The sequence below is a fragment of the Marivita cryptomonadis genome, from assembly GCF_002115725.1.
Classification (GTDB): Bacteria; Pseudomonadota; Alphaproteobacteria; order Rhodobacterales; family Rhodobacteraceae; genus Marivita; species Marivita cryptomonadis.
Genome location: NZ_JFKD01000012.1, coordinates 1 through 57,122, shown reverse-complemented (window position 1 = coordinate 57,122; position 57,122 = coordinate 1). Strand labels below are relative to the sequence as shown.

The following is a 57,122-nucleotide window of genomic DNA, read 5'->3' as shown; positions in this document are numbered from 1 at the left end:
GGTGTGCCATGCAAACGATTCAAGACGGTTATCGGTCTTTCAGTCTTCTGGTCTCGATCAATTGGGACCGCCTGATCTATGTGTTTGCGATTGGCGCATCGCTGTTCCTCGGGGCGTATCTTGGCACCTTGATGATCGACGCGATGACACATCCGGTCGGGTATTGAACAAACCGGCCTCTGCGCTTTTGACAAGCTAGGGCAATCTGGGTACTCACGTTCCAAAAGGGATGTCTGAGTAGGTTGCCAACAATGACACATAAAACAGGCGAGCAGGTAACGCGGCAATCAGCGCGTAAATCGTCGATCCGTCCATTTCTACTAGCGACAACGATGGCGTTAAGCGTCGGTGTTCTGTCTGCGCCCAATATGGCGCTGGCACAGGATTTCCGCTTCAACGCGATTTCTGTCGAAGGAAACCAGAGGATCGAGTCTGGAACCATCGCCAGCTATCTTGGCGTCGCCCGTGGCGAGCCGGTCTCTGCAGCCGCGCTGAATGATGGCTATCAGCGGATTCTCGCCTCAGGGCTTTTCGAAACGGTTGAGATAGAGCCCCGTGGCAACACTCTTGTCGTGCGCGTCGTGGAATTCCCGACGGTCAATCGCATTGCGTTCGAAGGCAACGAGCGTCTGGACGACGAAACGCTTGCACAGATTATCCAGTCGCAATCCCGCCGCGTCTTCAGCCCAGCCACCGCCGAGGCAGACGCGGCCCGCATCACCGAAGCCTATTCTCAGCAGGGTCGCATCGCGGCCCGTGTGCAGCCCAAGGTCATCCGGCGATCCGACAATCGGGTCGATCTCGTGTATGAAGTGTTCGAAGGTGGCGTGTCCGAGATCGAACGCATCGGCTTTGCGGGCAACCAGGTGTTCAGCGACCGTCGCCTGCGCCGAGTGCTCGAAACCAAGCAGGCAGGCATCTTCCGCGCGCTGATCCAGTCCGACACCTTTATCGAAGACAGGATAGAATTCGACCGTCAGGTGCTGCGCGACTTTTACCAATCGCGAGGCTATGTCGATTTCCGTACCACGGGCGTGAATGCCGAGCTCAGCGAAGAGCGGGACGGGTATTTCATTACCTTCAACGTCGAAGAGGGGCAGCAGTTCAACTTTGGCGAAGTCACCGCGACATCCGATCTGGCCGAAGTGGATCCGGATGTGTTCCAGCGTGCCATTCGTTTGCGGTCTGGTCGTACCTACTCGCCGACCGCCGTGGAAACCGAGATCGCGCGGCTCGAACGTCTGGCGATCCGCGAAGGATTGAATTTTGTCCGGGTAGAGCCGCGCGTGACCCGCAATGATCGTGATCTGACCTTGGACGTGGAATTCCTGCTGACGCGAGGCGAACGCGTGTTTGTGGAACGCATCGACATCGAAGGCAACACGACCACGCTGGACCGCGTTGTACGCCGTCAGTTCCGCGTGGTCGAAGGTGACCCGTTCAATCCACGCGAAATCCGCGAAAGCGCCGAGCGCGTGCGCGCATTGGGTTTCTTTGGCGATGCCAATGTCGAAGCCCGTGAAGGCTCTACGCCGCAGCAGGTCGTGATCGACGTGGACGTCGAAGAACGTCCTACTGGCTCGCTCAGCTTTGGTGGTTCCTATTCCACCAGCGGCGGCTTTGGGGCCGCGATCACCTTCAGCGAACGCAATTTCCTTGGTCGGGGCCAGCAGCTTGCCCTTGGGGTGACCACGGGTGTCGATTCGTCGAACTACAGCTTCAGCTTCACTGAACCCGCGTTCCTTGGCCGCGATGTCGCGTTCAACTTCAGCCTCAATTACCTTGAGACCGACAATTCCAACGCAGAGTATGACACGGCCATTGGCAATTTCACGACCGGGTTCACTTTTCCGGTGTCCGAGAACGGTCGCCTGAACCTGCGCTACGGTGCGCGCTATTCCGAAATCACCAACCTCAATTCATCCGTCGGTGAGATCATCACTGCCGAGGCGGCGCGCGGTGATGTGTGGGACAGCTATATCGGATACCGCTACAGCTATGACACCCGCCGTACAGGTCTGAACCCGAACGCCGGTGTTCTGCTGGAATTCGGTCAGGACTTTGCTGGGCTGGGCGGTGACAGCACCTATGTCGAATCTACCCTGCGCGCTGTGGCGCAGACAAAGATCCTTAACGACGAGGTCACGCTGCGGGCTACGCTGCAAGCTGGCGCGCTAAGCTATTCCGAAGGGTCTTCCCGCGTGACAGATCGTTTCACTTTGGGATCGAACCTGATGCGCGGGTTCGAAGGCGGTGGCATCGGCCCACGCGAAGTCGGTCCGGGTGATGTCAACGACCCGCTGGGTGGCGACTACTTTGCTGTCGCCCGGTTCGAGGCGGAATTCCCGCTGCCGTTGCCCGAGGAATACGGCGTGTCGGCTGGCGTCTTTTATGACGTTGGCAGCCTTTGGGGGCTGGAAGAAACCAACGCGAATGTCCTTTATGACGACTTTACCGCCCGCCACGTGATCGGGGTGTCGCTGTTCTGGACCACGCCACTTGGTCCCCTTCGGTTCAATTTCTCCGAAGCGTTGAGCAAGGAAAAGTTCGACGAAGAACAGACCTTCGACCTGACAATTTCCACGCAGTTCTAAATGGCTCATAGTCGTCGCACAGCATTGGGAGCGCTCTTCGGGGCGCTTCTTTGCATAGCCTCGACAGGTCAGGCCCAGCAGGATGGCGGGCTGTCCAATGTTGGTGTGGTGCAAAGCCTTATTCTGACCGTGGCGCCCGAGGCGCTTTACACCCAAAGCGACTTTGGCCAGCGGATCGCCCGTGAGATCGAGGAAGAAAGCCTTGAGATTGCAGCCCAAAATCGCAGCATAGAGGCCGAGCTGACAGCAGAAGAACGCGAACTCACCGAATTGCGCGACACTCTGGCCCCCACGGAATTTCGCGCCCGCGCCGAAGCTTTTGACGAAAAAGTCCAACGCCTGCGGCGCGAACAGGACGAAAAGGCACGTGCCGTTGGCACGCGCAACGAAGAGGCCCGTCGCGCCCTGCTGACGGCGGCCCAACCGATCCTGCTGCAAGTGATGGTTGAAAGCGGGGCTGTTGCGGTGCTGGACAGGCGCGTCGTCCTTCTTAGCGTGGATTCCGTTGATATCACCGAACAGGCGATCCTGCGGGTCAATGCCGAATTCGGCGAGGGGGCCGAGATCCTGCCCCTGCGCCCCTGAAACCTTGCCCCCCGGCATTGGGATTGGTACTCAAAGCCCAATAAGAGCATAAAAGGACGCCCCATGAGCGACACGCTTCTTCGTGCAGACATCCAACTGATCCAGCGCATCCTGCCGCACCGCTATCCGTTCCTGCTGGTGGACCGCGTGGAAGAAATCGACGGCACGCAATCCGCACTTGGCATCAAGAACGTCACGATGAACGAGCCGCATTTTCAGGGGCACTTTCCGGGCACCCCGATCATGCCGGGTGTCACGATCATCGAAGCGATGGCTCAGACCGCCGCCGTGATGGTGGGCACTGCCCTCGACCTCGCGGACAAGGAAATGCTGATCTATTTCATGGCTATCGACAAATGCAAATTCCGCCGCAAGGTGATCCCCGGCGATCAGCTACAAATGCGACTGACGACCCTGCGCGGCAAGCCTGGTGGCAAGGTCTGGAAATTCGGCGGTGTCGCGACGGTTGACGGTGAGATGGCGGCGGAATGCGAATTCTCGGCCATGATGGATCTGCCCGCGTGACAGCCCAAATTCACCCCAGTGCCGTGATCGAAGAGGGCGCGCAGATCGGTGATGGCTGCGTCATCGGCCCGTTCTGTCATATCGGTCCGGAAGTCACGCTGGCCAATAACGTGGTTCTAAAAAGCCATGTTGTGGTCGCTGGTCAGACGTCAGTCGGTGAAGGGACCGAGGTCTACTCTTTCGCCGTCATCGGTGAGATCCCGCAAGACCTCAAATTTGATGGCGAAAAGACCAGCCTTGTCATCGGTGCGCGCAATCGCATCCGTGAACACGTGACCATGAATACCGGCACCAAGGGTGGCGGTGGCGTGACGCGTGTGGGGGACGATAATCTGTTCATGGCGGGCTGTCATGTCGCCCACGATGTGCAGATCGGCAACCGCGTGATCGTGGTCAACAGCGCGGCCTTGGCGGGGCATTGCGTTCTGGAAGACGATGTGATCGTCGGCGGCCTTTCGGGCGTCCACCAGTTCGTACGGATCGGTCGTGGAGCGATCATTGGTGCGGTAACGATGGTGACGAATGACGTGATCCCCTATGGCCTTGTGCAGGCCGATCGGGGGCGGCTGGATGGGCTGAACCTTGTAGGTCTCAAGCGCAAGGGTGTCAGCCGTGCCGACATCACAGCGCTGCGTGCGGCCTTCCAAATGCTGGCACAGGGCGAAGGCGCGTTTCAGGAGCGGGCCAAGCGTCTGGGCGAAGAAACCGACAGTGAATACGTCCACCACATCGTTGACTTCATCCTGGGAGAGACTGACCGGTCCTTCCTCACGCCGGGCTGAACGATGACGCTGGCGCTGATCTGCGGGCAGGGGCGGTTGCCGCGTATCGTCGCCGATGCGCAAAGCTCGCGCCCACTGATCTGCGTGTTACACGGGTTTGAACCCGATGGGCTGACCGCCGATCTGACCTTCCATCTTGAAACACTCGGTAGCCTGCTCGACACGCTCAAGTCGCGTGGTGTCAAACAGGTGTGTCTGTGCGGGGCGATCCGGCGTCCTCCGATTGATCCTGCACGTCTGGATGCAAAGACGGCCCCCTTGGTGCCCCGGCTGCAAACCGCGCTGACCTCGGGTGATGATGGTGCATTGAGGATCGTGATGGAGCTGTTCGAGGAAGCCGGGCTCTCTATTGCTTCCGTAGATGATTTGGTGCCGGATCTGCTGCCAGCTGTAGGGGTTCTGACGCTCAAGACCTACGCGCCGCAGAACGCGGTCGAGGCCCGGATAGGCGAACGCACCGTGGCTGCGATGGGCGCGCGTGACGCCGGTCAGGCCTGTGTGGCGCGCGGTGACAGCGTGTTGGCGCGTGAGGACGCAGCAGGCACCGACGCCATGCTGACCCGTCTGGCACGCGATCGGCTGGCGGGAAGCGGGGATTTTCTATCCAACCCGATCAATGCCGCCAGCGATATGTTTGGTGGGTTACTGGGGGATGCAACCGACTGGCTGACCGGGGGAAGTTCGGCTGACGATGGCGGCATTCTTTTCAAAGCGCCGAAACCGGGGCAGGATCGTCGTGCGGATCTGCCGGTGATCGGGGCCGGGACACCGGATGCAGTGGCCGCCGCCGGGTTGTCGGGCATCGTGATCCAAGCGGGGGGCGTGATGATCCTCGACCGTGCACGCACCGTAGCGCGCTGCGATGCTTTGGGTCTGTTCCTTTGGGTGCGGGAAAAGGGCGGCTGATGCGGGTCTTCGTCATTGCTGGAGAAGCCTCTGGCGACAAGCTGGGTGCTTCGCTGATGGCGGGGCTGCGCCAACATGCAGACGATGTGATCTTCGAAGGCATCGGCGGCGACCGGATGATTGCCGAGGGGCTGCAAAGCTTGTTTCCCATCGATGAGATTTCGATCATGGGCATCACCGAAATCTTATCGCAATACCGTCACCTTAAAGCGCGCATCCGCCAGACTGCCGACGCTGTGCTGGACGCAAAACCGGATGTTTTGATCACCATCGACCTTCCGGAATTCAGCCTGCGCGTGGCCAAACTTGTCAAGGCGCGCAGCGAGATCCGAACGGTGCATTACGTGGCGCCGACGGTATGGGCGTGGCGCCCGGGGCGCGCGAAAAAGATGGCGGCACATATCGACCAGGTTCTGGCGCTCTTGCCCTTTGAGCCGCCCTACATGGAAGCCGCAGGGATGCGATGCGACTTCGTCGGTCATCCGGTTGTCACCGATCCCATTGCGACCTCTGACGACATATCCGCTTTTCGCGCCCGGTTTGACATTGGCACCGCGCCCTTGGCTTTGATCCTGCCGGGGTCGCGCCGGAGCGAGGTTTCACGGCTGTTGCCGATCTTTGCTGATGTGGTGGCTGAACTGCACGTGCGCCATCCCAACCTGCGCTTTGTTCTACCCGCAGCCCCGAACGTGGCGTCTGTTGTGGCCGAAGCGGCTGCCACTTGGTCGGTCAAACCGATGATAATTGACCCTTCCAAGTCCGGCATGGCAACGAAACAGGCCGCTTTTGCTGCAGCCGACGTGGCCGTTGCGGCGTCTGGCACAGTCTCGCTCGAGCTTGCCGCATCGGGCACGCCGATGGTGATCGCCTATGACATGAACTGGCTTTCGCGGCAGATCATTGGGCGGATGTTGCGCGTGGACACAGTGACTTTGGTCAACCTTGTGTCCGAGACCCGCGTTATTCCCGAATTCATCGGCGCAAACTGCGAGCCCGACAAGATTGCCAAGGCTGTCTCGGCTGTTCTGGATGCGCCTGAGCAACAGAAAGCGGCAATGGCTTTGACGATGGAGCGGTTGGGCAAAGGGGGGCGGCCCCCCGGTGAACGGGCTGCCTTGGCGGTTCTGGATGGTCTGAAATAGAAACGGGGGCAAGATCGGCAGATCCCACCCCCTCGTGATGTTTTCCGGAAAGCTGTGTTACTGGCGCTGCTCTTCCAAAGCCGTGATTTCGTCATAGGCCGCTGTAAAGCCGGACAGCGACATCGTCACGGTCACGCGCTGATCGGGTGCCAGTGCGGGCACGATCATCACGTTCGCGACGTTGCCACGACGGAACGCAGCCACGTCCTCGGCGGTAAAACCGACGCGCGCGTAGCAGCCGACATTTGTGCAGAAGGAAAAGTCATACCGTTTGGCCTGACCGGAATCGACGCGTACATTCAGCTTTTCGGTCAGCAGCGTTTCCAAAGGTACAACGAATGTCCCGCCGGCCGCGACCTGACCGCCATTTGTCAGACGGAAGATGCTGACCTCGGCCACGCTGCCGCCGTTTTGGTCACGCAGCAATTGGTACATCTGGCAAGGCTCGGGACCTTCTTGCACGCGCAGACATTGAACCGCCCAGTCACCGTGGGTGTTTTTGACATAGGTGTTGTCATCGGCGTTTTGATCGACCACCGGCTCGCCTGTATCAAGAACCGACAGGTCTGCATTGGCCGTCGGTGCTTCGGTGCCTTCAGGTGCCGTGGTTTCCTGCGCCAAGGCGGCGCTGGAAAATGCGAGGCCTGCAATCGTGGTCAGAAGCAAAAGGGGTTTGGTCATAAAGTCCTCTCCGAAGCATCGGTCATGTTTGTTCGTGCGTTATCACGGGCGGCGAACAGTGTCAGGCCAAAACACAAACTTGTGCACAGGGAGGCGGCGGATTCTTGCGCCTTCCAAAAGACAGTTTTGGACATCAGTTCGTTCAGACGCCAACTGAAGTTCAATATGCAAGGCGTTGAAATAAAAAGGGAAGATGCAGTGGTGCATCTCCCCTCTCTTGCTCCCTGTCGGACCGGCCGACTATTATTGCCGTGACGCTACGAAATGAAATCCACAGCGTCAACAGGCAAAATTCAATCGTGAATTCACAAAAAAAGGCCACGCTGAGAAGCGTGGCCAGTCCAACAGGGAAGAATGCCCGGATCACAGGGGGAACACCACGCTCCGGGCAAAAACATACTGGCGGCAAAAGGTTAAGTTTGTATGTTCGGGTTCTGAAGCGTGGTTTGGGGAAAGCGTATGGAAAACGGTGTGTTCGTCGGTGGCGGTGGGGAAAGCTACAGCGTCAAGCAATGGCTTCGGTTGGACTATGCGAACCGACATGGGCTTGTGGCCGGGGCGACCGGAACCGGGAAAACCGTCACCCTTCAGATCCTTGCCGAAGGCTTTTCCGCTCAGGGTGTGCCCGTGTTCATGTCCGACGTGAAAGGCGATCTGTCGGGGCTCGCGAAACCTGGAAGCCCAGAGTTCAAGCTGCATCAACCTTTTACTGACCGGGCAAAGACCATCGGTTTTGAGGACTACACCTACCGAGATTTTCCCGTCACGTTCTGGGATCTGTTCGGTGATCAGGGACACCCGATCCGCACAACTGTCGCGGAAATGGGACCGCTTTTGATTTCACGGCTTCTGGAGCTTTCCGAAGCACAGGAGGGTATCCTGAACATCGCCTTCCGCGTGGCGGATGAGGAAGGACTGCCCTTGCTCGACCTTAAGGATTTGCAATCCATGTTGGTCTGGCTGGGCGAAAACCGGGATACGGTGTCACTTCGCTACGGCAACATCGCGGTCCAATCGGTGGGCGCGATCCAGCGCCGTTTGCTGGTTCTCGAGAACCAAGGCGGCGCAGATTTCTTCGGTGAGCCCGCACTGGAATTGCGCGACCTGATGCGCACTGATCCCAACGGTCTGGGGCAAGTTAATATCCTTGCGGCAGACAAGCTTATGGGGTCTCCACGGCTTTACGCGACTTTTCTGCTCTGGTTGCTGTCTGAACTCTTCGAGGAACTGCCCGAGGTGGGCGATCCGGAGAAGCCCAAGCTCGTTTTCTTCTTCGACGAAGCACACCTGCTTTTTGACGATGCCCCCAAAGCCTTGGTCGACAAGGTCGAACAAGTGGCGCGCCTGATCCGGTCCAAAGGCGTTGGTGTGTATTTCATCACCCAGAACCCGGATGACATTCCCGAAGATATCCTTGGACAGCTCGGCAACCGCGTACAGCACGCGCTGCGTGCCTTCACTGCACGCGATCGCAAGGCACTGCGCATGGCAGCAGAAACCTATCGCGAGAACCCGTCTTTCGACACCGAACAGGCAATCCGCGAAGTCGGTGTTGGTGAGGCTGTGACCTCGATGCTGGAGCGCAAAGGCATACCGGGCATCGTCGAACGCACGCTGATCCGCCCGCCCTCGTCACAGCTTGGGCCTATCACCCCGGCAGAGCGGGGCGGGATCATGGGCGCGAGTGATCTTGGTGACAAATACACCCAGCGTCTGGACCGCCAATCCGCCTACGAGATCCTTGCTCAACGGACAGCCGAAGCCGCCGCTGCCGCCGAAGAAGCGGAACAGAAAGAAGCCGAGCTGGACGCGGCAATGCGCGAATACAATGCCGGTCGGCGCTATACCGGCACCCGTGTGGGGCGGTCGACGTCACAGCCCACCCGCACCAGTCGCAGCCGTCGCAAGGACGAAAGCCTTGGCGAGGCCATCGCCAATGTGGTCGTCAAGGAACTCAAGGGCACAACGGGGCGGCGGATCGTCCGAGGCATCCTTGGGGGCCTCTTCAAGGCACGGTGAGCACTGGTCCTTCAGGGCAGGGCGGGCTAAGTCAGGGCGTCGAACAAGACGAAAGACCTGCTCATGCCCGCCGACACGACCACCGACGCCGAACTGGCTGCAAATGAACGCCGCTCCGGCTTGCGCACCATCCGTAAGGTTGGTCCGTATCTCTGGCCGGATGACAAGCCGTGGGTCAAACGTCGCGTCGTAATCGCGCTGGTGAGTCTGGTGCTGGCCAAGCTGGTCAACATGCTCGCACCGCTCCTTTTCGGCAAAGCGGTTGATGCGCTATCGGGGCAGGCCTCTGATCTTGTGCTGGGCGGGGTTGGCCTCACATTAGCGTATGGCTTTTCGCGCCTGATGAACGTGGGCTTCCAGCAATTGCGGGACGGGGTGTTTGCCCGGGTGGGTCAACGTGCGCTGCGGATGCTGGCGCTGGAAACCTTCACCCATATTCACCGCCTGTCGATGCGCTATCACATCACCCGCAAGACCGGCGGGTTAAGCCGGATTATCGAACGTGGGGTCAAAGGCGTCGACTTTCTGCTGCGCTTTATGCTGTTCAGTGTCGGTCCGTTGATCCTCGAACTGTTGCTTGTCTCGTTGGTTCTGCTCTGGCTGCTCGACATCCGGTATATGGCTGTCGTTCTGGTCACTATCGCGATTTACGTCTGGTTCACTTTCAAGGTCACCGAATGGCGCGTTCGCCTGCGGCGCGAAATGAACGAGCAGGACACGGATGCGAACCAAAAGGCCATCGACAGTCTGCTGAACTTTGAGACCGTCAAGTATTTCGGGGCCGAGTCCCGCGAAGCCGCCCGCTACGACAGTTCGATGGAAGCCTATGAGGGGGCTGCGATCAAAACCGCAACCTCGCTTGCCATGCTGAATTTCGGCCAAAGCCTGATCATCACCTCCGGTCTTGTGGCTGTCATGGTGATGGCGGCGTTCGGGGTGCAGGCAGGCACGATCACCGTGGGCGATTTTGTGATGGTCAACGCCTACATGATCCAGATCACCATGCCGCTGAACTTCCTTGGCACGGTCTACCGTGAGATCCGACAGGCGCTTGTCGATATGGGCGAGATGTTCGACCTGCTAGAACAGCCGCAGGAAGTCTCAGACAAGCCCGGCGCGCCTGATCTGAAGGTGTCACACGGCGCGGTGCAGTTTGATACTGTAAAATTCGGCTACGACCCTGCACGCCCGATCCTCAAGGGTGTGTCGCTCAATGTTCGGTCAGGCGAAAACGTGGCACTGGTCGGGCCTTCCGGCTCGGGCAAGTCCACCATCGGGCGGCTGCTGTTCCGCTTCTATGATGTGACCGATGGCGCGGTGCGGATTGATGGGCAGGACGTGCGCGACGTGACGCAGGACAGCCTGCACGACGCCATCGGCGTGGTGCCGCAGGACACGGTGCTATTTAATGATACCATCCGCTACAACATCGCCTATGGCCGGGCCAACGCCACCGAAGACGACATCACCGCTGCCGCTCGGGCCGCACAGATCCACGACTTCATCCTGTCGCTGCCCGAAGGCTATGACACGATGGTAGGGGAACGCGGACTGAAACTCTCGGGTGGCGAAAAGCAGCGCGTCGGCATCGCGCGCACGCTTCTCAAGAACCCGCCGATCCTCATCCTTGATGAAGCGACATCCGCGCTTGATTCCGAAACCGAAGCCTCAATTCAGGGTGCACTCAAGCTTGCAGGTGAAGGGCGCACTGTGATCACCATCGCACACCGACTGTCCACCATTGCCGACGCAGATCGCATCGTCGTGTTGGAAAACGGGCAGGTTGTGGAAGAGGGCACACATGACAGCCTCTTGGCCAGCCACGGGCGGTATGCGACGCTTTGGAACCGGCAAATGCAGGAAGAAGAGGCGGCCTGACCGAAAGAGGACGGCGAATGACCACATCGTGGTCACAAAACCGCCAGTTGAAAAGATCATGGTTTGCACGGTTCCACGGTTGAAGAGCAAACTGTCACGATGTCACGATTGATTTTTTCACAGGTGCTGTTGCTGCTCGAAGCGGTCGCAATCGTTGCACTGTATCAGGTGTTCAGCGATTTCGAATGCCGCCAAACCGATCTCTTCCTTTTGTGTCGGGGCATCCGTCTGGGCATGGTACTTGGCCTGTGTCTCGCGGCTGGGTTTGCGCTTTTGTTGTTCTTCCAGCCGTCCCTGCGTGCCGATCTTGTACAACGCGCGTCTGTTGCCAGCGCTGCGTCGCGCAGGTGGGGGCTGGTGCATATTGCGGGTCTCACTCTGATCGCAGCGCCGACGTTTTTATTGTCTCAGGGGCAGTTTGTCGATTACGCCGAAGCCTTCCTGTCAGCTTTGGCCTTGGGCGGTATCGTGGCACTGGTGGGCGCGGTGCTTTGGCTGATGCCATTCAGAGCATGGCGCGATCTGTGGACAGCTCATGCGCGCATTCTTGCGCCGACCATCGCAATTGCGCTGCTGATCCCGTCGCTGGCATGGGCGATCAGTCTCGCGTGGAACTGGTTTGAGACCCTTCAACTGGTAACATTTTACGGCGTGGCGGTTGTCCTTGCGTTGCTCGGAAACGAGGTCTTCGTCAATCCAGAGGCGGAAACGATCGGCATCCTCGACTTCTTTGTCGAGGTGGCGGAGTCCTGTTCCGGGATCGAAGGTCTGGCGCTCACCACTGCATTCATGGGCATTTATGCCCTGATGATGAAGGACGACCTGCGCATGGGTCGGTTCTGGCTCATCGTTTGGCCCGCTGCGCTTTTGCTGAGCTTCTTGCTCAATATCGTGCGGATCAGCGTGCTGATCTTGATCGGGGCCTATGTGTCGCCCGAATTGGCGGTCAACGGCTTCCATAGCTTTGCCGGATGGCTGTCCTTCACATTGCTTGCGCTTTTGATCCTCACGGTGGTCAACGTGCTGCCGGGCCTTGGCACATCGCAAGCGACCGTGACACGCGTGGATCGTCCTCCTTTAAGGGAAGACACGGCAACAGCGTTCATTGTCCCGTTCCTTGCCTTCATGCTGTCGGCGCTTTTCGTGCACACCTTCTCGCAAACCCCCGAGGTCTGGTACGGCGTTCAGGTTGTGGCCATGAGCCTCGCATTGTGGGTGTTCCGCAAACCCGTTCTCGCACTGACGCGGGACATTGATCTGATCGCGATCGGGGCCGGTGTCGTGATCGCAATAGGCTGGGTCGTTACCGCAGAACCGGCAGAGCCGTACGAGTCGCTTGCTGAATTCTCGACATTGGCGTTGGCGCTTTGGGTTGTGCTTCGGGTGATCGGCACCGCCATTTTGGTGCCAATCGTGGAGGAGCTATTTTTCCGAGGATATCTTTTCAGCCTGATCGACGATGGAACCCGGTGGCGCCGTGGTGCGGCGATCTTGGTGACAACGGCGGGATTTGCAGCGCTGCATTCCCGACCCATAGCGGCGGCTTTGGCCGGTGTCATCTTCGCGCTTGTTCTGCTCAGACGGGGCAGGCTGTTCGATGCTATTGTCGCGCATGCCGTTGCGAACGTTTTGATTGCGGCGGCGGCTGTAGCGACGGGCCAGTGGTCGCTTATCTGACGGGGATCATCTCAGGGCACAAAAAAAGCATCCGACGAGAACGCCGGATGCCTGTGTTCCCAAGAGGATCCGTCAGGCGCGCTTGCGACGACGGACTTCCCAGGCCAACAGCATAGCAGCTGCGACAACGGCCAAGGCCAGTGCACCGCTGCTTGCGTCGATTTCCGGAACAGAGGAAGACGCGCTTGGTGTGCTGCCTCCACCGTAAAAGATGCGGATTCTATCCAACCATGACATTCGAGTACCTCCTAAAGAACAGTGATTCTGGCTAACACAAAAAAGCCATAATCACCAAACGGTCTCCCGTTCAGGTTCACAATCGGGAAACAATGTTCAACTCTTCTAAAGATAGTGTAGCACAGCTCTTCAGTGTTGCCACATTATTCAGCGGCACGCACTGGTGGAGTACCCTCATTCGCATGGGAACGCTGCAAAACGCGCTTCAGATCTTCCAGCGCAGGTGCCCCTGTGGACCCATCTTCATAGTCTGAGTCGCCAAGTGATTCGCCGTCATCCCAAAGAATCGTCGGCGATTTCAGCTTGCGTGCGGCCCGTTGCAGCGCCCAATCACGTCCCGCACGGCTTGCGCTGCCGCCGCCCAGACGCGCCAGAAGACGGAAGAACCACAGCGCATAGGTGCTGAACCAGACGCGCGCCGCCAACATCGACGGGGTGAAGACCAGCGTCAGAACCGTGGCGATGCCCAATCCGAACACAACCGCAGTCGCAAGCTGTTTCCACCACAACGCGGTCGGGCTGTTGATCGAATAGCCCCCCCCAAAGAAATCAAGACTGAGGCCGAACATCATCGGCGCAAGTCCTGCCATCGTGGTGATGGTGGTCAGCAGCACCGGACGGATACGATCCTCGGCGGTGCGCACAATCGCTTCGATCCGTGGCATGTAGCGGGAGTATTCCTGATAGGTGTCGATCAGAACAATGTTGTTGTTCACCACGATCCCGGCCAAGGCGACAATTCCGGTGCCCGTCATGATGATGCTGAAGGTCTGATCCATGACCAGCATCCCGATCAGAACCCCCGTGGTGGACAGCACGACCGCCAGCAGCACCAGAACCGCGTTGTAGAAGCTGTTGAACTGCGCCAGCAGGATGATGAACATCAGCCCAAGTGCCGCGCCAAATGCGCTGCCGAGGAAGGCTTGGCTTTCGGCCTGTTCTTCCTGATCGCCGGTCCATTCCCAATCGATGCCGGGCAGGGGGTTGGCTTCGAGCCACGTGGTCAACTCGGCAATGCGCTCGTTGGCATTGATCGGAACCACCCGCGCGCCGTCTTCGATGGCAGAGGTTGCTTCGGCTATTGTGACAGATGGCGATTCAAACAGTGCGTAGCCTGTGCCGTTCGGCCCGACGATCGCTCCGCCTTCGGTCTCTTGGAGAGTGGCCAAGGTGGTTGCGCCGTCCGGTCCGTCTGTCACCAGCTTGAATAAGCCTGGCAGCACATCGGCTTTGACGTCGAAATAGCGCTTTTGATCAACACGGTTGATCTCGGACAGCTTGGCCACCGGCTGGCGGGTGATGAAATTCGACAGCGGCACAAGCCCGTCTGCGGTGCGCACACGCAACGTGTCCAGTGTGGACAGGAACCGATCTTCTTCGGGCAAACGCACCCTTATCTCGATCTCTTCGTCCGAGCTGTCCACGCGCATTGTATCCAGCAGGATGCCCCGCGTCACCAATTGCACCATTGCGCCGACCACAGCCACGTTGGCACCGTAGCGTCCGGCCTTTTCGACATCGACGTCGATCTGCCAGTCGATGCCGGGCAGGGGCATCGTGTCTTCGATCAGCGTCACGCCCGCAGTTGTATCGAACTTATCGCGCGCCAGTGCGGTCGAGGCCAGCAGCGTGTCCCAGTCATCAGCCTTGAGCCGCAAATGCACGGGTTTGCCACTGGCGGGGCCTCGGTTCTGCGAGAGTATTTCGATCTCGACACCGGGAATGACCTGCAGCTGCTCGGTCAATTCGGCCAGCACGATATCACCGTCCAGATCGGGGCGGTCCGCGCGGTCTTCCCATGGGATGGTCTCAAGCTGTACCTGACCGATGGTGTCCTTGGGCACGGCAGCGCCGCTGGCATCAGTGTTCAACCCGCCTTCACCGGCAAAGGAAAACGCGTTCTTCACGCCGGGATGCGCCAGCACGATGTCCTCGGCCCGCATCACCAAGGCGTCTTTTTCCGCAAGGCTCAGGTTGCCGCGGGCGCGGACATAGACGATGGCCTGTTCGGGTTCGGATTCGACAAAGAACTCCACGCCATTGTTGTTCTCGCCGAAATAAGTGAACACGCTGAACACGAAGGCCAGAACACCGGCACCGGCCACGATGGGCATGATCGGGTTGCCCGCGATGAATTTGATGAAATAGCCAAATACCGTGCGCTGACGTCTTCCCTCGACCCGCTTGCGTTTCCATTTGATCGACGCCGCGTCCAACACGATCGAGGCCAGTACCGACCCCAGAAGAAACAGTATGATCCCCGGAACATGTGCGGCAATGCCATCGGCAATTGGGGGGAACAGGAACGCCGGATCCAGTAGCAACAATGCGCCGATGAACAGCATCCCCAGCACCACAGGCACCATAGCGGCGCGCAGCAGCCACGAGGTATTCGCCCTGAGCCCCTGCGAGGCCCGATCCAGCATCCGCGAGAACCGTCCGGTCACCCCGCCCATCACGGGCAGGTACACCAGCGCCACCACCAATGAGGCGGACAGTACGAAAATCAGAGTGACCGGCAACATGCCCATGAATTCGCCCGGCACCCCCGGCCAGAACAACATCGGCAGGAAGGCACAAAGCGTGGTGGCGGTGGAGCTGACCACCGGCCAGAACATCCGCTTGGCTGCTTCGACATAGGCGTGCATCGGGCCCGAGCCTTCGCTGATGCGCTTGTCGGCATATTCAACGACCACGATGGCCCCGTCGACCAGCATCCCCACCGCAAGGATCAAGCCGAACATCACGATGTTCGAAATACTGACCTCCATGATCGACAGGAATACAAAGCACAAAAGGAACGAGGTCGGGATCGCGAACCCCACCAGCAACGCTGCGCGCAAACCGAGCGCGGCCAGAACCACGATCATCACCAGCGCAATGGCAGTCAGAACCGAGCCTTCAAGCTGTTTGACCATGCTGTCCACAATCCGGGACTGGTCGTTTGATGTTCCGACGGTCACAGCCGCCTGCAATTCAGGCGGCCAGTTCGCCTCGGCGGCGGCCACTTCGGCTTTCACGGCGTCAGCTGTGTCGATCAGGTTGAAGCCCTTGCGCTTGACCACTTGCAGCGCCAGCGTCTTTTCCCCGTTGAACCGCGCCGTGCCCATCCGGTCTTCAAAGGTCAGGTTGATCGTCGCCAGATCCCCCAAGGTGACCACGCGGTCGCCATTTACCTTGACGGGTAGGTCGTAGACATCACGCTGGTCGTCGAAACTCGAAGGAATCTTGACTGCAAAGCTGCCCTGATCGCTGCGCAATTCACCCGCTGCGATCAATTGGTTGTTGTTCTGAACAACATTGATCAATTCGCTTGCGGTGACGTTGTAGCTTTCCAGCTTGAGCGGGTCGATCACCACTTCAAGCATCTCGTCCCGGTTGCCCGCAATCCCGGCCTCAAGCACAGAATCCAGTGACTCAAGCCGATCCTGCAGATCCTTCGCCACGCGCGCCATCGTCCGTTCTGGCACTGGGCCGGTCAGGTTGACGATGACGATGGGGAATTCGGAAAAGTTGATTTCGGTGATCGAATACTGTTCGGCCCCGGCGGGGAACTTGGACTGCGCCTTGTTCATCGCGTCCCGCACATCCGCCATGACCTGCGTCTTGTCCCAACCGAACTCGAATTCCAGCGCGACACCGGCATAACCTTCGGCGGCCGTGCCAGACAAAGACTTCAGCCCGTCAAGATCGGCAAGTTCGGTCTCCATCGGTTTGACAAGCAGCGTTTCGCTGTCCGCCGCCGATATCCCCGGAAACACGGTGGACACGAACAGCGCGGGGATCTCGATATCCGGCTCGCCCTCCTTGGGCAGGCCGACATACGCATATGTGCCAATCGCCAGTGACAGCGCGATGAACGCCAGCACCATGCGGGCGCGTTCGGCAGCCCAGTCGACGATTCCGGTCATTGGATGACCTCTTCAAAGCTGGGGGCGACGGTCACGCCGTCAGTGACGAATTCCTGCCCCACAGTGATCACGTCCACCTGATCGGGGAGACCTGTCACGTAAATACCTTCGGGTGCATCCCGCAGCACCATAACGGGCACGAACTGCGCTGCGCTGTCGGCGTCTATAATTCGAACACCTAGCGTGCCGTCATCGCTCAGCGTCAACGAGGACGAGGCCAACACATGCGCCATCACACCTTGTGATTGGATCAGGATCTCTGCGGTTTGCCCGTCGCGGATCGCCAGATCGGGGTTCGGCACTGTGAGCTCGACCCGAAAGGTGCGGGTGGTCGGATCGGCCGAGCGTGACAGGAACGTCACGCGCGCCTGCAGGTCCGGCCCTTCGTTGAGACGAGCACCGGCCAATGCGCCCACTTCAACGCGGCTGATTTCTGTTTCCGGCACAAAGCCGACGACCTTCATTGGGTCAAGCTGGATCACCGTGGCACACAGCCCGCCGGGTTGCAGAAGGCTGCCCAATTCCGCCGTATCTGTTTCAAGCACTCCGGCAAAAGGTGCTGTGATCTCGAGCCTGTCGATGTCGGTCTGCGCGCGCGTCACCGCGGCTTGTGCCGTTTCGATGCTTGCGCTCAGACCGTCCAAACCGGCCTCGGCGGCCTTGAGGCCAGCTTCTGCCGTGGTGATCGCAGCCTGCGCGCTTTGCACCGAGGCTTCGGTATTTGCGACTCGGGTCTGGCTGGCAAACCCGTCTTGGCTCAACCTTTCGGCAGCGGTGGCGTTGATACGTGCCTCTTCAAGCCGCGCCTTCGCTTCGGCCACCCGAGCTTTTGCCTCGGGGATACGCGCCTCGACTTCGGGCCGGCGTGATTGCGCTTCGGCCAAACGCGCCGTCGCCTCGGCCAATGCAGATTGCCGCGTGCCCGGATCGACCGAGCACAGCAATTGGCCTTCCTCAACAAACGCGCCTTTGCGCAAGGGTTGTGACACGATCTTGCCGCTGACTTCAGAGACGACGGACACCTGACGCGCGGCTTCAGTTTCGCCGCGCAGTCGGACTTGTGTGCCGACTTCCTGTGCCACCGACCGTTTCGCCATCACCCGGATCACTCCGTCTTCAACGGCGTCCGCCTGAGGCGCGACTTCCGGTGCAGGTGCACTGGCCACGGGGGCATCCGGCGCGACTGTCTCAGAGCGTGGGCTGAGGTCGGACACCAAGGCGAAGAAGCGTTCGCGCTCGATCACGAGACCAAACAAAACAAGCGCCACCAGACATGCGGTGATCAGGGGAACTATGCGCATCAGACGAACCTTGTCCTGCCGGCCTATCGTTATACGGGTGCTGACGCCCCGGAAGTCTGAGCCGTATCCGAACTCGTCAGCTGACAAATTTAATACGGTAAACTAATCAGTTTAGATTAATCCTGCCGCCAAGTTTTTTCAAGCTGAACCGATTGGTTTAGTTCCCCTTGGGGCGGCTGGAGCATTTATGCCGCAGAATTGGGCGCGCTGCACGCCGTCCCGACAGATGTTGGGACGAAATGGGGTCAAAACCCCGGCTTGGCACCTGCGTCTCATCACGATAAGAGAGGCGAAATCCACGCGCGTCCGACAAGAGGCGCACGTCAAAGGGGGCTTGCGGGTGAGCGACACAGACAGCTTTATCGAAGAGGTGACCGAAGAGGTCCGTCGCGACCGGCTTTTCGGCTTGATGCGCCGCTACGGCTGGATTGCGGTGCTGACCGTTCTGTTACTGGTCGGCGGAACCGCCTACCGCGAATACACGCGCGCCGCTCAAACCGCAAAAGCACAATCCTTCGGCGATGCCATTTTCGCGGCATTGGAAAACGACGAAGCTGCTGACCGGGTCAACGCACTCGACCAGATTGACGCCCCCACTGCAGAAGGCGCGGCCATGCTCGATATGCTGATCGCCGCCGAAGAAGCACTTGATGGCAATGGCAGCGCTGCGGCTGACCGCCTCAGTGCCGCGGCGACCGACGGCGATCTGCCCGAAATCTACCGCCAGATCGCAAGCTTCAAGGCATTGACCCGCCCCGAAAGCCCGCTTGGAGCCGACGAACGCCGCGTCGCATTCGAAGCTATGGCGGCCCCGGGCGCGCCCCTGCGCCTTCTTGCCGAAGAGCAATTGGCCCTGATCGAGATCGAAGCGGGCGATACCGAGGCCGCTTTGACGCGGCTCAATAGCATTCTGGCGGATTCGGAACTGACAGCAGGCTTGCGCCGACGGGCTTCTCAGTTGATTGTGGCGCTAGGGGGCGAGATCGAGGCGTCCTGATCGGAGGGCCGGAGCGGTCCGACACGACAAAAAGACGAGGGCAGGGCAGTGCAAGTTAAATTCCTTTTGGCCAGCGTGATCGCAACCGGAGTCTTGGCCGGGTGTACGGATCGCGAAATCATCCTGCCGGGTGAACGTTTAGGCGTCCGCGAAGTTCTGCAGGATTCTGCCAACGCCGATGCAGCAGCGCTCGAGAACATCACACTTGCCGCAAATCTGCCCGCTGCCACGAACAACGCGGCCTGGCCCCAAAGCCATGTCAGCCCGTCCGTGCGCACCACGCACGCGGCGTTGTCCGACACTCTGACCCCGATCTGGTCCACCTCAATCGGACAGGGCGACAAACGTCGTGCGCGGATCATCACCGATCCAGTTGTCGCAGATGGCCGTGTGTACACGATTGACAGTGCGGGCCGGGTGTCTGCCACCTCAACCAGTGGTGAAGCGCTCTGGTCCTACAACCTTGCGCCCTTGCGCGACGACGCATCTCAGGCTTTGGCGGGTGGGCTTGCCCACGACAATGGCCGTCTCTACGTCACCTCCGGTTTCGGCACGCTCACTGCGCTTGATGCGGCAAGCGGGCAAGCGATTTGGACTCAGCGCTTGCAAGCCACAGCCACCGGGGCACCGACGGTATTCGGCGGTCTGGTCTACGTGATCGCGGGCGACAGCACCGCATGGGCGATCGAAGTCGAAGACGGTCGCGTGCGTTGGCAATCGGACGGTCTGGGCGATGTCGGCAATGTCGCCGGAGCGGCACCACCCGCCGTGAACAACACCCATGTGGTCTTTGCCTTTGGCAGCGGCGCTGTGCAGGGCGCGTTCCGCCAAGGTGGTCTGCGTCTTTGGAGTGCCGATATCGTTGGCGCACGCAAGGGCTTTGCCATTTCGCTGGTCGACGACATCACCGGCTATCCCGTCATCGAAGGTGCCACCGTTTATGCCGGGAATCATTCCGGCAATGTGGTCGCATTGAACGTGAACTCTGGTGAACGGCTGTGGACAGCGCCACACGGCGCGATGGACCCGGTCTGGCCTGCTGGCAATTCTGTCTACTTCGTGTCGGACCTGAACGAATTGGTCAGGCTCGATGCAACCGATGGTCGGCAGATCTGGGCGGTTGATCTTCCCGGCTACGAACCGGTGCGCCGTCCGCAGCGTCGACGCGATGCCGCATTTGCAAATCACGGCCCCGTCCTCGCAGGTGGTCGTCTGATCGTGGCGTCGTCGGATGGTTTCCTGCGGTCCTTCGATCCTGCCTCGGGTGATCTTGTCAGCCAGACCGAGATTCGCGGCGGTGCCACAACCCGCCCGGTTGTTGCGAATGGCACGCTTTACGTCGTGTCGACGAACGGTGTTCTGCACGCCTATCGCTGACCCCTTCCACAGGCGCGGGAAATAGGCTAGGCGGGCGGCTTGATCTGAACCGGAGTCCTGTGCGCCCATGTCTTTCACCCTCGCCATCGTCGGTCGACCCAATGTCGGCAAATCGACTCTGTTCAACCGGTTGGTCGGCAAGCGACTGGCACTGGTGGACGACCAGCCCGGCGTCACACGCGACCTGCGCGAAGGCGCGGCACGTTTGGGTGATCTCCGCTTTACCGTCATCGACACCGCTGGTCTGGAAGAGGCTACAGACGAAAGTCTGCCGGGCCGGATGCGCAAACTCACCGAACGCGCGGTGGACATGGCCGACATCTGCCTGTTCCTGATTGACGCCCGTGTCGGCGTGACCCCCGCCGACGAAGTGCTCGCAGAAATCCTGCGCAAACGCGCGGCGCACGTGATCCTTGGAGCCAACAAGGCCGAAGGCAATGCCGCAGAAGCCGGCGTTCTTGAAGCATACGCGCTGGGTCTGGGTGAACCGCTCCGCATCTCTGCCGAACACGGCGAAGGCATGCCGGATCTCTATACGATGTTGCAACCTCTGGCCGATGAATTCGACAAACGCGCCGAGGCGGATGCGCCCGAAACCGAAGTAGATGTCGATGATGAAGACCCGGATGCGCCCCGCGCCATCACCAAGGCCAAGCCGCTTCAGATCGCCGTCGTTGGTCGCCCCAATGCAGGCAAATCCACGCTGATCAACAAGATCCTTGGTGAAGACCGCCTGCTCACCGGCCCCGAGGCGGGAATCACCCGCGATGCCATTTCCGTGCAAACGGAATGGGACGGCACGCATATGCGGATCTTCGACACGGCGGGCATGCGCAAAAAGGCCAAGGTGCAGGAAAAGCTGGAAAAGCTGTCCGTGTCTGATGGGCTGCGCGCGGTCAAATTCGCCGAAGTCGTGGTTGTCCTACTGGATGCCGCCATCCCGTTTGAATCGCAGGATCTGCGCATCGCGGATCTGGCCGAACGCGAAGGCCGCGCCGTCGTCATTGCCGTGAACAAATGGGACACGGAAGACGACAAGCAAGACAAGCTCAAGATGCTGAAAGAGGAGTTCGAACGCCTCCTCCCGCAGCTGCGCGGCGCGCCGTTGGTCACCGTCTCTGCCAAAACCGGACGCGGCCTCGACCGCTTACAAGCCGCCATCGTCAAAGCCCACACCGTCTGGAACCGCCGCGTGACAACCGCCCAGCTCAACCGCTGGCTGGCCGTGATGCTGGAACAGCACCCGCCGCCCGCACCGCAGGGCAAGCGGATCAAGCTGCGCTACATGACACAGGCGAAAACCCGTCCGCCGGGGTTCATCGTGATGTGCTCGCACCCCGACAAGATGCCCGAAAGCTACAAGCGCTATCTGGTGAACGGCCTGCGCGAAGACTTCGACATGCCGGGAACGCCGATCCGCCTGACACTGCGCGGGCAGGGCGACAAGAACCCCTATAAAGGCCGCCGCGAAAAGAACGCAGGCGCGTTGAAGAAGCACTTGGGCAAGGGGCGCGGGTAGGGTCGCAAGCGTCGGCGATGCGGACAAAGTGAAACGTTCACTGTGGTCGCACGAAAGACCGCTCTTTTGCGTGTGCCTTAAACATACGCTTTCGTCTGTTGCCAAAACTTATAAGTTTTGACCCTTCAGGCATCACGAGAGGGTCGGAGCAAATCCAAACAGACCGACAACCATTCGCCAATCGTTGTCGGTCTGTTTAAAGTCACAAGAGACTTAGTTGTTGGCCGTCAATGGATCGATGATCTGGGAAATTTTCGTGATGTTTGACACTGGAATGCCGCTCAACTCTGCATGCTTGTGAATTTCTTCCTCGCTCTCGGCGAGATAGACACAGAATGTTTTCTCACCGGCCACATATGAGTGCTGCCACTGAATGCTGGGGCCAAGTGTGGCCAGTGCCTTGTTCGAGGCCCGTGCTGCTCCGCAAAGCTCGGTCAGGGAAAACTCACCGATGCCAGGAATGTCGCGTTCGATAATGAAGCGGTCCATTTTTTGAGCTCCTTTGGTGTTTCAAATGATGCTGTTTCATGACCGTGCATGACCTCAAGACAAATTCAAAACTCAAACTTCTTTAGCTCACTAAAGGTTTTCTAAGGCAATCAGCATTGACACGATGCGTACTAAAGTTCTTCTTTAGTTATGGTTACCTTAACTCACCTCAAATCGTTGCAGGCTGTCGAGCTTTCGTTAAGGAAGGGCTCTCTGAAAGCTGCGGCCGACACGCTGGGCATCACACCTGCCGCAGTCGGACAGCGTGTTCGAACTTTGGAAGATTACCTTGGGTCCGATCTTTTGATGAGGGGCCGTTCGGGTTTGCAACCAACGGCGCAGCTTGAAGCCGCCCTTCCAGATTTGCAGTTGGCTTTTGCTGCGCTCGAACGTGTGACGGATGCTCTAGACTTCCAACGCGTCAGCGAGATTCAGATAGTTGCAGACCCGGATTGGGCTGACCTATGGCTTGCACCGCGTCTCAACACGTTTCGTGAAGCACATCCCAACATCTTGTTTTGCATAAATGGATCGGGTGACGTGCCTCTGAGATTGGGCGCACCTGATATCCGTATCGACTACGGAGAGGGCGCGGGCGAAGTTTTGTTTACCGATGTCGTTCTGCCCGTGACCGGTCCGGACAACCCGCGCCGTATTGCAGACTGGAACCCGGTGCTTCAGATGGAAGGAATGCCGCTCCTGCATCTCAAGAGACAGCGCGACGACGCAAATCATCCCGGATGGGTCGAGTGGTTTCAGAAATTTGGCCATCGTGAAAGCGGCCCGGATCGTGGTGTTCATTATCCGAATGCCCGGCTTGCATTGGATGCGGTACGCCAGAACGTTGGATTTTTGGTATGTGGCTTGTCTCTGGTCCTGAGTGATTTGGAAGACGGTTCAATCGTCAACCCTTTTCCAGTGTCTCAACACCTCATAGCGCCGCATCCCTATAGGCTAAAGCTTCGGGAAGATGCTGCAAAGCGACCACAGGTACAAAGGTTTGCCGCATGGCTTCGAGCCAAGGCAGGCGAAACATGCAGTGAAGTCCATAAGTTCCAAGATTGTAATTCTGACTAAGTATTTCGACAGCTTTCGCTTTGCCCATACCGTTTGGATAGTAACCCTCTGGCTGAACCCCCCAACAAAAAACGGCGCACCCTAAGGCGCGCCGCTTGATCTCATACGATCCGATTAGATCAGTTCGCCGCTGCCAGCTCTTTCGGCAGGCGGAAGGTCCAGAGCGTGCCGCCTTGGTTCAGGTAGTTGACCTTCTTGGCCACCTCACCACCCCAGAGCGGAACCGCACCACCCCAACCCGAGATGATCGAGACATACTGCTCGCCATTTTGGTCCCAGGTGATCGGTTGACCCACGATGCCCGAGCCGGTCTGGAAGGACCACAGCTCTTCACCGGTTTCGTCATCCAGTGCCATGAACTTGCCTTCGGGCGTTCCAAAGAACACAAGACCGCCTGCGGTGGTCATCACGCCGGACCAAAGCGGTGCGTCGTTCTTGTATTCCCACTTCCATTCGCCGGTGTCCGGATCAATGGCTTTCAAAGAACCGATATGGTCTTCGTAGTTCGGCTTGATGGTAAAGCCGGATCCCAGATAGGCAGCACCCTTCTTGTAGGTGATCGGCTCGTTCCAGATGTCCATGCCCCACTCGTTGGACGGCACATAGAAGTTGCCGGTACGCTGCGAAAACGCCATCGGCATCCAGTTCTTGCCACCAAGGAAGCCGGGGGACGAGAACACTACGTCGCCTTTCTTGCCATCGGCCGAGGCTGAAGGATCGCCGGGGCGGTTGTCCTCGATGAACACAGGGCGTCCATCATCACCGATGTCGCTGGCCCACGAGATGTCCTTGACGAACGGGTAGGCATCGACAAACGCACCGTCTTCGCGGTTCAGAACATAGAAGAACCCGTTCCGGTCAGCGGTCGCATAGCGCATGTTGCCGTCGCGGTCGGTATAGGCGACCACTTCGTTCACACCGTCATAGTCCCAGCCTTCGCGCGGCGTGGTCTGGTAATGCCACTTGATCTCGCCTGTTGCCGGGTCGATGCCCAGACGGCTGGCGGCATAAAGGTTGTCACCAGTGTTGCCATCGGTCGGCTGACCGGCATTGCGCAGATGGCTGTTCCACGGTGCCGGGTTGCCGGTTCCGAACACCAGCGTGTCAGTGTCGGCATCATAGGAACCGCCCAGCCAAGTGGCGCCGCCACCAGTCTGCCACATATCGCCCGGCCATGTCGCGTTGAGCGTGCCGGTCATGGTGCTTTCTTCGCCATTGAGCATGCCCATATGGCCTTCGATCACCGGGCGCTCCCACACGAGATCACCGTTCTCGATGTTGCGCGCCTGCACCGTGCCGACGATGCCGAATTCACCGCCCGAATTGCCGGTGATCACCAGATCACCCACCACAAGCGGCGCCGCCGTGTAGGAATAACCCGCCTTGTAATCATTGATCTGGTCGCGCCAGACCACGTCACCGGTCTTGGCGTCGAGCGCCACAATCCGTGCATCGAGCGTGCCGAAAATCACCTTGTCGCCCGCCAAAGCGGCACCGCGGTTGATCACGTCACAGCAGGGCAGGATGCCTTCGGGCAAACGCGCGTCGTACTGCCAAAGTTCTTCGCCAGTGTTCACGTCCACCGCATACAGCCGCGAATAGGAGCCGGTGATGTACATGACGCCATCATAAACCAGCGGCTGCGTCTCCTGACCGCGCTGCTTTTCGCCACCAAGGCTGAACGCCCAAGCGGGAACAAGGTTTTTCACGTTGTCCTTGTTCAGCGTCTCCAGCGGCGAGTAGCGCTGCAAATGCCGCCCCATCCCGTTGGTGACGACCTGATTGGTCATCGTCTGGTCATTGGCCAGCATGTCTTCTGTCACACCCTGTGCCATAGCGCCTGACGCGGCGAATATGCTGGCTGTAACGGCGGCAACAAATCTGTTCATTCGTATTCCTCCCATGAACTTCAGTTGCGGATATCCAGATGCACACCGGCGCAAATGGATGGCTGACCGGCAGTATAGGGATAACGGAAAGGTGTTGTACGCGACTTGGGTCGTAAGACCTTTGGGAGGTTGACAGACCCTCTTGGCATAACGCCACGCTGGGGGAATCAAGAAGTGAAAGGGTCTGGACATGTATATTTCGCGCCTGGCAGCGTTGCTTGCCTTCGCCTCAGTTCCGGCCGTTTGTGGTGCTGGCGACCTGACCGATGGCAGGCATGCAATCTACCTTGAGGCACCCGGCGCAAACCGGATTCTTATTGCCGAGATCGACATCAAGAATGGCCAGTACTCAATTGAAATGGATACGGAAAACTTCTCCGATCACTTTCTTTCGATGCGTCCGTTCAAATGTCTGGATGGCCCGGAAAAGACATGGTGCCATGTGCCTTATCCATATCCGATCGCCCGCGACCTGTCGCAGGATCTGACCGATCTGGAATACGATCTGCTGTTTCTCTGGAAAGACAGCTCGGAATACGGCATCGACCTTTGGAACGGCGTCTACTACCAGTTAGAGGCATCCGACGATGGTCGTATACGCGGTCATCTGCATGAAATGGACATGAACCTTCTGTCCGCGCCACCAGATGCAGGAAACATGCGCCCGGTTGTAGACAGCGATCTTGAACCCGGCGACATGGACAGCCACTGGTTGCCGGTCCTGATCATCGAATAAGGCCGCTTGATTGTCCTTTGTCGCAATGTCGACTACCCCATTCAGGCGGCGATACGCGGTTGCCCCGCGTGTCACACCGATCTCATCAACCGATGGACCTCAAAGGGCTGTCCACGCGTTGAACTTAAAAGTCTGGCTCTGACCAGTCTTGAAAGGAGGACACCAATGACCGCTCAAGTGGTCGCAGCCTTGATCCTGCTGCCTTTCACATTCGCCTTTATATACGCGGGCATTCACGAATACCTGCGATACAAGAATGAAGGGCGTGCGAATTACGGGCTGGTTTACGACGAAGAAACCGGAACAACACATGTCACCGGTATTGCCGAGGGGACAGAAGCTTATGACCCCGACGATTTTGACCCGCGTGACGCAAACGAGTCCGAGACCTCAAATGAAAACGACGACGACAAAGCCTGATGCTCAGCATGGGTAGGGTGCGTGATGTCAGGTGCCGCCAACGCGAACCCGCCGCGGGCAATCGCGCACACATCTAGGATCATCGCTCACGTCACCTAGCCAATCCGAAAGCGGCACCAAACGGTGCCGCCCTCAAACCTTGACCTCACTTTGATATCGCCGAATTGTCCTGCGTGGTGATCGACACGAGGTAGGACAAGATGAAATCCTGCACCGTCCGGTCCTCGATGCCGACATGCCGCATTTTGGTGCCGGGCATGAAGCCATCATTGTCTTCCATCCACGCCCGCAACGCTGCCGGGGTCCAGACGATACCCGATGCCTCTAACGCAATTGAATAATCGTAATTCTCATACGTCCCGGCACCACGCCCGACAATGTTCTCCAAAGGCGGGCCGTAAGAGGCGTCCGTCGGCTCGACCGCGTGGCACCGACGACACTCTGCTTCGAACAACGTCTTGCCAGCGTCGATCTTGACCTGCTCGAACGTGATCTCGCTGGCAGTGACGGGCAGGGCGCAGAGACAGGCTGCGGCGGCAAGGGCAAAACGTGTCATGGGTGGTCTCCTTCAAATTGATGCCCCAACGTAAGAACGCCTGAAATCCGCCAATATGATCCACATCAAGAGATACGACCTTGGCCCACATCCTTTGGTCGTATTTCCGCAGGAAAAGCGGCTGTTACTGTGTCCGCAATCATTCTGGGAGGACATGATGAGCTTTTTCTCCACCATCCGCGCGACCTCAGCCGCGCTGCTTCTGTGCGCTGGCGCAGCCTTTGCCGAAACCCCCGTTTTGCGCGCTGCCGTTCTTGAATTCGGCACCGTGAACTGGGAATTGGACAGCATCAAACACAACGGCTTTGACACGGCCAACGGGTTCGACCTTCAGGTTCAGGGCGTCGCGGGCGGCTCTGCTGCGCAGGTCGCGTTTCAGGGGGGCGAGGCGGATGTGATCGTGTCCGACTGGCTTTGGGTCGCGCGTCAGCGGGCCGAGGGTAAGGATTACATCTTTGTTCCCTATTCCAAAGCCGTAGGCGCTTTGCTGATCCCCGAAGGCAGCACCGCAACATCGCTGGCTGACCTCAAGGGTGGTAAAATCGGCATCGCCGGTGGACCGCTCGACAAAAGCTGGCTGATCCTACGTGCCTATGCCGAAAAGATGCACGGCATGGATCTCGTGACCGAGACCGAACAGGTCTTTGGCGCACCGCCGCTGATCTTCAAGACGGGCTTGCAGGGCGAACTCGATGGCGCAATCAACTTCTGGCACTTCCTCGCCAAGATGGAAGCAGGCGGCATGACACCGTTGATCACCGTCGATGACGCTGCGCGCGAACTGGGCCTTGATCCCGAAACCCCGCTGTTGGGCTATGTGATGCGCGGAGAAATGCTGCGCGACCATCCCGAACTGGTCGAAGGTCTGGCCGCCGCCAGCCGCGCCACCAAGGACCTGCTCGTCAGCTCTGACGCTGAATGGGACCGCCTGCGCCCGCGCATGAACGCGAAGTCCGATGCAGAGTTCGCGGCGCTCAAGGCCGGGTTCATCGCGGGCATCCCCGCCAATCAGCCTGTCGATGAAGATGCTGCTGCACGGATGCTGGCCCTCATGGCCGAACTCGGTGGTGAAAAGCTGGTTGGCGCTGTCACGACATTGCCCGAAGGCGTTTTTGTCCAGCCCGGAAGCTGACCTTGGTTGCGACATCGTCCCTCAAACTCGTGAGCAATCGCGACACCCTCAAACCGGCGGACGCGTCTTCGCCGGTCTTGACCGTCACTCTCGACGGGATGCGCTTTGGTGACAAACAGGTGCTCGGGTCGCTTGACCTGAGGCTGGCTCCCCGCGAGACCATCGCCATCACCGGACCCTCGGGCGTCGGCAAGACCACCTTCATGCGCATCATTGCCGGGTTGGAACATCGCTACGACGGCCATGTCCGTCGCCCCGATAAGCTGGCGATGGTGTTTCAGGAACCCACTTTGATGCGCTGGCGCACCGTGGCCGACAACCTTGCCATCACGCTGGGCCTGACGCCCGCGGAGATCGACATCGCACTGGAAGAGGTCGGCCTCGCCGGTCGCGGCACTGCCTTTCCCGATCAACTCTCCCTCGGCCAGCAACGCCGTCTGTCACTTGCGCGCGCCTTTGCGGGAAAACCCGATGTATTGCTGATGGATGAACCCTTTGTCAGCCTCGACGCTGATCTCTCGGACGAGATGATGTCGCTCTTCGAACGCCTGCGTGACAATCACCCGGTTGCCACTCTTCTCGTCACTCATGCGATCCCCGAGGCCGAACGCCTCGCCACGCGCATCCTTGAACTCTCAGGCCAACCGGCCCAACTCAAACCACGCCAAGCTTAAAACAACGGCGCGTATTTCCAGTTGTCCGCATCCGGTGTGACCTCATCAAGGTCGTAGCCTGCGCCCTGCAACCGCTTGGCGATCTCCAGCCCCTCCGACGCGGCCTCATCGACATAGCGCCGCCCCAGAACCTCGTCCTTGGCAATCCCATGCCCGCGCATCAAGTTGATCCCGTGGTTGAACTTGCCTACCCGATCCCCAAGTTCCGCCGCCTGCTGATCCCATGCCGCACTGGCGTCCGGATCGTAGTCACCGCCAAGCCCGTTGTTATCCAGCTGGCTCATCCAGGTCATCGCCCCGGTATAGCCCGCATTGGCGCAGTTTTCGAACAAGGCCCGCGCCGTAGCATGATCGCCCGACTTGGTCATCATGTACCCGGTTGAGCACAGCACCATGCCGGTCTCGCCCTTTTCGGCGCGGTCCAGCATGGATTGCCATGTCATTTCGTCCGGGTTCAGAACGCCACCGGGATCATCATCCTCGGGTTCCGCAGATAGGGCGGTGGCACTCAGCGCAACAGCGCAGCTCAGCGGGATCAAAAACTGTTTCATATCCCAAACCTAGCGCAAGATGCACCGGAATTCACCCTTGCTATGGTCGTAGATCACCCCTTTCGGGTCATCATCCCGCGCGCCGGGTCATAGCCCCAGACCGCAAGCGCCATGAACACAGCCGTCGCCAACGTCGTCCAGACAAGCGCCATGCCGTTCACCTCGACATACAGCGCAAAGCGGATCAATTCGACCGCATGGGTAAACGGGTTGGCCGCGCAGATGTCGTGCAACAGCTCTGAACTTTCTGCCATTTTCCACAGCGGGTAGAGCGCCGAGGACAAAAAGAACATCGGGAAGATCACGAAGTTCATCACCCCGGCGAAATTCTCCAACTGCTTGATGAAACTCGACAGCGCCAACCCCAACGCCCCCAGCATCAGACCCGCCAGCAAAAGCGCGGGCAGGGCGGCGAGATACCCCCAGCCGGGCAAGGTGATATCGAACAGCCACGCCACCAACAGAAACGCATAAACCTGCAGGATCGATATGATCGTACTGCCCAACAGCTTGCTGAACAAAAGCCACGCCCGCGACAGCGGTGCCGTCAGCAAAAGGCGCATGGACCCCATCTCGCGATCATAGACAAGGCTCAGACTGGACTGCATCCCGTTGAACAGCAGGATCATTCCGCACAGACCCGGCACGATATAGGTCTCATAGGTGATGTAGGTCTGGTAAGGCGGCGTGATCGACAGGCCCAATGCGGCCCGAAAGCCCGCCGCAAATACAAGAAGCCACACCAGCGGCCTCACCAAAGCCGCCACAAATCGCTCGCGTTGATGGACAAAGCGCAAGGCCTCGCGCAGCACGATTGCCCGCATCGCGATGAGCGCGTGTTTCATGCCGGCGCCCCGGTCATCTGCGCAAAGTAATCGGGCAAGGGGCGCTTATTGCGCAGGTTGCCGCATTGCCCATCCGCCAGCACCTTCCCGCGATGCAGCAGGATCACCTGATCTGTATCCAGAACCTCATCGGTCAGATGGGTCGCCCACAGCACCGTTACGCCGGTCTCGGTGCACAGGTCGTGAATATGGCGCGTCAGGCCCGCCCGCGTGGGCGCATCCAGGCCCACTGTCGGCTCATCCAGCAACAGCACCTTGGGATCGTGCAACAGCGCCCGCGCAATCTCGGTCCGCCGTCGGTGCCCGCCATTCAACCCGCGTGCCTTTTCGCCGGCGCGCTCTGCCATACCCAGTCGGTCCAGCGCCGTGTCGATCCGATTGTCGGCGTCCCGCCCCGAGATCCCGTGCAACGCCGCGAAATAGCGCAGGTTCTGTCGCACCGTCAGGTCAAGATCCAAGGTGGTCTGCTGAAACACGACACCCAGATCCGCCATCGCTGCCAAAGGTGCAGCCTTCAGATCATGTCCGGCGATGGAAATCGCTCCGCCCTGTGTCACGAAAAGCCGCGTCAGAAGCGAAAACAGCGTCGATTTTCCAGCGCCGTTCGGCCCCAACAGGGCAGCAAACTGGCCGCGTCCAACCGAAAAAGACACGCCGTCCAACGCGGTCTTGGACCCATAGGAAAAGGACAGGTCGGAAACCAACAAACTCATCCGCGCGATAGGTCCTTGCTTCTTTGTTTCACAAATGCCTCGGCGAGCGCCGAGGGCACCTACGGCGTCGTCCATTGGGCTTGGACCAATGGCGCTTCAACGGACGCCCCCTGATTTTGCGTCAACGAAACGACACGACGCATCAAACGCACCCTGTGACCAGCCTTGCGTCATTCAATGGTGATGTCCAGCCGCTGGGTCTCTCCGGTCGATCCGGGAATGCGCAGAAAGTAAGTACCGGGCTTGATCGCGACAAAGCCGATCTCCATCGTCCCGGCATCGTCGAATTCGATCGAGTTCACACCGATGGGACGGATCTCCAGATCATTCACCACAATCTCGTCGATCCAGATCGCCCGAAAGAACTCGGACCCCTCCAGCGCCAGTTCCGCTGACCCGTCGCCTTCGATCTCGAATTCGTAATAGGTGCCCGAGCTCAGAACCCACGGAGCCTCTGCCAACGGCATGCCCGAACTCAGAGTGATCGGCGGTAGATCGGCCTTGTTGGCTGAGGACAAAATGCCCGCGCGCCCCCACTGGTCGCGCGGCGCGCCGTCCGCAAAGGCCAGGGCGGGTGTCAGAATGGCAAGGCCAAGGGCGGTTACAAGTTTCTTCATGGTCGTCTCCTTGGTCGTCAAACAGTAATGGGATGTCTTGGATGTGCCGAAAGTCATTCGGTCGGACGGAAGGCCGCGCCCCACGGAAAACGGCCAACCTTGATGCTCTTGAGCGCCTTGCGGCTGGCCACATCGACAACGGTCACATCCCCGGAGACGCCGTTGGTGGTAAAGATCAGACTGCGGTCACGGTTGAAATCCATGTGCCAGACCCGGCGACCGACAAGAATGTACTCCTCGACCTCGTAAGTCTCGGCATTGACGACTGCCACATGGTTCGACGGGCCGAGGGCGACAAAGGCATGTGTGTCGCCATTGGTGAACTCGAACCCGACAGGCTGCACCCGGTCGGGGTGGATGTTGTCGATTTCAAAGTCGATCTTTGCCTTTTCGGTCTGGGTCGCCACATCGAAGATCGATATCGTCCCACCGATTTCAGCACTGACCCAAAGCTCGGTGCCGTCTTTGACGAATTCCGCATGACGCGGACGCGAATCTACAAGCGTGTTGGCAAACAGCGTCTGGGTCTCGGTGTCGATCCAATGCGCCATATTGGTGGTCTCAGACGTGGTGATGGCGATCTTGCCATCGGGTGACACAGCCATGCCTTCGGGTTCGATCCCCACGTCGATCTGCGCCACAACCGTGCGGGTTTCGGTGTCTACCACCGTGGTGATCGCGTCATCCTCGTTGGCGATGTAAAGGTGGCGGTTGTCTGGATGCAGGACGAACTGTTCCGGGTCTTCGCCCGAGGGCAGATCATACAGGATTTCACCGGTTTCAGGGTCCATCACCTGCACCGCGTCGCTGTCGGACGCGCAGATATAGACCACCGAGAAATCCTTGGAGAAGGTGATCCCCCGAGGCCGCTCTCCGGTTTCGATAGTGCGAACCACTTCCATCGTTTCGATGTCGATCACGCTGATCGTGTCGTCTTTTTCATTGGTCACCCAGATCTCGTCGGCCAATGCGGTCGTGGACAGCAAGGCGGCGGTCAGCGTGGTGAGGATCGGCAGTTTCATTGGTGTCGGTCCTTTTGGTGGATGGCGGATCGGGGGCCAGCCCCCGAACCCCCGGAGTTTACCGGGCAAGATGAAGAGGCAGGTCAGTTCTCGAACGCGGTGCAGCCGCTTTCGGGTTGGTCGAGACCCAAAGTGTCAAGCTCGTTGCGCTGGTGCAGGAAGCCTTCGAGCGGGGCCTGTGCGACAAGCGCGCGTTCATGCACCAGTGGGATGGGCTGGCGCAACTGGCCGTTCCATGTGCGGAATGTAAGGGGGCTCCCCTTGAAACCCGCCAGTTCGAAGGCGTCGGAGAGCATAAAGCTGCGCAGGGTTTCCGCGTCCGCGGCACCGGTGCGTGTCACGGCCTCTCCGATCGCCCTGACGGCGGCCCATGCTGCGTAGTCGCGGTCCAGCATGGGACGGTCCGCCAGTTTGGTGAAGCGCGATTGCAACTGCGCCGCGCCCCATTGTTCGACGACGCGGTGCCATGTGACAGCGCGCAGCCCTTCGGACCCGGCCACCGGGCGCGGGCGCCAAGTGTTGTAAGAAATGTAGCGCGCGAAATCATCCGCCGCGTCGGCCACCAGAAGCACGTCATAATCGCCCAGATCCTGGGTGAAGAGTGGCACTTCCTGTGCTGCGTTCCGGCGCATGTCGGCATCGAAGGCCCAGGTCTTGCGCGCGCCGAACTTCAGCCCGAACTTGCGGGCCGAGCGTTCGAGCGTCTCGGCCCATGCCTGATCCTCGGGACGTTCACCGGCAATCAGCGCGATCTCGTCCCAGCGCCGGGTCACGAAAAACTGCATCAGAGCATCGGCCTTCATCGCGTAAGAGGGCAGGGCGTGCAGCACCCGGGCGCGGCAGGTCTCATCACGCAGCGCGACATCTGCGGCACCGGCATTGAAGAGCAGCGCCGCTTTAGCCTCGGGCAGGTCGGCCGCCGCCAGAAGCTGGGCTGTCGGTGCGTCCAGCACCAGCAGATCGGTCTCGGCAAGCGCTGCGCGCGCGGCCTCGGCGAAATCCTCACCCTCGAAAACCTCGGTCACGATCAGGCTGTAGGTTTGGCCCAAGAACTTGCCGGTGGTGTTGTTCTCTTGCGCACCCAGTTCGGCGCCACGGATCCCCAGATCCTCTGGGATCGGATCAAGATTGGACAGGGTCGGAGGCGCGTCGACCACCTGCTTGAGGTAATGGATCGCGACATCGACCTGTGCGGTGGCCGCGCTGGCGAGGCACAGCGCAACTGCCGATGCAATCGCACAGGTCAAACGTGTGTTGAACATGGACTTGGTCCTCCCAGACGAACACTAGTCGGGCCATCGAAGCGTCGAAAATACGACCATTGTCCCGTACCGTTTGGCCAAAAAGCCCGTTCCGCGCCACGAAAGTCCAATACCCGCACCCACCGTGCGTCGGTACACATCCGGCAAGACACAAGACTGTGCCTGAGGAGGACCAACATGACCGCGACATTTTTCAAAACAACCTGCGCTGCTCTGGCGCTGACCGCCGCAGCCAGCCTGGTATATGCGCATGGTGACGTGGCCCCGCAGGCTGTAGACACCACAGGTCTTCCCGAGAACGGCGAAGACTGGCTGACGGAAAACCCCTATCGCGCCGAACTGGTCGGTGACGAGGTCTGGCTGCGGGCGGTGGAAATCGGTTCTTCGGGCTACAACCAGAACTGCGCCCGTTGCCATGGTCTCGAGGTGATCTCGGGTGGTCTTGCACCGGATCTGCGGTTCCTCGAAGCCGAGGAGTATGGCGACGAATGGTATGTGGAGCGCTTCCGTGACGGCTATACCCAGAACGGGACAACCAAGATGCCGGCATTCGGTGAACTTCTGGGGCAGGACGCCGCCTGGGCAATCCGGACCTATATCGAAACCCGACCCGATGATGCTTCGATGGAAGAGGTGTCGGACGAGCTGAAGGCGTTGCGTGACGAAATCACAGGCTATGCGGCCGATGCGTCCAGTGCAGATGCAGATGCGCTCAAGTCACGGCTGACAGAAATCGCGGCGGGTATCGAAACCCTGTCCGGTGCACCTGTCGCTGACAGCGCCGCCTTCCGTGCCGCCAACCTGATCGACGGCACACAAGAGGCTTATGGCCGCGCAGCCGAAGCCTTGACGATTGGTTTGTCAGCGGCACACTGACACCATGAGCACTCTGGTTCGCGCCTCCTTTACCGCAACCCTGCTGGCCATGGCGTCACCCGTCTTGGCCAGCGATCCCTGTGCCGATTACGTCCCGCAGGCCAAACCGCAGAATGCCAGCCGGGACATCGTCGGGCAGGACATAGATCAGATCATGGATCGCGGGTTTATCATGTTCGCGGTCTACGAAGATTATCCCCCCTATAGCTGGGATGATGCAGGCCAGCCGCGCGGCGTTGATGTTGATATTGCCCGGATCATCGCCGAGGACCTTGGTGTCGAGCCACGGTTCAACTTCATCAGCGCGGGGGAAAACCTTGAAGCCGACTTGCGGCACCATGTGTGGCAGGGACCATTGATCGATGGTGCCGTGTCGAACGTCATGTTGCGTGTGCCCTATGACAGTGCCTTCAATTGCCGGGTAGAGCAGGTGGTCTTTACCGGTCAGTACATGACCGAAAGCATTGCCATCGCCTATTCCGAAGCCGAGTATCCCGACGGGGGGCCGGTTCCGGCCTATTTCCGGTTCGACACGGTGGCGGTCGAGAATGACTCCATTTCGGATTTCTACCTGACCAGCTTTGCGGGCGGTCAATTGGCGCAAGGCGTGCGCCGGTATCCCACGATGCAGGACGCGATGGCGGCCCTGAAAGCGGGCGAGGTGATGGCGGCCATGGGCCCGCTGGCACAGCTTGAATTCGGTGCGGGTGACGGGGTGGCCATACACCAGCCGCCGCTGCCCGGTTTTGCCAAGTCGAAATGGACCCTCGGCACGGGTAGCCACTTTGCCTATCGCGGATTGAGCTACACTGTGGATGATGCGATCTATTCGGCCCTGTCGGATGGGCGTATCGCCGCGATTTTCGAAAGCTATGGCCTGACCCATCAGGCCCCCGAAAGATAGTTTTCACCGATATGTTAAGCCATTGGTCTTATATGCCCCGGGGGTCCAACCCCCTAGGCTGACCATCAAAGAAGGATCACACCCATGCATATGACCGATTCCCGCACGATTGCTGCCAGCCCCGAAGAGGTCTGGGCCGCGATCCTTGATCCTGAAGTCCTCAAGGCATGTGTGCCGGGATGCACAGAAATGAGCGGATCCGCCGATGACGGATTCGAGGCGACCGTCGTGCAGAAGGTTGGACCTGTTAAGGCGACTTTCAAAGGCACGGTCGTTCTGTCAGAGATGGTGCCGGGTCAATCGCTGACCCTGACCGGGGAAGGCAAGGGGGGTGCGGCTGGCTTTGCCAAGGGCGGTGCCGATGTAAGGCTGGTCCCGGTCGAAGGCGGCACAGAGCTGCATTATGACGTGGATGCCAAGGTCGGCGGAAAGCTGGCGCAACTTGGCAGTCGCATCATCGACGGGTTCGCCAAGAAAATGGCAGACCAGTTCTTCAGCAATTTCCAATCCGCCGTTGAAGGTCCGCAAGAAGGTGGCGACGATGCCCCCGAAGCTGACGGTGACGGCGGCGAAAAGAAAAAGGGCTGGTTCAAGAAACTCGTTTCTTGATCGCAGCCGGCTTCTGCAACACAGTTGAATTTGAATACCCACGGGAGGAGTTAGATGACAAAGGTAACAATGACGGTGAACGGCAAGACCGTCTCCGGCGAGGTCAAGGGCAACACGCTTTTGACTGAATTCCTGCGCGAGGATTTGCGCCTGACAGGAACCCATGTCGGCTGCGACACATCCCAGTGCGGCGCCTGCGTCGTTCATGTGAATGGCGAAGCTGTGAAATCCTGCACCATGTTTGCTGCCGAGGCCGATGGCGCCGAGGTCAAGACAGTGGAAGGCATGGCAAACGCGGATGGATCGCTCAGTGTGATCCAGCAGGCGTTTCAGGACTATCACGGCCTGCAGTGCGGTTTCTGCACTCCGGGCATGGTGATGTCGGCGGCGGCGCTGCTCAAGGACAATCCCAAGCCGACCGAGGCAGAGGTGCGGGATTACCTCGAAGGCAATATCTGCCGCTGCACCGGCTACCATAACATCGTGCGCGCCATCATGGCGGCGTCCGGTCAGGACGTGCCCGCAGTCGCGGCTGAATAATCCACAATTGTAGGGTGTGTGCTTGCACGCACCGCTCCTAGGGAGGAATACCACTATGCCGAAGGATCATGGCATTGGCGCAAGCCCGAAGCGGCGTGAAGACGTCCGCTTTCTGACCGGCGCTGGCAATTATACCGACGACATCAACGTACATGGCCAAGCCTATGTGCACTTCCTGCGTTCCGATTTGGCGCATGGCAAGATCAACAGCATCGACACCAGCACAGCCGAAGGCATGCCCGGTGTTGTCCGCATCTTCACGGGCGCCGATTTCGAAGGCGTGGGCGGTCTGCCCTGCGGCTGGCAGGTGACGGACAAGCATGGCGAAGTGATGAAGGAACCGGCCCACCCGGTTCTGGCACAGGGCAAGGTGCGCCACGTGGGCGATCCGATCGCCGCTGTTGTCGCTGACAGCCTCGAACAGGCGCGCACTGCGGCGGAAGCCATCGTGCTCGACATCGAAGAACTTCCCGCAGTGGTCGACATGGGCAAGGCGCTCGAGTCCGGTGCCACCAAGGTGCATGACGATCTGTCCGACAACCTGTGCTACGATTGGCAGTTCGGCACCGACACCGAAACCACCGATGCCGCGTTCAAAAGCGCAGCGCATGTAACGACGCTGGAACTGGTAAACAACCGCCTGGTCGCCAACCCGATGGAGCCGCGCGTTGCCGTGGGTGACTACTCCCGCGCCGGGGACGATTACACGCTCTACACAACAAGCCAAAACCCGCACGTGATCCGCCTTCTGATGGGCGCGTTTGTTCTGGGCATCCCCGAGCACAAGCTGCGCGTGGTGGCTCCTGATGTGGGTGGCGGTTTCGGCACCAAGATCTTCCACTACGCGGAAGAAGCGTTCTGCACCTTCGCCGCCAAGGCCTGCAACCGCCCGGTCAAGTGGACCTCGACCCGGTCCGAGGCGTTCATGTCCGACGCGCATGGCCGCGATCACGTGACCAAGATCGAACTGGCGCTCGACAAGGACAACAACTTCCTTGCCGTGCGCACCGACACCAAGGCAAACATGGGCGCGTACCTGTCCACCTTCTCGTCTTCGGTGCCGACATGGCTGCATGGCACATTGATGGCAGGCAACTACAAGACGCCCGCCGTTCAGGTGAACGTCAAGGCGGTGTTCACCAACACCGTGCCGGTTGACGCCTACCGCGGTGCCGGTCGCCCCGAAGCGACGTTCCAGCTCGAGCGTGTCATCGACATGGCCGCTCGCGAACTGGGCGTCGATCCGATTGCGCTGCGCCGTCAGAACTTCATCACGCAATTCCCCTATGCCACGCCCGTCGCCGTCGAATATGACACCGGTGACTACGAAGCGACGATGGCCAAGATGGAAGAGCTGATGGACATCGGCGGCTTTGCGGCGCGTCGCAAGGCATCCGAAGCCAAGGGCATGCTCCGTGGTCTCGGCGTGAACTGCTTCATCGAGGCTTGCGGCATCGCACCGTCGAACCTCGTCGGTCAACTCGGCGCACGTGCCGGTCTCTATGACGCCGCCACCGTCCGGGTGAACGCCACCGGCTCCATCTCGGTGATGGTCGGCGCACACAGCCACGGGCAGGGGCACGAAACCGTGTTCCCGCAGGTCGTGGCCGAAATGCTCGGCATCGACGAGAGCATGATCGACATCGTCCACGGCGACACCTCCAAGATCCCCTTCGGCATGGGCACCTACGGCTCGCGGTCTCTGGCGGTCTGCGGATCGGCGATGGTCCGGGCGACCGAGAAGATCATCAACAAGGCCAAGAAGATCGCGGGCCACCTTCTCGAAGCGTCCGACAGCGATATCGAGCTCAAAGACGGCATGTTCAGCGTTGCAGGCACCGACAAGTCGGTTGCTTGGGGCGATGTAACACTGGCGGCCTATGTGCCGCACAATTACCCGCTCGAAGACATCGAACCGGGTCTGGAAGAAACCGCGTTCTACGATCCGGCCAACTTCACCTACCCGGCAGGCGCCTATGCCTGCGAGGTCGAGCTTGATCCCGAAACCGGCAAGGTCACCATCGAAAAGTTCGTCTCGGCGGATGATTTCGGCAATGTGGTCAACCCGATGATCGTTGAAGGACAGGTCCATGGCGGTATCGCCCAGGGCATTGGTCAGGCGCTTTTGGAAAACTGCGCCTATGACGAAAACGGTCAGCTTCTGTCGGCGTCCTACATGGACTACGCCATGCCCCGTGCGGACGATATCCCGCATATGGCAAGCTACGTCGTCGACCATTCCTGCCAGACACCGTGCACCCACAACCCGCTGGGCGTAAAGGGCTGCGGCGAAGCAGGGGCCATCGGCTCACCGCCCACAGTGGTGAACGCGGTCATCGACGCGCTGCACTCGGGTGGTCACACCCACGTTTCTCACATCGATATGCCCGTGTCGCCCTCGCGCGTCTGGGCAGCGATGAACGGCCAATAAGGAGGGCTGAGCACATGTATAGCTTTGACATTCAACGGCCCACATCGGTCGCAGACGCGGTTGCCGCACTCGGTACAGACGAAGCGCTGCCTTTGGGCGGCGGTCAGACCCTGATCCCGACACTCAAGCAACGCCTCTCGGCCCCGTCCGTGCTGGTCAGCCTGTCGGGCATCGCCGAGATCAAAGGTGTCTGCACCAATGATGACGGCGCGCTCTGCATCGGTGGTGGGACAACCCACGCCACCGTCGCAAAAGAGGCGTCCGCTTATCCGGGCCTCGCAGCGCTTGCGGGCAATATCGGTGACCCGGCGGTCCGCAATCGTGGCACCATCGGCGGCAGTGTGGCCAACAATGACCCGTCTGCCTGCTATCCGGCGGCGGTTCTGGCATCAGGTGCAACCGTCGTGACCAACACCCGCTCGATTGCGGCGGATGACTACTTTCAGGGCATGTTCGCAACAGCCCTGAACGAAGGTGAAATCATCACCGAGGTCCGTTTCCCGGTGCCTGAGAAAAGCGCCTACATGAAGTTCGAACAGCCCGCCTCGCGCTTTGCGCTGGTCGGGGTGTTTGTCGCCAAATTCGCCGACGGCGTTCGTGTCGCGGTCACCGGCGCATCCGAAGAGGGCGTGTTCCGCTGGACCGAGGCAGAAGCCGCACTCTCGTCGAACTTCTCGGCGGACGCGGTGCCTGCGGCACCGTCGGGCGATGGCATGATCTCGGATCTGCATGGCTCGGGCGCATACCGCGCCCATCTTGTGGCCGTCATGACCAAGCGGGCGGTTGCTGCCGCAAGCTGATCTGGGTGACGACGTGAAATGACAAAGCCCCGGTTTTCGAGCCGGGGCTTTTTCGTTTTGGGCGCTGCCCCCGTCGCGCAAGGGCGACTCCCCAGAGGCCATTTTGAAACAGAGAAGATCAGACTGTCTGGATGTTGCCATCCGCGTCGACCAGCGTGATGCGGTGCAACCCTGCGGCAACCTTCAAGTGCTCAAGTGCGTCCCGCTCCATGAACACGGCCGCCGTCGACAGCGCATCCGCCATTGTGGCTGATTTTGCTTCGATGCTGACCGTGGACCAGATCGGCGTTTCACCGCGTGGACCAAGGATATGCGCACGGGTTCCAAGCGACATCGCGGCGGGGCTGGATGTGGCGATGGTCATATCGCGCAACTCTCTTGTACCCAGATGACCATGCACCGGGTCGTCGATGCCCAATGTGAAGGGGCCACCCATCGCAGCGTGTTCGCCGATATTCACAAGCGCTGTCTCAGCGCCGTGTTTGCGCAGTAAAAGCCGCATCACGTCGGTCGCAAAGCCTTGCGCAATCCCGTTGAAGGTCAGCGCCTGACCGCTCTGCAATTCGATCATCCGGTCGGAATAGCGCACCCGGTTCCAGCCAAGGGCTGACCGTGCGATGGCGGTGTCGCGGCCCTTTGCCAGCGCCTCCCAAAGTGGTTGGATCGTCGGATCGAATAGCCCGCCGGTCAGGCGATGGGCCTCATCCGCCCGTACCATAAGCGTCCGCATCAGCGCATTCGGATCGCGCAGCCGTCCCATCATGTTGAGCCGGCTCAGGTGCGAGGTCGGGCGAAACAGGCTGAACGCTTCTTCGAAATTGACCAGCAGGCGTGGCACATCTGCCAGCGCCTTTTGCGTCATCTCGCGTGGCCCGTGCAATGTCACCGACACATCCGCCCCCAGCGCCTGACCCGACCATGTGTCGGCGCGCGCAATGGCAGGGGCACAGGCAAAGGCCGCGGCAAGGGTCAGGAAGCGACGTCGTTTCATTCGGCAGGCACCGTGTTGGGATGGCCCAGATTGCGCGGGGCACGACGCGCAGCACGGCCCTTGAGGATCAAGGGCACGCATTGATCCGCATCATCATGGATGGTCACGCAATCAAGGCATTGGAAGCATTCGGAATACTGGATTTCTCCACTTGGCGCGATGGCCTCGTAGTTGCATTTGACGCGGCACAGCTGGCAGGGCGATCCGCATTCCTCGCGGCGCGGAATCCACCGGCGCAGACGGAGCACGCCACCGATGGCCATCAGTGCCCCCAGCGGGCAAAGGTAGCGGCAGAACCCTTTGAAGACGAACATCCCCAGCACAAGCCACAGCGCGGCATAAGCGACGTAATACCATTCCCTGACAAAGAAGGTGGTAATCGCCGTCTTGAACGGTTCGATCTCGGCGGCCTTGTCCATGTAGGATGGGGCGAAGATCGTGATTGCAACCAATCCGGCCAAAGCGATGTATTTCAGGGATTTCAGCCGCGCATCCCAGCGCGCACTCGGTTCAATTTTAGGCAGGCGCAGAAGTCGACCCAGATGGTGCGCAAATTCCTGCATCGCGCCGAACGGGCAAAGCCAACCGCAGAAAAGCCCGCGCCCCCACAGCACGAACCCAAGGATCACCGCACCCCAGATCAGCAGCGAGAACGGATCGTAGAGCAAGAAGGCATACGACCCGCCCGCCATCGATGTTTGCAGCATGGCCAGCGGGGTCACGATGGACAATTGGCCCTGTCCCCACCATCCCACGAACCCAAGCATTGCCGCCAAAATTCCCAGCCGCACGGGTGTAAATGCAGCAAGTCCCGCCAACCAACTTTGCGCACCAAGCAGAACCGCCACCAGAAGTGTCAGCAACACCGCCAACACGATCAGGTCTGACTGACGGTTCAGGATCGCCTCTTTCCAAGGTGGCAGTTTCTCGACCACCACTGGGCGGGCAAAGAACCTCTCATCGGTCACATGGGTTGTGGTCAGCTGCACCGATCCGATCTCGGGCTGAAACATCCCATGTTCCCGCACCGCGTCGACACTCATCGTCCAGTCCCGCGTCGGATCGAACCCCAGCCGCCGGTCGGTGCGCAGAATCATCGCCACACCGTCGTGCAAGTCGTCTGGCACGGCATCGCTCAGCTGAACAAACAGATCCGCATCCCGCAACGCCACCGGGAACCCGTCCTGTTCCGCCCCAATCCAGTCGGGCGCGGTGTTGCGCACGAAATCCTCGCTCACCAACCCGTGCCGCGCCGTTTCGATCACAAGGATCGGCTCGTCGAAGGTCGAGATCGACATGAAGCGATCCAACTCCTCCAATGTGTCCGCGTCCAATAGCACCCGCGCGATTGACGACGGCCCCACATCCGCGATCCACAGATCCAGATAGGGCGCATCCGGTTCATCCAGCGCCTCCGCGTCGTCATCCTCCCACACCGTGCCCGCAAACAGCGCCTGCACCTCGGCATTCGTCGCCACCCGCCGCGTGATCAGCCCCTGCGTCACCAGATCGTCCCAGCTCAGCACCTCGACGTATTCGGGGTCCGGATACGCAGGCGGCCCTGACGCGATCCCCTGCATCTTCTCACGGGCCACCTGCAACGCCGCCGCCAGCACGCTCTCATGCGCGATGCGGATCGACGCCGTCGCCTTCGTCACACCATCCAGATAGATCAACCCGCCGCCACCGGTCGCACCCCCATAAGGCGTGCCCACCACCAGTGAGTCGCTGATCGAATGCCCGCGATACTGCTCGAAGAACGCGTGAAACGGCGCCTGACCCAACCCCGACACAAAGATCGGCTCGTTATGGTCCAACAGCTGCACATCCAGAAACCGCCCGTCCAGATCCAGCACCACCAGCACATTGATCGGCGCGCCGGAAAAGCCGGGCAGGGGGGCCATCGGCTCGGTCTGGAACACATAGCCCGCATGCGCACCGCCCGAATTGAGCAGCTCATACACCCCATTGTCCGAGATCAGCGCCCCAAGGCTCATCGGTGCGTAAATCTGCCCCGCGATCTCGTCTTCCGACAAAACCTCACCGACCGCGCAAACTGCGCTCACACACCACAAAACCGCGGCAAGAATAAAACGGAATCTTCCCATGACCGCGACCATAAAAGCGCCGCCCGCACAGCCCTATTGGACCTTCGTCCAACAGCCACGCCACCACAGAATCCCCTATGCTCCCCCCATGCGCGCACCACCCCATGTCACCCTGATCTCGCTCGCCCTGCTGATCGCCGCCTGGACGCTGGGCGCTTGGGCGATGAACGACGCCGACATCCTGCCAACCCCATGGGCCGTCTGGCACGAGATCGCCGAGGAAAGCGCCTCCGGAGACCTCTGGTATCACATGGCCAACACCCTGCGCCGCGTCGCTCTGGCCTTCACCCTTGCCATGACAGTCGGCATGGCGCTTGGCCTCGCCATGGGCCGGTCCGAGCGGCTCAACATGTGGCTCGACCCGTGGGTCACCGTCTTCCTGAACCTGCCCGCGCTGGTGATCATCGTGCTCTGCTACCTCTGGATCGGCCTGAACGAGGTCGCGGCCATCATCGCTGTCGCCCTCAACAAGACCGCCATGGTCACCGTCACGATCCGCGAAGGCGTCCGCACCCTCGACCGAGGCGTCCGCGACATGGCACAGGTCTACCGGCTCAGCCCCATGACCCGCCTGCGCCACATCATCTGGCCCCAGCTTGGGCCGTTCGTCGCCACCAGCACCCGCAACGGGCTGGCCGTGATCTGGAAAATCGTGCTGGTGGTCGAGTTCCTCGGCCGCTCCAACGGCGTCGGCTTCCAGATCCACCTCTATTTTCAGCTCTTCGACACCGCGACCGTCATGGCCTACGCGCTGGCCTTCACCGGAGTGATGCTGAGCATCGAATACGGCCTCGTCCAGCAATGGGAGAGGCGGTCAAGCGCGTGGCGTCGCGCCTAGGGAGTTGCAAACAGCCTTAGCTATTGAGGTTTTTTTTTCTTTAACTGCGTCGGTCAATTTGGATTCTAGGCGATCCAAATTTCTTATCAAAGTGGCTGCAACGAGGTTCTTGCGATCATCGTTTGAGATATCGGATAGTTCGGCTAGCAAACCATCAACGTCTTCTGTATTTATTTCTAGCCAACTCTCGCGTGATCCGAAGCCCGAGATTGCCAGCATGTTCACCGCTTGATTTAGCTTTCTGCTAAGCCGAATGCCCGATGACACTATGGCTTCACGAGTTTGTCCATTTCGGTCGAATTGCCAATCAGATACGTCAGTCGAAAAATCGGCAATTCGATTGAGTTCGTCGCGAACAGGAAGTTCGATCGACCTATGAAATTCATCAACTTTTTTGCTGCGTTTAACTTCTCTTCTAACTAAAATATGGTCAATTGCGAGCGCTACAAGGCCCAAATACGCGCCCAGTGTAGTCGCAACATCAAACCAATCGGTGACGTTTTGAGCGCCACCGGTCAGTTTGCTTTCTCCAAGCCTTGCCTGTGTAGCAGGAGTCTTTGTATTCCTGTCTCAAAGTCTTCCCGCAATACATCAGGCAGCTTTGAGAGGCGATACTTCAAACGCAGCTTCTCAACTCCCATATGACTAAGAGAGCCAGCGAGGAAGCCCTGCACGAAGGATGGTGTGATGGTGTCTAAGTTTGTTGGCGCAACTATGTCCACCGGTTCATCGAAGGAATCCAACGAATCCAAGTCGAACAGCTCGCGTGCCGACAAGCCACGAGGGTGACCTGTCAACATCGTCACTTCGTTACGCGTCAGACGGCTGAGATCAATCTGGGTCATCGCTAGCACGCTCCAAGAATCCTCGATCCAATGTAAAGCCCATGGTTACTAGTGTACCACAGAACTGGTTTGCAAGATCTTTCACTGTGTATGGGAGAGGTGGATGTTCCTTACGGTTGTGCTCGTTAAGCCATATGTTAAATCGTTCCCCCGGTGCCGGAAACGCCGCCTCCGCATGTTCGTGAGCTATATGTAGGCAAGTCCTACCAGAAACAATACAAAGGCTTGCGTCGTTATTCTGAGCCTCAAGCGAGGCAAGATCACTGAATAGACAGATGATGTCACGGAAGCCTGTTCCTCCTCGACCCTCGGCGGCAGCACTGTGGTCTCGAGTAACAGTATCTTGAAGAGCATAAACAGTGCGGAGGTGTTGCTCTGCGAACTTATGATTCGGCATACTTGTGGCGTGCATTCTAACGTACTTTTCCATTTCCTGAATGATCACGGAAGGTGCATCTTGTATCGTGTCTGAAATCGACGATCCTATGCTGAGGAATGCTAGTTGAAATCTGAATAACGGACCGTTCGGTCCCTCCCTCTTCGCCATGAAGCCCGTGAGCAGCCAATCGCCATCGTTCTCGTACTCGCGTCTGCTGTGTCGCTCAGCATTGTCTAGAGTTTCTCCAACAATTTTCTTAACGCTCCGCCGTCCTTGTGTAGTCAGTTCGTGATCAATGCACTCGCCGAGCCATTCATTTAACGCGTCACACAACTCACCCCCAACTTTCTCCGCCGCTTGCGGGTCTATGTGCTGAGTTAGTGATGTTGAAGAACCTGCACGACGGCGAGTTCTAAGCGGAAAAGACCAAATATCTTTCTCATGGGAGTGTTCGGCTTCCACAGAGAACCGGAGCAATTGCTTGAGGCCAAGCGAAGAGATTACTTTTGTTATTGAATTGCTTATTTCGCCACCTGAAAACACAGGAGCCATATCACTTCTAGCGGCTGCCAAAACAAGCCAGGCACCGATATCAAGGCATATTTCGTCGATAAAGTTTATTTTGGAGGACAGAAACTTGGCCTCAGCCCTGCAAATCAGAACTAGATTTTCCAAGGTTTTTTCCGGATTGCTAAGAAAACAGAAATTTTCGACATTGATCTCATCTGTCTCACGAGATTTAATGCGCTTGTAAATAGGAGTCCATTCGGTCCGCCTTTCTGGGTATAATCCATCTAGTAAAATGGATCTTTTCATCTTTGCCATTAAAGCTGAAGGTGGAAATGAGTCAAAAGTGACTTTTCCCCGTATGCGCCCTTTAGCTCTCAAGATTATTCTTCTTGCAAGCCGTGAAACATGTTTGTTCTCTGATCTAATTGCTTTTTTGATTATCTTGTTTGTGGTCTCGGGTAATTTTCGTCTATTTCGCTTGCGGTAGACATAGGCGGAAGATCGTGCAGTTTTGAGAGCTTTTCTTATGCGTCCCTCTTGCCATGCGTCTGAAGCTTCCGACTCAATTATGGCTAAGACTTCATTGGGAATGTAATCCTGCAATTTTGTTATGCCTTCTAAACCTCGGGTTGAGTGTTTTGTTAGTATAAGGCTGCTTTGTGCACAACTACATCTGGTGTTGGCTCGCGGGATAGTTGAAAGAGACAAGCATTGGAGGTTTTACTCTCAAGCACGTGTCCCCCATGACCTTCCCCCAAACCCATGCTACACCGCCCTCCAAACCACACCAAAGGGCACTCCCATGGCCAAGACCCCGACCGGCAAGACCCCAACCGGCAAGACACCAGACGGCAAGAACACCTCCGGGCGCGGACAGCGTGACCTCAAGGTCAAGGTAAAATCCGCGCGGGGCCGTAAACTGTCCTCGACCCGTTGGCTCCAGCGGCAGTTGAACGACCCTTACGTCAAGCGCGCCACCGCCGAAGGTTACCGGGGCCGTGCCGCCTACAAGATTCTCGAACTGGATGAAAAGTACCGCTTCCTCGTCCCCGGCGCCCGCGTCGTCGATCTGGGCTGTGCCCCCGGTGGCTGGTGTCAGGTCGCCGTCAAACGGGTGAACGCGCTTGGCGAACGGCAGGGCAAAAAGATCGGCACCGTCCTCGGCATCGACCTGCAAGAGATGGAGCCGATTGCCGGTTGCGAATTGCACCAGCTCGATTTCCTCGATGAAGGTGCGGATGATCAGGTCAAGGACTGGTTGGGGGGTAAGGCCGATGTCGTCATGTCCGACATGGCCGCCTCATCCTCGGGCCACAAACAGACCGACCACCTGCGCATCATCCACCTGTGCGAAACCGCCGCCCATTTCGCCTTCGACGTTCTCGAAGAGGGCGGCACCTTCGTCGCCAAGGTTCTGGCCGGCGGGGCAGAGGGCAGTTTGCAGCAGCTTCTCAAGCAGCGCTTCACCAAGGTGGTGAACGTGAAGCCGCCCGCGTCCCGGTCCGACAGTTCCGAAAAATTCGTCGTCGCGACCGGGTTCAAAGGCTGAACCGTACGGTTCACCGCAGTTTTGTGGTTCAACCGTACGAAACGGGTCCAACCGTACAGATGAACCGTACGGAAGGGCCTCTACCGTACGGATGAATTGTACGGATCGCGGGGTCGAAGCGTACGGATTGCCCGTTCCCGAAGCGCCAGCGCGATGTCCGGGCGCTGCATTTCCGGTGCCGGATAGGCCCGTCCAGACCCCGTCTGAAGCTGTTCCTGACGGTGCAATTCAAACAGTTTTGCCCGACGTTGATCGGTGTGACCTGCGTTCTGCAGGTCAGGATAATGTCGCATAAAGCCTCCCCAGGCGGTCTGACATGGAGCGCTAATGCACTGAAATTGTGGTCTTATTGCGACGGTTTGTTGGCGGTCTCGCCACGAAACGCCCGCGGCGCTGCGCCGAACCTTTGCCGAAACGCCCGCGTCAGCGCCGTGGGGTCTTCATACCCACACCGCACCGCAATCTCCGCAATGCTCGCCGTAGACCCCTCCACCAACGCTTTCGCCACACTCAACCGAATATGCCGATACAACCGCCCCGGCGTCATCCCCAACACCGCCTGACAGCGCCGTGTGAGGGTGCGCGGGCTGGTGTTCAGGCGTGTGGAAAGGTCATGTATATCAATCGGTTGCTCTATGTTCTCGCGCATGATCCGCGTCGCGCGGGTCAGCAGCGGATCCCGGATTGACGGCAGCGCATCGCTCCGCACCGGCGGCGTAAAGAGCGCATCCACATCCAAAGCCACCGCCGCCCCCACATCCCGCGCGATCAGATGACGGCTCAGCCCCAACGTCGCCGAAGCGCCGGCACAGGTCAGCACATCGCCATCCTCGACCCAGAGCGCCTGTTCGACGTCAACATCCAGAAAACGCTCGGAAAAAGCGTCGAGCAGATCCCAATGCACCGTCGCCCGCCGCCCCGCAAGCAACCCCGCCGACGCCATCAGCCAAGCCCCCGCATCCAGCCCGAACATCGCGCCACAGCGCCGGTCTGCCTGCTGTAAAGCGCGCCGCGTTGCGGGTGTGTCATTTGTAAGATGTCCATAACTTGCAATGACATAGAGCCGGTCCACGCGTGTCAGATCACTGATTTTGCCATTTGGTAAAACCGCCATTCCAGAGCTTGACCGCACCGCATCACCATCCAAGCTGTAGAACGCCCATGAATAAACCGGCGCGTCAGCAAAGCTATTGGCCGCCCGCAAGGGTTCAAGCGCGTTGGACAGGCACAGGTTGGAAAACCGGTCGATCAGCAGGAACCCGATTTTCAACCGCGCGGCAGAGGAATCTGGCGGGTTTTGCATGAAGCTGACCGTATCCGCATGGTTGATGGAAAATCCAGTGCCAAACTCCAGCCAAACACGAGGGAGGATCACCATGCCGCTAGCCATGACACAAGAGGTCTTCATCACCTGCGCCGTCACCGGATCGGGCGGCACGCAGGATCGAAGCCCGCATGTGCCCCGGTCTCCGAAAGAGATCGCCGAGAGTGCCATTGCGGCAGCGAAGGCGGGTGCGGCAATTGTCCATTGTCATGTCCGCGACCCCGAGACCGGAGCGCCCTCGCGGAAGGTTGAGTATTATCGCGAGGTGACAGATCGCATTCGTGAGGCGGATGTAGACGTGGTGCTGAACCTTACCGCGGGGATGGGCGGCGACATCACATTCGGCTCCACTGACGCGCCATTGCCGGTCAATCCAAATGGCACCGACATGGTGGGCGCAGAAGAACGCGTGGCGCACATCGCGGAATGCCTGCCCGAGATCTGTACCCTCGACTGTGGTACGATGAACTTCGCGGAAGCCGATTATGTGATGACCAACACCCCCGGCATGTTGCGTGCGATGGGCAAGATGATGACTGATCTGGGTGTGAAGCCCGAGATCGAGGCATTCGATACCGGCCATCTGTGGTTTGCAAAGGAACTGGTCAAAGAAGGCATCCTTGAAGATCCGGCTTTGGTCCAGCTTTGTATGGGGGTGCCATGGGGCGCGCCGAACGACCTGAACACGTTTATGGCGATGGTGAACAACGTGCCGGATCATTGGACCTTCAGCGCGTTCTCGCTGGGGCGGAACCAGATGGCCTATGCCGCCGCTGCGGTTCTGGCAGGTGGTCATGTTCGGGTGGGGCTTGAGGACAACCTCTGGCTGGAAAAGGGTGTGCTTGCCACCAACGCGCAATTGGTTGAACGGGCCGTCGGTGTGATCGAAGGCATGGGGGCTCGGATCATGGGGCCGCAGGCCGTAAGGGACAAGCTTGGCCTCACCAAACGCGCGCCTCGAGGCTGAGATGGCGGTTATCTTGTGCTACGGCGACAGCAAAACCCACGGAACAACCCCGTTGGAAAAGCTGGGCGCGTTTGCGCGACATGCGCCGGGCGATCGCTGGCCGGATGTGATGTCCAAGGCGCTGGGTCCAGCCCATCAGGTGATCTCGGAAGGGCTGCCGGGCCGGACAACAGTACATGACGATATCGTGGAAGGCGGAATGCGCAATGGTCTCACCGTGTTGCCTGCAATCTTGCAAAGCCATGCGCCGATTGACCTGATGGTGTTGATGCTTGGGACCAATGACCTCAAGCATCGGTTTTCAGTGACCGCTTTCGAAATATCGCGTTCACTGGAACGGATGGTTCTTGCCACACGAGCTGAAGGCGTGGTGAAGGACATTCTTCTGGTGTCACCGGTGCCTGTCCGGGAAGCGGGCGTGTTGAAGGACGTGTTTGCCGGGGCCGGAGACCGGCAGCACGGCTTGACCGCATTTATCGCCGCGGCGGCAGCGCGGCAGGGTGTCGGGTTTTTCGATGCGGGATCAGTGGTCACCGTGTCGCCCGATGACGGCGTTCATTGGGATGCGGCCGCACACCATGCGATGGGAGCGGCGATGGCCCAAGCCGTGGCGGCGCGGCTATGAGGCATGTCGTCATCACCGGCGGAGCATCGGGCCTTGGTCGGGTCATGGCCGAACGGTTCCTTTCCGAAGGTGACCGGGTTGCGATCTGTGATGCCGATCCGCACGCAGTTTTGGAATTCGCCGGGGCGCATCCCGACCAGATCGCCTGCGTGGCTGACGTAACTGATGAGGCGCAGATGCAAACGTTCTTCGATCAGATCGACGCGGGCTGGGTCCGCGTGGATGTCGTCTGCGCCAATGCCGGAATTGGCGGGCCTGCCGGACGGATCGAAGACCTGAGCCTTGCCGACTGGAACCGCTGTATCGAGGTGAACCTGTCGGGCACTTTCCTCATATGTCGTTGGGCCGCGCGTCGGATGCGGGCGGCGGGGCAGGGGCTGATTGTCTTGACCTCCTCGACCGCCGGGCAGTTCGGCTATCCGCTGCGATCTCCCTACGCAACGGCGAAATGGGGCATTGTCGGCCTGACCAAGACCCTAGCGATGGAGCTTGGTCCAGCTGGCGTGCGCGTCAACGCGATCTGCCCGGGTGCGGTCGAAGGCGACCGGATGGACCGGGTGGTGGCGATGGAAGCCGCAGCTTCGGGAAAGAGCCATGATGAAGTGCGCGCGCTTTACGTCAAAGGCGTATCACTGCGCTCTTGGGTGACGGCAGAGGATGTGGCGGACACGGTGTCGTGGCTGGCCTCGCCGCAAGCGAAACGGATTTCAGGCCAGATCCTGGCCATCGACGGACATACGGAGACTTTGACACCATGACCAAAATAGCGGCCATCATCGGCGGTGGCGTGATTGGCGGCGGCTGGGCCGCGCGATTTGCCCTGATGGGGTGGGAGGTGCGTGTCTTTGACCCGGACCCCGAGGCGGAACGCAAGATTGGTGAGGTGATGGGCAACGCCGCGCGGGTTTTGCCGATGCTCTATGAGGCGCCGATGCCCACGCGTGGGGCGATCACTTATTTTGGGTCAGTGGCCGAGGCGGTGACGGGTGCCGACTGGATACAGGAAAGCGTGCCAGAGCGGCTCGACATCAAGCACCGGGTGATTGCTGAAATTCAGGCGGCCTGTCCGGCTGAGGCTGTGCTGGCTTCTTCGACCTCCGGCTTCAAACCGTCTGAGTTGCAAGAGGGGGCCGCGCGCCCCGGCCAGATCATGGTGGCGCATCCGTTCAATCCGGTCTACCTGCTGCCGTTGATCGAACTGGTGCCCAGTGCTGCGTCGGATGCCCAGATTGTCGACCGCGCCAAGGACATACTGACACAGATTGGCATGTATCCTTTGCACGTCCGGGCCGAGATCGATGCCCATATCGCCGATCGGTTCCTCGAGGCGGTCTGGCGCGAGGCGCTTTGGTTGGTCAAAGACGGCATCGCCACTACCGAAGAGATCGACAACGCGATCCGCTACGGGTTCGGTCTGCGATGGGCGCAGATGGGTTTGTTTGAGACCTATCGCGTGGCGGGTGGCGAAGCTGGGATGCGGCATTTCATGGCGCAGTTCGGGCCGTGCTTGCAATGGCCGTGGACCAAACTGACCGATGTGCCCGAATTCACGGATGAGCTGGTCGACCTGATCGCAGGCCAGTCCGACGCGCAGTCGGGGCATATGGGCATCCGCGATCTGGAGCGTCTCAGGGACAACAACCTTGTCGCCATCCTGCGTGCGTTGAAGCAGCAGGGGGCTGCGGCAGGCAAGCTGATCCTCGACCACGACACTGCGTTGCGGGGGCCGTTGGGCGACGGTGTTCCGTTGGTTACGGTACGCCGCGTGGTGCCTGTCGACTGGACCGACATCAACGGCCACATGAACGAAGGCCGCTATGGCCAGTTGTTCAGCGATGCGTCCGAAGAACTGATGACCCATATCGGCGCGGATCGGGACTATATCGCGGCGGGCAACAGCTATTTCACCGCTGAGACAAGCATCAAGTACCTCAATGAGACCCATGCAGGCGAAGACATCTATGTCACCACGCGGGTGATGATCGGGCAGGGGAAAAAGCTCAAGCTGTGGCACCAGATGCACCGGGCGTCAGACGAGGCTGTCTTGGCGACGTGCGACCAGTTCCTGCTTCACGTGTCGCTTGAGACCCGCCGTTCCTGTCCGCCGCTGCCGCAGGTGTTGGAGGCGGTGGAGCGGCTAGCGGCATCGCATGCAGAGGTGTCTCAATGAACTTCGGACTGAGCGATGAACAGGAGATGATCGTCTCCACTGTGCGCGACTTTGTCGAACGCGAGATCTATCCGCATGAGATCGAGGTGGAACGAACGGGTGAGGTGCCGCATGACGTGGCGCAGGAGATCAAGCGCAAGGTGATCGACCTTGGGTTCTATGCCTGCAACTTTCCCGAAGAGGTGGGCGGCGCGGGCCTTGGCCATCTTGATTTCGCGCTCGTCGAACGGGAACTGGGGCGCGGGTCCATGGCACTTACGCATTTCTTTGGGCGGCCACAGAACATCCTGATGGCCTGCGAGGGCGACCAGAAAGAACGCTACCTTCTGCCTGCTGTGCGCGGCGAAAGGATGGACGCGCTGGCCATGACAGAACCCGAGGCCGGATCGGATGTGCGCGGCATGGCCTGCACCGCCCGGCGCGATGGCGGCGATTGGGTGGTCAATGGGACCAAACATTTCATCTCAGGCGCGGATCACGCGGATTTCTTCATCGTCTTCGTGGCGACCGGAGTTGATGAGACCCCGAAGGGACCGAAGAAGCGGATCACCTGTTTCCTTGTTGATCGTGGTCATCCCGGGTTCACCGTGCGGGACGGGTACAAATCCGTCAGCCACCGCGGCTACAAGAATTGCATTCTGGAATTCGACGATTGCCGCTTGAGCGATGCGCAAGTGCTGGGCGCGGTGGATGGCGGGTTCGAAGTGATGAACACATGGCTTTATGCCACGCGGATCACGGTCGCCACCATGTCGGTCGGGCGCGCGCGGCGCGTCTTCGACCATGCGCTGTCCTACGCCGCCGAGCGCAAACAGTTCGGCCAGCAGATCGGCAAGTTCCAGGGGGTCAGCTTTCAGATCGCTGACATGATCACCGAAATCGACGCGGCCGATTGGCTGACGCTGTCCGCGGCTTGGCGTTTGGATCAGGGCCTGCCGGCAAATCGTGAAATCGCCAGCGCAAAACTCTATGCAAGCGAGATGCTCGCGCGGGTTACGGATGCGACGTTACAAATCCATGGCGGCATGGGGTTGATGGACGATTACCCCATTGAGCGTTTCTGGCGCGATGCGCGCGTGGAGCGTATTTGGGACGGCACGTCTGAAATCCAACGCCACATCATCAGCCGTGATCTGCTGCGGCCTTTGGGTGCGTAACGCCATGTTTCTTTGGGCCCAAAATACCTCGGGGTCTGGGGCAGAGCCCCAGCCGTTTCCGTACCCGGAAACGCCACGACGGGTTTACGCCTCATGATGGGTAACCTGAACCGTCTGTTTCGTCCGGATTCCGTTGCCGTGATCGGCGGCGGTGCGTGGTGCCGGTCGGTCATTGGCGCTCTTGATAGGATCGGGTTCGAAGGCCCGGTCTGGCATGTGCACCCAAATGCCGAAGGTGCGATCCGAAGTATTGCGGATTTACCAGCGGCACCGGACGCCTGTTTTATCGGGGTGAATCGCACCGCCACCATCGACTGCCTGCGTGATCTGTCCGCCAAGGGGGCCGGTGGGGCAGTGTGTTTCGCCAGTGGCTTTGCCGAAACGGGCGACGGGGCAGAGCTGAACACCGCCTTGCTTTCGGCGGCGGGTGACATGGCGATTGTTGGGCCCAATTGCTACGGCTTCGTCAACGCGCTCGACAAAGTGGCTCTTTGGCCGGATGTGCACGGATTGATCCCCGTCGAAAGCGGTGTAGCGATCCTGACCCAAAGCTCCAATATTGCGTTGAATCTGTCGATGCAGCGGCGCGGCCTGCCCATCGCATTCGTCGGGACAGCAGGAAATCAGGCCCAGATGGGTTTGAGCCAGATCGCGCAAACCCTGATCCAAGACCCAAGGATCACCGCTCTTGGCCTGCATATAGAAGGTGTGGGCGATCTCAAGGCGCTGCAATCTCTGATGCAAGACGCGCACCTTCTTGGCAAACCCGTTATCGCGCTCAAATCCGGGCGTTCCGAGGCCGCACAAACCGCCGCGCTGTCGCACACGGCGTCGCTGTCCGGATCTGATGCCGGGGCCGGTGCCTTGTTCGACCGCTTGGGCATTCTGCGAGTGCGGTCGCTCGATGCGCTGATCGAAGCGCTGAAACACGCACATCTTTATGGGCCAACCACGCCAGGGGCCATTGCGTCTTTGTCCTGCTCTGGTGGCGAGGCGAGCCTGATGGCCGATGGCGGCGATGCTCGCGGGCTGACCTTTGCGCCACTGACCAAGGCACAGGACTGCGCACTTGAAGCGGTGCTCGGCCCGTTGGTCACCCGTGCCAATCCGCTCGACTATCACACCTTCATCTGGAATGACGCGCCCAAGATGGCCGAGGTCTACGCGATCATGGCGTCCGGTCCTGCGGCGCTGACGGTGATTGTCGTGGATTTTCCCAGACAGGATCGGTGCCAGACCGATGCATGGGACTGTGTCGAGGAGGCCGCGATCATGGCGCGCCAGCGAACCGGCAAACGGATCGCGCTTCTCACATCGTTGTCTGAATCCTTACCCGAAGATATGTCCGCGCGGCTTATGCAGGCAGGTATCCTTCCATTGCACGGTATGGATGCCGCGCTTGATGCGTTGGCGGGTCTCTACCAACCACGCCAAACCACCGACACAGACCGTGCGATCCCACAACCCGCGTCGCACACCGACACAACCATGCGTGACGAGGCCGAAGCGAAAGCCATCCTGGCGCTTTGCGGTCTGGACGTACCGCGCCATGCGCTTGCGACGTCATCCGAAGAAGCAGGACGTCTGGCGGAACCCATGCTGCCTGTGGTGCTGAAAGCGCGGGGCGTAGCGCACAAATCGGATGTCGGTGGCGTCATGCTGAACCTGCATAGTGCGGACGCGGTCAGAAAGGCCGCGTCTGCGATGCCATGTGACAACTACTATATGGAAGAGATGATATCTGACGGTGTCGTCGAGATTCTGGTGGGCATCGTCGCCGATCCGGCACATGGCTATGTGCTGACCCTTGGAGCCGGGGGGGTGTTGACCGAGCTGTGGCGAGACACGTGTCATCTGTTGCTTCCTGCCACCAAGACCGAGATCGGTGCCGCGCTGGACGGGTTGCGTATCGCGCCACTGCTTCACGGCTACCGCAGCAAACCAGCCGGCAACCGCGCGGCACTGATTGCGGCGATCATGAGTGTGCAAGACTACGTGGTTGCGCAAGAAGGCCGGGTGGCCGAAATTGAAATCAATCCGCTGATCGTCACCCCGACCCGCGCGGTGGTGGCGGATGCACTGATCCGGGAGGAGCGATGATGGACAGTCCTTTACACGTGACACGGGACGGCCATGTGCTCGAAGTGGTGCTGAACCGTCCTAAGGCCAACGCGATCGACCTGATGACCAGCCGGGCGATGGGCGAGGTGTTCCGCGAGTTCCGCGATGATCCGGACTTGCGTGTGGCGATCATCACTGGGGCAGGGGACAAGTTCTTCTGTCCGGGGTGGGATCTCAAGGCGGCGTCCGAAGGCGATGCTGTGGATGGCGATTACGGGGTTGGCGGCTTTGGTGGTCTGCAGGAATTGCGGGACCTCAATAAGCCGGTGATCGCCGCGGTGAATGGCATCTGCTGCGGTGGCGGTTTGGAGCTGGCGCTGAGTGCCGATATCATCCTTGCCGCCGACCACGCGAGCTTTGCGCTGCCCGAGATCAGGTCTGGCACTGTGGCGGATGCAGCCTCGGTAAAGCTGCCCAAGCGCATTCCCTATCACATCGCGATGGAGATGTTGTTGACCGGTCGCTGGCTTGACGTCGAAGAGGCGGCGCGTTGGGGGTTCGTCAACCATATCCATCCCGCAGCGGAACTCATGATCGAAGCGCGCAAAATGGCAACGCTGTTGGCATCGGGTCCGCCGCTTGTCTACGCCGCCATCAAGGACATCGTACGCGAGTCCGAGGATACGGCGTTTCAGGACATGATGAACCGGATCACCAAACGGCAATTGGCGAGTGTCGATGTGCTGTACGCGTCTGAAGATCAAATGGAGGGCGCGCGCGCGTTCGCTGAAAAGCGCGATCCGGTCTGGAAAGGGCGGTGACTCGCGCGCTGCCCCCAAGGTGACGCAGGGGCATGTGTGGGTAAGCCTGTGGATAAGGTCCGAGGTACGTCACAGGACATGGGGGCAGACGGATGCAAGGCGATTGCACCCCGATATGTTTAGGATTTAAACTTCATAAATTCAGTGAGTTAACGGAATTATGACAAATTTTCCGTTTTCCTGGTTTTTTCCTCTTGCGGACCTTTGGCGTCGACTCTAAATACCCCTTCACCGGCGTTGCTGAGGCGGACGTTGGGACTACGGAAGGGTTAGCGGGCTTTGGTCTGGTTGGTCTGGAAGTTGGATAATTCAGGGGTATATCAGGGCGGGCGCGCCGTTAGTTTAGGGCGCACTGGTCTGGTTGTTTGTCTTCTGGGTTGCTCTTTGACATTGCTAATATCTGAAGAGATATGCGGGCGGTTTGGTTTGTTTCGGCGAACGGACGTCTGTATGTCGCGCTCTTAGGGTGGATGTTTGGTTGTTTGATGTTGTGTGGTCGCAAG

At 59.4% G+C, this 57,122-nt stretch carries 53 protein-coding genes; 33 read left to right on the top strand and 20 right to left on the bottom strand.

Going from position 1 to position 57,122, the window contains the following annotated elements; genetic code table 11:
* Positions 1-8: 8 nt before the first annotated feature.
* The 7 genes from MCRY_RS22930 (at position 9) to lpxB (ending at position 6,534) form a co-directional block, all read left to right on the top strand.
* Entirely contained in the window at positions 9-167 is a 159-nt protein-coding gene (locus tag MCRY_RS22930; RefSeq protein ID WP_171046105.1) for a hypothetical protein, read from the top strand.
* Between the two features lie 84 nt (positions 168-251).
* Positions 252-2,594 (top strand): outer membrane protein assembly factor BamA, encoded by a 2,343-nt coding sequence (gene bamA, locus MCRY_RS14140; RefSeq protein ID WP_085630993.1) that lies wholly within the window; start codon positions 252-254, stop codon positions 2,592-2,594.
* Entirely contained in the window at positions 2,595-3,179 is a 585-nt protein-coding gene (locus MCRY_RS14135; RefSeq protein WP_085630991.1) for an OmpH/Skp family outer membrane protein, read from the top strand.
* Positions 3,180-3,242: 63 nt separating this feature from the next.
* Positions 3,243-3,704 carry a 3-hydroxyacyl-ACP dehydratase FabZ gene (gene fabZ, locus MCRY_RS14130; RefSeq protein ID WP_085630989.1) on the top strand — a complete coding sequence of 154 codons (462 nt, stop codon included), beginning with the start codon at positions 3,243-3,245 and terminating at the stop codon, positions 3,702-3,704.
* Positions 3,701-4,486: an acyl-ACP--UDP-N-acetylglucosamine O-acyltransferase gene (gene lpxA / locus MCRY_RS14125; RefSeq protein WP_244897916.1), complete on the top strand. Its 786-nt coding sequence runs from the start codon at positions 3,701-3,703 to the stop codon at positions 4,484-4,486. The genes fabZ and lpxA overlap by 4 nt, the downstream gene beginning before the upstream one ends.
* Positions 4,487-4,489: 3 nt before the next feature.
* A complete protein-coding gene (locus MCRY_RS14120) occupies positions 4,490-5,392 on the top strand; it encodes an LpxI family protein (protein WP_085630985.1) in 903 nt (300 codons plus the stop codon).
* Positions 5,392-6,534 (top strand): lipid-A-disaccharide synthase, encoded by a 1,143-nt coding sequence (gene lpxB / locus MCRY_RS14115; protein ID WP_085630983.1) that lies wholly within the window; start codon positions 5,392-5,394, stop codon positions 6,532-6,534. Before MCRY_RS14120 ends, lpxB begins: the two co-directional genes overlap by 1 nt.
* A gap of 57 nt (positions 6,535-6,591) precedes the next feature.
* Here the strand turns inward: lpxB and MCRY_RS14110 are convergent, their stop codons facing one another.
* Positions 6,592-7,215 carry an invasion associated locus B family protein gene (locus MCRY_RS14110; protein ID WP_085630981.1) on the bottom strand — a complete coding sequence of 208 codons (624 nt, stop codon included), beginning with the start codon at positions 7,213-7,215 and terminating at the stop codon, positions 6,592-6,594.
* A gap of 459 nt (positions 7,216-7,674) precedes the next feature.
* On the opposite strand from MCRY_RS14110, the gene MCRY_RS14105 reads away from it, so the two are divergent.
* The 3 genes from MCRY_RS14105 to xrtE all read left to right on the top strand — a co-directional run bounded on the left by MCRY_RS14105 (position 7,675) and on the right by xrtE (position 12,789).
* Positions 7,675-9,234, top strand: coding sequence for a helicase HerA-like domain-containing protein (locus tag MCRY_RS14105; RefSeq protein WP_085630979.1), 1,560 nt, complete (start codon positions 7,675-7,677; stop codon positions 9,232-9,234).
* Positions 9,235-9,297: 63 nt separating this feature from the next.
* Entirely contained in the window at positions 9,298-11,112 is a 1,815-nt protein-coding gene (locus tag MCRY_RS14100) for an ABCB family ABC transporter ATP-binding protein/permease (protein WP_085630977.1), read from the top strand.
* A gap of 99 nt (positions 11,113-11,211) precedes the next feature.
* Complete coding sequence (gene xrtE / locus MCRY_RS14095) at positions 11,212-12,789, top strand: exosortase E/protease, VPEID-CTERM system (RefSeq protein WP_138487989.1); 1,578 nt, start codon at positions 11,212-11,214, stop codon at positions 12,787-12,789.
* Positions 12,790-12,861: 72 nt separating this feature from the next.
* Here xrtE and MCRY_RS14090 read toward each other — a convergent pair whose 3' ends face one another.
* The 3 genes from MCRY_RS14090 to MCRY_RS14080 form a co-directional block, all read right to left on the bottom strand.
* Entirely contained in the window at positions 12,862-13,026 is a 165-nt protein-coding gene (locus MCRY_RS14090) for a VPEID-CTERM sorting domain-containing protein (RefSeq protein WP_085630973.1), read from the bottom strand.
* Between the two features lie 143 nt (positions 13,027-13,169).
* A complete protein-coding gene (locus MCRY_RS14085; RefSeq protein WP_085630970.1) occupies positions 13,170-16,937 on the bottom strand; it encodes an efflux RND transporter permease subunit in 3,768 nt (1,255 codons plus the stop codon).
* Entirely contained in the window at positions 16,934-18,238 is a 1,305-nt protein-coding gene (locus MCRY_RS14080) for an efflux RND transporter periplasmic adaptor subunit (RefSeq protein WP_085630968.1), read from the bottom strand. The genes MCRY_RS14085 and MCRY_RS14080 overlap by 4 nt, the downstream gene beginning before the upstream one ends.
* 340 nt (positions 18,239-18,578) lie before the next feature.
* On the opposite strand from MCRY_RS14080, the gene MCRY_RS14075 reads away from it, so the two are divergent.
* From MCRY_RS14075 to der, 3 genes are all read left to right on the top strand, one after another.
* Entirely contained in the window at positions 18,579-19,235 is a 657-nt protein-coding gene (locus MCRY_RS14075) for a hypothetical protein (protein WP_085630967.1), read from the top strand.
* 48 nt (positions 19,236-19,283) lie between these two features.
* A complete protein-coding gene (locus MCRY_RS14070; RefSeq protein WP_085630965.1) occupies positions 19,284-20,612 on the top strand; it encodes an outer membrane protein assembly factor BamB family protein in 1,329 nt (442 codons plus the stop codon).
* A 67-nt stretch (positions 20,613-20,679) separates the two neighbouring features.
* Positions 20,680-22,131: a ribosome biogenesis GTPase Der gene (gene der / locus MCRY_RS14065; protein ID WP_085630963.1), complete on the top strand. Its 1,452-nt coding sequence runs from the start codon at positions 20,680-20,682 to the stop codon at positions 22,129-22,131.
* A gap of 213 nt (positions 22,132-22,344) precedes the next feature.
* Here the strand turns inward: der and MCRY_RS14060 are convergent, their stop codons facing one another.
* Entirely contained in the window at positions 22,345-22,620 is a 276-nt protein-coding gene (locus tag MCRY_RS14060) for a DUF4242 domain-containing protein (RefSeq protein ID WP_085630961.1), read from the bottom strand.
* Between the two features lie 150 nt (positions 22,621-22,770).
* Between MCRY_RS14060 and MCRY_RS14055 the strand changes: the two genes are divergently transcribed.
* Positions 22,771-23,697 carry a LysR family transcriptional regulator gene (locus MCRY_RS14055; RefSeq protein WP_085630959.1) on the top strand — a complete coding sequence of 309 codons (927 nt, stop codon included), beginning with the start codon at positions 22,771-22,773 and terminating at the stop codon, positions 23,695-23,697.
* A 119-nt stretch (positions 23,698-23,816) separates the two neighbouring features.
* Here MCRY_RS14055 and MCRY_RS14050 read toward each other — a convergent pair whose 3' ends face one another.
* Positions 23,817-25,586 (bottom strand): PQQ-dependent methanol/ethanol family dehydrogenase, encoded by a 1,770-nt coding sequence (locus MCRY_RS14050; RefSeq protein WP_085630957.1) that lies wholly within the window; start codon positions 25,584-25,586, stop codon positions 23,817-23,819.
* 190 nt (positions 25,587-25,776) lie between these two features.
* On the opposite strand from MCRY_RS14050, the gene MCRY_RS14045 reads away from it, so the two are divergent.
* Positions 25,777-26,322 carry a hypothetical protein gene (locus tag MCRY_RS14045; RefSeq protein WP_085630955.1) on the top strand — a complete coding sequence of 182 codons (546 nt, stop codon included), beginning with the start codon at positions 25,777-25,779 and terminating at the stop codon, positions 26,320-26,322.
* A 165-nt stretch (positions 26,323-26,487) separates the two neighbouring features.
* Positions 26,488-26,742, top strand: a complete 255-nt coding sequence (locus tag MCRY_RS14040) for a hypothetical protein (RefSeq protein ID WP_085630953.1) — start codon at positions 26,488-26,490, stop codon at positions 26,740-26,742.
* Between the two features lie 145 nt (positions 26,743-26,887).
* Here the strand turns inward: MCRY_RS14040 and MCRY_RS14035 are convergent, their stop codons facing one another.
* Positions 26,888-27,298 carry a c-type cytochrome gene (locus MCRY_RS14035; protein WP_085630951.1) on the bottom strand — a complete coding sequence of 137 codons (411 nt, stop codon included), beginning with the start codon at positions 27,296-27,298 and terminating at the stop codon, positions 26,888-26,890.
* Positions 27,299-27,452: 154 nt separating this feature from the next.
* On the opposite strand from MCRY_RS14035, the gene MCRY_RS14030 reads away from it, so the two are divergent.
* Both MCRY_RS14030 and MCRY_RS14025 read left to right on the top strand, forming a co-directional pair.
* Positions 27,453-28,430, top strand: a complete 978-nt coding sequence (locus tag MCRY_RS14030) for an ABC transporter substrate-binding protein (RefSeq protein WP_085631130.1) — start codon at positions 27,453-27,455, stop codon at positions 28,428-28,430.
* A gap of 2 nt (positions 28,431-28,432) precedes the next feature.
* Positions 28,433-29,104, top strand: coding sequence for an ABC transporter ATP-binding protein (locus MCRY_RS14025; protein ID WP_238939852.1), 672 nt, complete (start codon positions 28,433-28,435; stop codon positions 29,102-29,104).
* On the opposite strand, the gene MCRY_RS14020 is transcribed toward MCRY_RS14025, so the two are convergent.
* The 6 genes from MCRY_RS14020 to MCRY_RS13995 form a co-directional block, all read right to left on the bottom strand.
* On the bottom strand, positions 29,101-29,655 hold the full coding sequence (locus MCRY_RS14020) for a tetratricopeptide repeat protein (protein ID WP_085630949.1): 555 nt from the start codon (positions 29,653-29,655) through the stop codon (positions 29,101-29,103). The two genes, MCRY_RS14025 and MCRY_RS14020, sit on opposite strands and share 4 nt — an antisense overlap.
* A 53-nt stretch (positions 29,656-29,708) precedes the next feature.
* A complete protein-coding gene (locus tag MCRY_RS14015; protein ID WP_085630947.1) occupies positions 29,709-30,500 on the bottom strand; it encodes an ABC transporter permease in 792 nt (263 codons plus the stop codon).
* Positions 30,497-31,213, bottom strand: a complete 717-nt coding sequence (locus MCRY_RS14010; protein WP_085630945.1) for an ABC transporter ATP-binding protein — start codon at positions 31,211-31,213, stop codon at positions 30,497-30,499. Before MCRY_RS14010 ends, MCRY_RS14015 begins: the two co-directional genes overlap by 4 nt.
* A 170-nt stretch (positions 31,214-31,383) precedes the next feature.
* Positions 31,384-31,830: a hypothetical protein gene (locus tag MCRY_RS14005; protein ID WP_085630943.1), complete on the bottom strand. Its 447-nt coding sequence runs from the start codon at positions 31,828-31,830 to the stop codon at positions 31,384-31,386.
* A 53-nt stretch (positions 31,831-31,883) separates the two neighbouring features.
* Positions 31,884-32,852, bottom strand: a complete 969-nt coding sequence (locus tag MCRY_RS14000; protein WP_085630941.1) for a YVTN family beta-propeller repeat protein — start codon at positions 32,850-32,852, stop codon at positions 31,884-31,886.
* Between the two features lie 83 nt (positions 32,853-32,935).
* Positions 32,936-34,114 carry an ABC transporter substrate-binding protein gene (locus MCRY_RS13995; protein ID WP_085630939.1) on the bottom strand — a complete coding sequence of 393 codons (1,179 nt, stop codon included), beginning with the start codon at positions 34,112-34,114 and terminating at the stop codon, positions 32,936-32,938.
* A gap of 177 nt (positions 34,115-34,291) precedes the next feature.
* On the opposite strand from MCRY_RS13995, the gene pedF reads away from it, so the two are divergent.
* The 6 genes from pedF (at position 34,292) to MCRY_RS13965 (ending at position 40,274) form a co-directional block, all read left to right on the top strand.
* Positions 34,292-34,990, top strand: a complete 699-nt coding sequence (gene pedF / locus MCRY_RS13990) for a cytochrome c-550 PedF (RefSeq protein ID WP_085630937.1) — start codon at positions 34,292-34,294, stop codon at positions 34,988-34,990.
* Between the two features lie 4 nt (positions 34,991-34,994).
* Positions 34,995-35,894 (top strand): substrate-binding periplasmic protein, encoded by a 900-nt coding sequence (locus MCRY_RS13985; RefSeq protein WP_085630935.1) that lies wholly within the window; start codon positions 34,995-34,997, stop codon positions 35,892-35,894.
* Positions 35,895-35,978: 84 nt separating this feature from the next.
* Positions 35,979-36,503, top strand: coding sequence for an SRPBCC family protein (locus MCRY_RS13980; RefSeq protein WP_085630933.1), 525 nt, complete (start codon positions 35,979-35,981; stop codon positions 36,501-36,503).
* Between the two features lie 54 nt (positions 36,504-36,557).
* Positions 36,558-37,043, top strand: a complete 486-nt coding sequence (locus tag MCRY_RS13975) for a (2Fe-2S)-binding protein (protein WP_085630931.1) — start codon at positions 36,558-36,560, stop codon at positions 37,041-37,043.
* Positions 37,044-37,098: 55 nt separating this feature from the next.
* Entirely contained in the window at positions 37,099-39,474 is a 2,376-nt protein-coding gene (locus MCRY_RS13970; protein ID WP_085630929.1) for a xanthine dehydrogenase family protein molybdopterin-binding subunit, read from the top strand.
* Between the two features lie 14 nt (positions 39,475-39,488).
* A complete protein-coding gene (locus MCRY_RS13965) occupies positions 39,489-40,274 on the top strand; it encodes an FAD binding domain-containing protein (protein ID WP_085630927.1) in 786 nt (261 codons plus the stop codon).
* Positions 40,275-40,392: 118 nt separating this feature from the next.
* On the opposite strand, the gene MCRY_RS13960 is transcribed toward MCRY_RS13965, so the two are convergent.
* A complete protein-coding gene (locus MCRY_RS13960) occupies positions 40,393-41,265 on the bottom strand; it encodes an FAD:protein FMN transferase (RefSeq protein ID WP_085630925.1) in 873 nt (290 codons plus the stop codon).
* Positions 41,262-43,373, bottom strand: coding sequence for a 4Fe-4S binding protein (locus MCRY_RS13955; protein WP_139834102.1), 2,112 nt, complete (start codon positions 43,371-43,373; stop codon positions 41,262-41,264). Before MCRY_RS13955 ends, MCRY_RS13960 begins: the two co-directional genes overlap by 4 nt.
* Between MCRY_RS13955 and MCRY_RS13950 the strand changes: the two genes are divergently transcribed.
* Entirely contained in the window at positions 43,372-44,211 is an 840-nt protein-coding gene (locus MCRY_RS13950) for an ABC transporter permease (protein ID WP_338087191.1), read from the top strand. The genes MCRY_RS13955 and MCRY_RS13950 overlap by 2 nt on opposite strands.
* Here MCRY_RS13950 and MCRY_RS22610 read toward each other — a convergent pair.
* The 3 genes from MCRY_RS22610 to MCRY_RS13940 are packed head-to-tail and all read right to left on the bottom strand — an operon-like array spanning position 44,188 to position 46,548.
* Positions 44,188-44,667 carry a hypothetical protein gene (locus MCRY_RS22610; protein WP_138487992.1) on the bottom strand — a complete coding sequence of 160 codons (480 nt, stop codon included), beginning with the start codon at positions 44,665-44,667 and terminating at the stop codon, positions 44,188-44,190. The two genes, MCRY_RS13950 and MCRY_RS22610, sit on opposite strands and share 24 nt — an antisense overlap.
* A gap of 59 nt (positions 44,668-44,726) precedes the next feature.
* On the bottom strand, positions 44,727-45,056 hold the full coding sequence (locus MCRY_RS13945) for a hypothetical protein (protein ID WP_085630919.1): 330 nt from the start codon (positions 45,054-45,056) through the stop codon (positions 44,727-44,729).
* Complete coding sequence (locus MCRY_RS13940; protein WP_138487993.1) at positions 45,043-46,548, bottom strand: hypothetical protein; 1,506 nt, start codon at positions 46,546-46,548, stop codon at positions 45,043-45,045. Before MCRY_RS13940 ends, MCRY_RS13945 begins: the two co-directional genes overlap by 14 nt.
* Before the next feature lie 199 nt (positions 46,549-46,747).
* Here MCRY_RS13940 and MCRY_RS13935 point away from each other — a divergent pair, with 199 nt between their 5' ends.
* Positions 46,748-47,494 carry an RlmE family RNA methyltransferase gene (locus tag MCRY_RS13935; protein WP_085630915.1) on the top strand — a complete coding sequence of 249 codons (747 nt, stop codon included), beginning with the start codon at positions 46,748-46,750 and terminating at the stop codon, positions 47,492-47,494.
* A gap of 80 nt (positions 47,495-47,574) precedes the next feature.
* Here MCRY_RS13935 and MCRY_RS13930 read toward each other — a convergent pair whose 3' ends face one another.
* Positions 47,575-47,787 carry a hypothetical protein gene (locus MCRY_RS13930; protein ID WP_085630913.1) on the bottom strand — a complete coding sequence of 71 codons (213 nt, stop codon included), beginning with the start codon at positions 47,785-47,787 and terminating at the stop codon, positions 47,575-47,577.
* A 53-nt stretch (positions 47,788-47,840) separates the two neighbouring features.
* Positions 47,841-48,884, bottom strand: coding sequence for a GlxA family transcriptional regulator (locus MCRY_RS13925; RefSeq protein ID WP_238939990.1), 1,044 nt, complete (start codon positions 48,882-48,884; stop codon positions 47,841-47,843).
* Between MCRY_RS13925 and bcoG the strand changes: the two genes are divergently transcribed.
* The 7 genes from bcoG to MCRY_RS13890 all read left to right on the top strand — a co-directional run bounded on the left by bcoG (position 48,871) and on the right by MCRY_RS13890 (position 56,619).
* Positions 48,871-49,785 (top strand): 3-dehydrocarnitine:acetyl-CoA trimethylamine transferase BcoG, encoded by a 915-nt coding sequence (gene bcoG / locus MCRY_RS13920; RefSeq protein WP_085630911.1) that lies wholly within the window; start codon positions 48,871-48,873, stop codon positions 49,783-49,785. The genes MCRY_RS13925 and bcoG overlap by 14 nt on opposite strands.
* Position 49,786: 1 nt before the next feature.
* Positions 49,787-50,410 (top strand): GDSL-type esterase/lipase family protein, encoded by a 624-nt coding sequence (locus tag MCRY_RS13915; RefSeq protein ID WP_085630909.1) that lies wholly within the window; start codon positions 49,787-49,789, stop codon positions 50,408-50,410.
* On the top strand, positions 50,407-51,168 hold the full coding sequence (locus MCRY_RS13910) for an SDR family oxidoreductase (protein WP_085630907.1): 762 nt from the start codon (positions 50,407-50,409) through the stop codon (positions 51,166-51,168). The genes MCRY_RS13915 and MCRY_RS13910 overlap by 4 nt, the downstream gene beginning before the upstream one ends.
* A complete protein-coding gene (locus MCRY_RS13905; protein ID WP_085630905.1) occupies positions 51,165-52,580 on the top strand; it encodes a carnitine 3-dehydrogenase in 1,416 nt (471 codons plus the stop codon). Before MCRY_RS13910 ends, MCRY_RS13905 begins: the two co-directional genes overlap by 4 nt.
* On the top strand, positions 52,577-53,737 hold the full coding sequence (locus tag MCRY_RS13900) for an acyl-CoA dehydrogenase family protein (RefSeq protein ID WP_085630903.1): 1,161 nt from the start codon (positions 52,577-52,579) through the stop codon (positions 53,735-53,737). Before MCRY_RS13905 ends, MCRY_RS13900 begins: the two co-directional genes overlap by 4 nt.
* Positions 53,738-53,830: 93 nt before the next feature.
* A complete protein-coding gene (locus tag MCRY_RS13895; RefSeq protein WP_085630901.1) occupies positions 53,831-55,837 on the top strand; it encodes an acetate--CoA ligase family protein in 2,007 nt (668 codons plus the stop codon).
* Entirely contained in the window at positions 55,834-56,619 is a 786-nt protein-coding gene (locus tag MCRY_RS13890) for a carnitinyl-CoA dehydratase (protein WP_138487995.1), read from the top strand. The genes MCRY_RS13895 and MCRY_RS13890 overlap by 4 nt, the downstream gene beginning before the upstream one ends.
* Positions 56,620-57,122: the final 503 nt, after the last annotated feature.

Excerpts from the sequence above, each read along its gene's own strand:
- bamA (WP_085630993.1), top strand. The coding sequence starts at position 252 with ATGACACATAAAACAGGCGAGCAGGTAACGCGGCAATCAGCGCGTAAA.
- MCRY_RS13985 (WP_085630935.1), top strand. The coding sequence starts at position 34,995 with ATGAGCACTCTGGTTCGCGCCTCCTTTACCGCAACCCTGCTGGCCATG.
- MCRY_RS13970 (WP_085630929.1), top strand. The coding sequence starts at position 37,099 with ATGCCGAAGGATCATGGCATTGGCGCAAGCCCGAAGCGGCGTGAAGAC.
- MCRY_RS13930 (WP_085630913.1), bottom strand. The coding sequence starts at position 47,787 with ATGCGACATTATCCTGACCTGCAGAACGCAGGTCACACCGATCAACGT.
- MCRY_RS14110 (WP_085630981.1), bottom strand. The coding sequence starts at position 7,215 with ATGACCAAACCCCTTTTGCTTCTGACCACGATTGCAGGCCTCGCATTT.
- MCRY_RS13915 (WP_085630909.1), top strand. The coding sequence starts at position 49,787 with ATGGCGGTTATCTTGTGCTACGGCGACAGCAAAACCCACGGAACAACC.
- der (WP_085630963.1), top strand. The coding sequence starts at position 20,680 with ATGTCTTTCACCCTCGCCATCGTCGGTCGACCCAATGTCGGCAAATCG.
- xrtE (WP_138487989.1), top strand. The coding sequence starts at position 11,212 with ATGTCACGATTGATTTTTTCACAGGTGCTGTTGCTGCTCGAAGCGGTC.
- MCRY_RS13890 (WP_138487995.1), top strand. The coding sequence starts at position 55,834 with ATGATGGACAGTCCTTTACACGTGACACGGGACGGCCATGTGCTCGAA.
- MCRY_RS13910 (WP_085630907.1), top strand. The coding sequence starts at position 50,407 with ATGAGGCATGTCGTCATCACCGGCGGAGCATCGGGCCTTGGTCGGGTC.
- MCRY_RS14060 (WP_085630961.1), bottom strand. The coding sequence starts at position 22,620 with ATGGACCGCTTCATTATCGAACGCGACATTCCTGGCATCGGTGAGTTT.
- MCRY_RS14085 (WP_085630970.1), bottom strand. The coding sequence starts at position 16,937 with ATGACCGGAATCGTCGACTGGGCTGCCGAACGCGCCCGCATGGTGCTG.
- MCRY_RS13950 (WP_338087191.1), top strand. The coding sequence starts at position 43,372 with ATGACCGCGACCATAAAAGCGCCGCCCGCACAGCCCTATTGGACCTTC.
- MCRY_RS14030 (WP_085631130.1), top strand. The coding sequence starts at position 27,453 with ATGATGAGCTTTTTCTCCACCATCCGCGCGACCTCAGCCGCGCTGCTT.
- MCRY_RS13935 (WP_085630915.1), top strand. The coding sequence starts at position 46,748 with ATGGCCAAGACCCCGACCGGCAAGACCCCAACCGGCAAGACACCAGAC.
- MCRY_RS13905 (WP_085630905.1), top strand. The coding sequence starts at position 51,165 with ATGACCAAAATAGCGGCCATCATCGGCGGTGGCGTGATTGGCGGCGGC.
- MCRY_RS13900 (WP_085630903.1), top strand. The coding sequence starts at position 52,577 with ATGAACTTCGGACTGAGCGATGAACAGGAGATGATCGTCTCCACTGTG.
- MCRY_RS14120 (WP_085630985.1), top strand. The coding sequence starts at position 4,490 with ATGACGCTGGCGCTGATCTGCGGGCAGGGGCGGTTGCCGCGTATCGTC.
- fabZ (WP_085630989.1), top strand. The coding sequence starts at position 3,243 with ATGAGCGACACGCTTCTTCGTGCAGACATCCAACTGATCCAGCGCATC.
- MCRY_RS14050 (WP_085630957.1), bottom strand. The coding sequence starts at position 25,586 with ATGAACAGATTTGTTGCCGCCGTTACAGCCAGCATATTCGCCGCGTCA.
- MCRY_RS13980 (WP_085630933.1), top strand. The coding sequence starts at position 35,979 with ATGCATATGACCGATTCCCGCACGATTGCTGCCAGCCCCGAAGAGGTC.
- MCRY_RS14000 (WP_085630941.1), bottom strand. The coding sequence starts at position 32,852 with ATGAAACTGCCGATCCTCACCACGCTGACCGCCGCCTTGCTGTCCACG.
- MCRY_RS14020 (WP_085630949.1), bottom strand. The coding sequence starts at position 29,655 with ATGAAACAGTTTTTGATCCCGCTGAGCTGCGCTGTTGCGCTGAGTGCC.
- MCRY_RS13960 (WP_085630925.1), bottom strand. The coding sequence starts at position 41,265 with ATGAAACGACGTCGCTTCCTGACCCTTGCCGCGGCCTTTGCCTGTGCC.
- MCRY_RS13955 (WP_139834102.1), bottom strand. The coding sequence starts at position 43,373 with ATGGGAAGATTCCGTTTTATTCTTGCCGCGGTTTTGTGGTGTGTGAGC.
- MCRY_RS14045 (WP_085630955.1), top strand. The coding sequence starts at position 25,777 with ATGTATATTTCGCGCCTGGCAGCGTTGCTTGCCTTCGCCTCAGTTCCG.
- MCRY_RS13945 (WP_085630919.1), bottom strand. The coding sequence starts at position 45,056 with ATGACCCAGATTGATCTCAGCCGTCTGACGCGTAACGAAGTGACGATG.
- MCRY_RS14010 (WP_085630945.1), bottom strand. The coding sequence starts at position 31,213 with ATGAGTTTGTTGGTTTCCGACCTGTCCTTTTCCTATGGGTCCAAGACC.
- MCRY_RS14015 (WP_085630947.1), bottom strand. The coding sequence starts at position 30,500 with ATGAAACACGCGCTCATCGCGATGCGGGCAATCGTGCTGCGCGAGGCC.
- MCRY_RS14040 (WP_085630953.1), top strand. The coding sequence starts at position 26,488 with ATGACCGCTCAAGTGGTCGCAGCCTTGATCCTGCTGCCTTTCACATTC.
- MCRY_RS13995 (WP_085630939.1), bottom strand. The coding sequence starts at position 34,114 with ATGTTCAACACACGTTTGACCTGTGCGATTGCATCGGCAGTTGCGCTG.
- lpxB (WP_085630983.1), top strand. The coding sequence starts at position 5,392 with ATGCGGGTCTTCGTCATTGCTGGAGAAGCCTCTGGCGACAAGCTGGGT.
- pedF (WP_085630937.1), top strand. The coding sequence starts at position 34,292 with ATGACCGCGACATTTTTCAAAACAACCTGCGCTGCTCTGGCGCTGACC.
- MCRY_RS14055 (WP_085630959.1), top strand. The coding sequence starts at position 22,771 with ATGGTTACCTTAACTCACCTCAAATCGTTGCAGGCTGTCGAGCTTTCG.
- MCRY_RS13975 (WP_085630931.1), top strand. The coding sequence starts at position 36,558 with ATGACAAAGGTAACAATGACGGTGAACGGCAAGACCGTCTCCGGCGAG.
- MCRY_RS22930 (WP_171046105.1), top strand. The coding sequence starts at position 9 with ATGCAAACGATTCAAGACGGTTATCGGTCTTTCAGTCTTCTGGTCTCG.
- MCRY_RS13965 (WP_085630927.1), top strand. The coding sequence starts at position 39,489 with ATGTATAGCTTTGACATTCAACGGCCCACATCGGTCGCAGACGCGGTT.
- MCRY_RS14080 (WP_085630968.1), bottom strand. The coding sequence starts at position 18,238 with ATGCGCATAGTTCCCCTGATCACCGCATGTCTGGTGGCGCTTGTTTTG.
- MCRY_RS13925 (WP_238939990.1), bottom strand. The coding sequence starts at position 48,884 with ATGGCTAGCGGCATGGTGATCCTCCCTCGTGTTTGGCTGGAGTTTGGC.
- MCRY_RS14035 (WP_085630951.1), bottom strand. The coding sequence starts at position 27,298 with ATGACACGTTTTGCCCTTGCCGCCGCAGCCTGTCTCTGCGCCCTGCCC.
- MCRY_RS14005 (WP_085630943.1), bottom strand. The coding sequence starts at position 31,830 with ATGAAGAAACTTGTAACCGCCCTTGGCCTTGCCATTCTGACACCCGCC.
- bcoG (WP_085630911.1), top strand. The coding sequence starts at position 48,871 with ATGCCGCTAGCCATGACACAAGAGGTCTTCATCACCTGCGCCGTCACC.
- MCRY_RS13895 (WP_085630901.1), top strand. The coding sequence starts at position 53,831 with ATGATGGGTAACCTGAACCGTCTGTTTCGTCCGGATTCCGTTGCCGTG.
- MCRY_RS14090 (WP_085630973.1), bottom strand. The coding sequence starts at position 13,026 with ATGTCATGGTTGGATAGAATCCGCATCTTTTACGGTGGAGGCAGCACA.
- MCRY_RS14135 (WP_085630991.1), top strand. The coding sequence starts at position 2,595 with ATGGCTCATAGTCGTCGCACAGCATTGGGAGCGCTCTTCGGGGCGCTT.
- MCRY_RS14105 (WP_085630979.1), top strand. The coding sequence starts at position 7,675 with ATGGAAAACGGTGTGTTCGTCGGTGGCGGTGGGGAAAGCTACAGCGTC.
- MCRY_RS14100 (WP_085630977.1), top strand. The coding sequence starts at position 9,298 with ATGCCCGCCGACACGACCACCGACGCCGAACTGGCTGCAAATGAACGC.